Origin of the sequence: Geothrix paludis (assembly GCF_022808815.1) — a bacterium.
GTDB lineage: Bacteria > Acidobacteriota > Holophagae > Holophagales > Holophagaceae > Geothrix > Geothrix paludis.
Map to the genome: position 1 here is coordinate 392,911 of NZ_JAKZLC010000004.1, position 54,886 is coordinate 447,796.

General features: G+C 68.2%; 56 protein-coding genes. 24 read left to right on the forward strand and 32 right to left on the reverse strand.

All coding sequences use genetic code 11. The annotated features are described in order from the left end of the window. The first annotated feature begins 77 nt into the window (after positions 1-77). Genes rhlP through MLE64_RS12280 form a run of 4 tightly spaced genes read left to right on the forward strand, consistent with a single transcriptional unit; the run spans position 78 to position 2,928 of the window. Entirely contained in the window at positions 78-938 is an 861-nt protein-coding gene (gene rhlP / locus MLE64_RS12265) for a rhombotarget lipoprotein (protein WP_243317998.1), read from the forward strand. Continuing rightward, positions 938-1,420 carry a hypothetical protein gene (locus MLE64_RS12270; protein ID WP_243317999.1) on the forward strand — a complete coding sequence of 161 codons (483 nt, stop codon included), beginning with the start codon at positions 938-940 and terminating at the stop codon, positions 1,418-1,420. The genes rhlP and MLE64_RS12270 overlap by 1 nt, the downstream gene beginning before the upstream one ends. A gap of 23 nt (positions 1,421-1,443) precedes the next feature. Beyond that, a complete protein-coding gene (locus MLE64_RS12275; protein WP_243318000.1) occupies positions 1,444-2,124 on the forward strand; it encodes a hypothetical protein in 681 nt (226 codons plus the stop codon). Positions 2,125-2,151: 27 nt separating this feature from the next. Further along, on the forward strand, positions 2,152-2,928 hold the full coding sequence (locus MLE64_RS12280; RefSeq protein ID WP_243318001.1) for a thiazole synthase: 777 nt from the start codon (positions 2,152-2,154) through the stop codon (positions 2,926-2,928). On the opposite strand, the gene MLE64_RS12285 is transcribed toward MLE64_RS12280, so the two are convergent. Further along, on the reverse strand, positions 2,925-3,833 hold the full coding sequence (locus MLE64_RS12285) for a LysR substrate-binding domain-containing protein (RefSeq protein WP_243318002.1): 909 nt from the start codon (positions 3,831-3,833) through the stop codon (positions 2,925-2,927). The two genes, MLE64_RS12280 and MLE64_RS12285, sit on opposite strands and share 4 nt — an antisense overlap. Before the next feature lie 144 nt (positions 3,834-3,977). Here MLE64_RS12285 and MLE64_RS12290 point away from each other — a divergent pair, with 144 nt between their 5' ends. From MLE64_RS12290 to MLE64_RS12305, 4 genes are all read left to right on the forward strand, one after another. Continuing rightward, a complete protein-coding gene (locus MLE64_RS12290) occupies positions 3,978-4,397 on the forward strand; it encodes a rubrerythrin family protein (RefSeq protein WP_243318003.1) in 420 nt (139 codons plus the stop codon). A gap of 112 nt (positions 4,398-4,509) precedes the next feature. Further along, positions 4,510-5,904 (forward strand): heterodisulfide reductase-related iron-sulfur binding cluster, encoded by a 1,395-nt coding sequence (locus tag MLE64_RS12295; RefSeq protein ID WP_243318004.1) that lies wholly within the window; start codon positions 4,510-4,512, stop codon positions 5,902-5,904. Continuing rightward, positions 5,901-6,473 (forward strand): DUF3501 family protein, encoded by a 573-nt coding sequence (locus MLE64_RS12300; protein ID WP_243318005.1) that lies wholly within the window; start codon positions 5,901-5,903, stop codon positions 6,471-6,473. Before MLE64_RS12295 ends, MLE64_RS12300 begins: the two co-directional genes overlap by 4 nt. 7 nt (positions 6,474-6,480) lie before the next feature. Beyond that, positions 6,481-7,113, forward strand: coding sequence for a YceH family protein (locus MLE64_RS12305; protein ID WP_243318006.1), 633 nt, complete (start codon positions 6,481-6,483; stop codon positions 7,111-7,113). Here the strand turns inward: MLE64_RS12305 and MLE64_RS12310 are convergent. From MLE64_RS12310 to MLE64_RS12320, 3 genes are all read right to left on the reverse strand, one after another. Continuing rightward, positions 7,110-7,565 (reverse strand): barstar family protein, encoded by a 456-nt coding sequence (locus tag MLE64_RS12310; protein ID WP_243318007.1) that lies wholly within the window; start codon positions 7,563-7,565, stop codon positions 7,110-7,112. The genes MLE64_RS12305 and MLE64_RS12310 overlap by 4 nt on opposite strands. Beyond that, positions 7,565-7,990, reverse strand: a complete 426-nt coding sequence (locus tag MLE64_RS12315; RefSeq protein WP_243318008.1) for a guanyl-specific ribonuclease — start codon at positions 7,988-7,990, stop codon at positions 7,565-7,567. Before MLE64_RS12315 ends, MLE64_RS12310 begins: the two co-directional genes overlap by 1 nt. Positions 7,991-8,056: 66 nt before the next feature. Next, positions 8,057-9,376 carry an MFS transporter gene (locus MLE64_RS12320; RefSeq protein WP_243318009.1) on the reverse strand — a complete coding sequence of 440 codons (1,320 nt, stop codon included), beginning with the start codon at positions 9,374-9,376 and terminating at the stop codon, positions 8,057-8,059. Between the two features lie 237 nt (positions 9,377-9,613). Here MLE64_RS12320 and MLE64_RS12325 point away from each other — a divergent pair, with 237 nt between their 5' ends. Together MLE64_RS12325 and MLE64_RS12330 are read left to right on the forward strand one after the other, a co-directional pair. After that, on the forward strand, positions 9,614-11,281 hold the full coding sequence (locus MLE64_RS12325; protein WP_243318010.1) for a M4 family metallopeptidase: 1,668 nt from the start codon (positions 9,614-9,616) through the stop codon (positions 11,279-11,281). A 97-nt stretch (positions 11,282-11,378) separates the two neighbouring features. Then, a complete protein-coding gene (locus MLE64_RS12330) occupies positions 11,379-12,098 on the forward strand; it encodes an FYDLN acid domain-containing protein (protein ID WP_243318011.1) in 720 nt (239 codons plus the stop codon). 33 nt (positions 12,099-12,131) lie between these two features. Here the strand turns inward: MLE64_RS12330 and MLE64_RS12335 are convergent, their stop codons facing one another. Genes MLE64_RS12335 through MLE64_RS12345 form a run of 3 tightly spaced genes read right to left on the reverse strand, consistent with a single transcriptional unit; the run spans position 12,132 to position 16,401 of the window. Further along, positions 12,132-14,063 carry an APC family permease gene (locus MLE64_RS12335; RefSeq protein ID WP_243318012.1) on the reverse strand — a complete coding sequence of 644 codons (1,932 nt, stop codon included), beginning with the start codon at positions 14,061-14,063 and terminating at the stop codon, positions 12,132-12,134. Positions 14,064-14,084: 21 nt separating this feature from the next. Beyond that, positions 14,085-15,974: an APC family permease gene (locus MLE64_RS12340; RefSeq protein ID WP_243318013.1), complete on the reverse strand. Its 1,890-nt coding sequence runs from the start codon at positions 15,972-15,974 to the stop codon at positions 14,085-14,087. A gap of 16 nt (positions 15,975-15,990) precedes the next feature. Then, positions 15,991-16,401 (reverse strand): EamA family transporter, encoded by a 411-nt coding sequence (locus tag MLE64_RS12345; RefSeq protein WP_279343072.1) that lies wholly within the window; start codon positions 16,399-16,401, stop codon positions 15,991-15,993. A 156-nt stretch (positions 16,402-16,557) separates the two neighbouring features. On the opposite strand from MLE64_RS12345, the gene lipA reads away from it, so the two are divergent. Next, positions 16,558-17,484: a lipoyl synthase gene (lipA, locus tag MLE64_RS12350; RefSeq protein ID WP_243318015.1), complete on the forward strand. Its 927-nt coding sequence runs from the start codon at positions 16,558-16,560 to the stop codon at positions 17,482-17,484. Positions 17,485-17,544: 60 nt separating this feature from the next. Here the strand turns inward: lipA and MLE64_RS12355 are convergent, their stop codons facing one another. Genes MLE64_RS12355 through purB form a run of 3 tightly spaced genes read right to left on the reverse strand, consistent with a single transcriptional unit; the run spans position 17,545 to position 20,504 of the window. Continuing rightward, the gene (locus MLE64_RS12355) at positions 17,545-18,192 is read right to left on the reverse strand and encodes a 4Fe-4S dicluster domain-containing protein (RefSeq protein ID WP_243318016.1); all 648 of its coding nucleotides are present in this window, start codon (positions 18,190-18,192) and stop codon (positions 17,545-17,547) included. A 7-nt stretch (positions 18,193-18,199) separates the two neighbouring features. Next, complete coding sequence (locus MLE64_RS12360; RefSeq protein ID WP_243318017.1) at positions 18,200-19,030, reverse strand: hypothetical protein; 831 nt, start codon at positions 19,028-19,030, stop codon at positions 18,200-18,202. A gap of 22 nt (positions 19,031-19,052) precedes the next feature. Continuing rightward, entirely contained in the window at positions 19,053-20,504 is a 1,452-nt protein-coding gene (gene purB, locus MLE64_RS12365) for an adenylosuccinate lyase (protein ID WP_243318018.1), read from the reverse strand. A 117-nt stretch (positions 20,505-20,621) separates the two neighbouring features. Here purB and MLE64_RS12370 point away from each other — a divergent pair, with 117 nt between their 5' ends. Next, positions 20,622-21,860, forward strand: a complete 1,239-nt coding sequence (locus MLE64_RS12370; RefSeq protein ID WP_243318019.1) for a serine hydroxymethyltransferase — start codon at positions 20,622-20,624, stop codon at positions 21,858-21,860. 84 nt (positions 21,861-21,944) lie between these two features. Beyond that, on the forward strand, positions 21,945-22,370 hold the full coding sequence (locus MLE64_RS12375; protein ID WP_243318020.1) for a gamma-glutamylcyclotransferase family protein: 426 nt from the start codon (positions 21,945-21,947) through the stop codon (positions 22,368-22,370). A 51-nt stretch (positions 22,371-22,421) separates the two neighbouring features. On the opposite strand, the gene gyrA is transcribed toward MLE64_RS12375, so the two are convergent. From gyrA to dnaA, 4 genes are all read right to left on the reverse strand, one after another. Next, entirely contained in the window at positions 22,422-25,028 is a 2,607-nt protein-coding gene (gene gyrA, locus MLE64_RS12380) for a DNA gyrase subunit A (RefSeq protein WP_243318021.1), read from the reverse strand. Between the two features lie 54 nt (positions 25,029-25,082). After that, a complete protein-coding gene (gene gyrB, locus MLE64_RS12385; RefSeq protein ID WP_243318022.1) occupies positions 25,083-27,647 on the reverse strand; it encodes a DNA topoisomerase (ATP-hydrolyzing) subunit B in 2,565 nt (854 codons plus the stop codon). A 49-nt stretch (positions 27,648-27,696) separates the two neighbouring features. Continuing rightward, entirely contained in the window at positions 27,697-28,830 is a 1,134-nt protein-coding gene (gene dnaN, locus MLE64_RS12390) for a DNA polymerase III subunit beta (RefSeq protein WP_243295257.1), read from the reverse strand. A 214-nt stretch (positions 28,831-29,044) separates the two neighbouring features. Further along, entirely contained in the window at positions 29,045-30,499 is a 1,455-nt protein-coding gene (gene dnaA, locus MLE64_RS12395; RefSeq protein ID WP_243318023.1) for a chromosomal replication initiator protein DnaA, read from the reverse strand. A gap of 179 nt (positions 30,500-30,678) precedes the next feature. Between dnaA and rpmH the strand changes: the two genes are divergently transcribed. The 9 genes from rpmH to thiS all read left to right on the forward strand — a co-directional run bounded on the left by rpmH (position 30,679) and on the right by thiS (position 37,822). After that, positions 30,679-30,813: a 50S ribosomal protein L34 gene (gene rpmH, locus MLE64_RS12400; protein ID WP_026852422.1), complete on the forward strand. Its 135-nt coding sequence runs from the start codon at positions 30,679-30,681 to the stop codon at positions 30,811-30,813. Between the two features lie 10 nt (positions 30,814-30,823). Further along, a complete protein-coding gene (locus tag MLE64_RS12405; protein WP_243318024.1) occupies positions 30,824-31,192 on the forward strand; it encodes a ribonuclease P protein component in 369 nt (122 codons plus the stop codon). Beyond that, positions 31,189-32,769, forward strand: a complete 1,581-nt coding sequence (locus MLE64_RS12410; protein ID WP_243318025.1) for a YidC/Oxa1 family insertase periplasmic-domain containing protein — start codon at positions 31,189-31,191, stop codon at positions 32,767-32,769. The genes MLE64_RS12405 and MLE64_RS12410 overlap by 4 nt, the downstream gene beginning before the upstream one ends. A 9-nt stretch (positions 32,770-32,778) precedes the next feature. Beyond that, complete coding sequence (locus MLE64_RS12415; RefSeq protein ID WP_243318026.1) at positions 32,779-33,243, forward strand: R3H domain-containing nucleic acid-binding protein; 465 nt, start codon at positions 32,779-32,781, stop codon at positions 33,241-33,243. A 9-nt stretch (positions 33,244-33,252) separates the two neighbouring features. Then, entirely contained in the window at positions 33,253-34,554 is a 1,302-nt protein-coding gene (locus tag MLE64_RS12425) for a tRNA modification GTPase (protein ID WP_341482284.1), read from the forward strand. A 33-nt stretch (positions 34,555-34,587) separates the two neighbouring features. Next, positions 34,588-36,072, forward strand: a complete 1,485-nt coding sequence (gatB, locus tag MLE64_RS12430) for an Asp-tRNA(Asn)/Glu-tRNA(Gln) amidotransferase subunit GatB (protein ID WP_243318027.1) — start codon at positions 34,588-34,590, stop codon at positions 36,070-36,072. Then, positions 36,069-36,359 (forward strand): hypothetical protein, encoded by a 291-nt coding sequence (locus tag MLE64_RS12435; protein WP_243295263.1) that lies wholly within the window; start codon positions 36,069-36,071, stop codon positions 36,357-36,359. Before gatB ends, MLE64_RS12435 begins: the two co-directional genes overlap by 4 nt. Before the next feature lie 72 nt (positions 36,360-36,431). Next, on the forward strand, positions 36,432-37,625 hold the full coding sequence (locus MLE64_RS12440) for a trans-sulfuration enzyme family protein (protein ID WP_243318028.1): 1,194 nt from the start codon (positions 36,432-36,434) through the stop codon (positions 37,623-37,625). After that, positions 37,622-37,822: a sulfur carrier protein ThiS gene (thiS, locus tag MLE64_RS12445; protein WP_243318029.1), complete on the forward strand. Its 201-nt coding sequence runs from the start codon at positions 37,622-37,624 to the stop codon at positions 37,820-37,822. The genes MLE64_RS12440 and thiS overlap by 4 nt, the downstream gene beginning before the upstream one ends. Position 37,823: 1 nt before the next feature. Here thiS and MLE64_RS12450 read toward each other — a convergent pair whose 3' ends face one another. From MLE64_RS12450 to MLE64_RS12485, 8 genes are all read right to left on the reverse strand, one after another. Next, positions 37,824-39,500 carry a hypothetical protein gene (locus MLE64_RS12450; protein ID WP_243318030.1) on the reverse strand — a complete coding sequence of 559 codons (1,677 nt, stop codon included), beginning with the start codon at positions 39,498-39,500 and terminating at the stop codon, positions 37,824-37,826. A 69-nt stretch (positions 39,501-39,569) separates the two neighbouring features. Continuing rightward, a complete protein-coding gene (gene ribD, locus MLE64_RS12455; protein ID WP_243318031.1) occupies positions 39,570-40,697 on the reverse strand; it encodes a bifunctional diaminohydroxyphosphoribosylaminopyrimidine deaminase/5-amino-6-(5-phosphoribosylamino)uracil reductase RibD in 1,128 nt (375 codons plus the stop codon). After that, complete coding sequence (ftsY, locus tag MLE64_RS12460) at positions 40,690-41,607, reverse strand: signal recognition particle-docking protein FtsY (RefSeq protein ID WP_243318032.1); 918 nt, start codon at positions 41,605-41,607, stop codon at positions 40,690-40,692. Before ftsY ends, ribD begins: the two co-directional genes overlap by 8 nt. A 73-nt stretch (positions 41,608-41,680) precedes the next feature. Continuing rightward, positions 41,681-42,058, reverse strand: a complete 378-nt coding sequence (locus MLE64_RS12465) for a hypothetical protein (RefSeq protein ID WP_243318033.1) — start codon at positions 42,056-42,058, stop codon at positions 41,681-41,683. 49 nt (positions 42,059-42,107) lie between these two features. Further along, complete coding sequence (locus tag MLE64_RS12470) at positions 42,108-42,959, reverse strand: tetratricopeptide repeat protein (RefSeq protein WP_243318034.1); 852 nt, start codon at positions 42,957-42,959, stop codon at positions 42,108-42,110. Positions 42,960-42,966: 7 nt separating this feature from the next. Then, positions 42,967-45,390 (reverse strand): endopeptidase La, encoded by a 2,424-nt coding sequence (gene lon, locus MLE64_RS12475; protein WP_243318036.1) that lies wholly within the window; start codon positions 45,388-45,390, stop codon positions 42,967-42,969. Positions 45,391-45,417: 27 nt separating this feature from the next. Then, the gene (nrdR, locus tag MLE64_RS12480; protein ID WP_243318037.1) at positions 45,418-46,029 is read right to left on the reverse strand and encodes a transcriptional regulator NrdR; all 612 of its coding nucleotides are present in this window, start codon (positions 46,027-46,029) and stop codon (positions 45,418-45,420) included. A gap of 19 nt (positions 46,030-46,048) precedes the next feature. Then, positions 46,049-46,495: an OsmC family protein gene (locus MLE64_RS12485; protein ID WP_243318040.1), complete on the reverse strand. Its 447-nt coding sequence runs from the start codon at positions 46,493-46,495 to the stop codon at positions 46,049-46,051. A gap of 77 nt (positions 46,496-46,572) precedes the next feature. Here MLE64_RS12485 and MLE64_RS12490 point away from each other — a divergent pair, with 77 nt between their 5' ends. Together MLE64_RS12490 and MLE64_RS12495 are read left to right on the forward strand one after the other, a co-directional pair. Next, positions 46,573-47,772, forward strand: coding sequence for a CsgG/HfaB family protein (locus MLE64_RS12490; protein ID WP_243318042.1), 1,200 nt, complete (start codon positions 46,573-46,575; stop codon positions 47,770-47,772). Positions 47,773-47,807: 35 nt separating this feature from the next. Continuing rightward, on the forward strand, positions 47,808-49,094 hold the full coding sequence (locus MLE64_RS12495; RefSeq protein ID WP_243318044.1) for a transcription antitermination factor NusB: 1,287 nt from the start codon (positions 47,808-47,810) through the stop codon (positions 49,092-49,094). 28 nt (positions 49,095-49,122) lie between these two features. Here the strand turns inward: MLE64_RS12495 and MLE64_RS12500 are convergent, their stop codons facing one another. The 10 genes from MLE64_RS12500 to MLE64_RS12545 form a co-directional block, all read right to left on the reverse strand. Next, positions 49,123-49,338 carry a hypothetical protein gene (locus tag MLE64_RS12500; RefSeq protein WP_243318046.1) on the reverse strand — a complete coding sequence of 72 codons (216 nt, stop codon included), beginning with the start codon at positions 49,336-49,338 and terminating at the stop codon, positions 49,123-49,125. 256 nt (positions 49,339-49,594) lie between these two features. Further along, positions 49,595-49,873 (reverse strand): hypothetical protein, encoded by a 279-nt coding sequence (locus MLE64_RS12505; RefSeq protein ID WP_243318048.1) that lies wholly within the window; start codon positions 49,871-49,873, stop codon positions 49,595-49,597. Positions 49,874-50,075: 202 nt separating this feature from the next. Next, positions 50,076-50,420 (reverse strand): cupin domain-containing protein, encoded by a 345-nt coding sequence (locus MLE64_RS12510; RefSeq protein WP_243318051.1) that lies wholly within the window; start codon positions 50,418-50,420, stop codon positions 50,076-50,078. A gap of 131 nt (positions 50,421-50,551) precedes the next feature. Further along, entirely contained in the window at positions 50,552-51,013 is a 462-nt protein-coding gene (locus tag MLE64_RS12515) for a GNAT family N-acetyltransferase (RefSeq protein ID WP_243318053.1), read from the reverse strand. Positions 51,014-51,183: 170 nt separating this feature from the next. Next, on the reverse strand, positions 51,184-51,525 hold the full coding sequence (locus MLE64_RS12520; RefSeq protein WP_243318055.1) for a YciI family protein: 342 nt from the start codon (positions 51,523-51,525) through the stop codon (positions 51,184-51,186). A 163-nt stretch (positions 51,526-51,688) separates the two neighbouring features. Then, a complete protein-coding gene (locus MLE64_RS12525; protein WP_243318058.1) occupies positions 51,689-51,868 on the reverse strand; it encodes a hypothetical protein in 180 nt (59 codons plus the stop codon). Between the two features lie 139 nt (positions 51,869-52,007). Next, complete coding sequence (locus tag MLE64_RS12530) at positions 52,008-52,505, reverse strand: TspO/MBR family protein (protein ID WP_243318060.1); 498 nt, start codon at positions 52,503-52,505, stop codon at positions 52,008-52,010. Positions 52,506-52,662: 157 nt separating this feature from the next. Continuing rightward, positions 52,663-52,860, reverse strand: a complete 198-nt coding sequence (locus MLE64_RS12535) for a hypothetical protein (RefSeq protein ID WP_243318062.1) — start codon at positions 52,858-52,860, stop codon at positions 52,663-52,665. Positions 52,861-53,001: 141 nt separating this feature from the next. Further along, positions 53,002-53,481, reverse strand: a complete 480-nt coding sequence (locus tag MLE64_RS12540; protein ID WP_243318064.1) for a hypothetical protein — start codon at positions 53,479-53,481, stop codon at positions 53,002-53,004. 185 nt (positions 53,482-53,666) lie between these two features. Next, entirely contained in the window at positions 53,667-54,146 is a 480-nt protein-coding gene (locus MLE64_RS12545) for a hypothetical protein (protein WP_243318066.1), read from the reverse strand. Positions 54,147-54,886 lie beyond the last annotated feature (740 nt).

The window sequence follows — 54,886 nt, forward strand, 5'->3', positions numbered from 1 at the left end:
GAACAGGGCAGCTTACCATACCATACCGTATGGCATCCATACGCATGCGTATTGAGTGCGGTTCCCAAGGAGTTCCGATGTCCCGCCGCCCCTTCCTCGCCGCCGCCTTGGCCCTCCTGGCCTTCCTCGGCTGCAACATGCCGGAGACACACGTCCGCCGCAGCAGCCTCATGGACTATCTCTATCCGAAGGAGAAGGCCGCCCCCATGCCGAACCCCGCCGGGGCCCGCCTCAAGCTGCCCCTGAAGCTGGGGGTGGCCTTCGTCCCGGGCGGCACGGCCTCCTGGCGGGTCCAGAACCTCATGGCCCCGGGCCAGGAGAAGCAGCTTCTGGACGTGGTGAAGCGGAGCTTCCAGGACCGGCCCTGGATCTCCGAGATCAAGCTCGTCCCCGGCGCCTACCTCCGTCCGGGCGGCGGCTTCGAGAACATGGACCAGGTGGCCCGGATGTACGGCGTGGACGTCATGGCCCTGGTGAGCGTGGACCAGGTGCAGAACACCGACCCCCGCTGGTACAGCTTCACCTACCTCTCCATCGTGGGCGCCTACGTGCTGCCGGGCGACGCCAACGACACGAACACGCTCATCGACGCCGCGGTCTACGACGTGGCCAGCCACACCTTCCTGCTGCGCGCCCCTGGGCAGAGCCAGGTCAAGGGCAGCTCCACCTGGGCCTATCGCGAGAAGCAGCTGCGCGAGCACTCGGCCAAGGGCCTGGAGCTGGCCATGACGGACCTGGCCAAGAACCTCGACGCCGAGATGGGCGCCTTCAATGCTGAGGTGGCCCGGGGCGAGCGCAAGGACGTGGACGTGGTGGACCGCCAGGGCGTGTCCCTGCGCCAGAGCGGCGGCCGGAACTTCGGCGGCAGTTTCGGATGGATCGAGGCCCTGGGCGCCCTGGCCCTGCTCGGCCTCGCTCTCCGGTTCCGGCGGGGCTGATGGACACTCTCGCCCTCACCGCGGAGGCCCTGCGGGAGCCCTGGCGCCTCTGGACCGGGCACCTGGTCCACTTCGGCTGGGAGCACGCCCTGGCCAACGCCGTGGCCCTGGCCGTGCCCTGGATCCTGGCCGCCCCCCGCAACCGGCGGCGGCTGGCCCTGGCGATGCTCGTCCTCCCGCCCCTGGTGAGCCTGCTCCTCCTGCCCTCCCTGGGTGGCGGCGAATACCGCGGCGCCTCGGGCCTGGCCTGCGCCCTTTGGGCCCTGGCGGGCCTGCGCCTAGCCGGACAGCAGGGATCCACACCCGTCGGTCTGTTGATGCTCGGGGGACTCGGGCTGAAACTGGGCGCCGAGGCGGCCTTCGGGGGCAGCTTCCTGCTCCACCCTGACGGCTGGCAGACCCTCACCGCCGCCCACCGGTGGGGCGTTCTCCTGGGCCTCGCCTCCGCGCTGCCGCCTTGGCCTCGCCCCCATCCCGCCTGATCCCAGCCTCTCCGGGAGGCTCCATGAGAACGCTGCTCTGCGCCCTGCTTGCGGTCGTCGGGGGCCTGGGCTGCGCTCGGATCTACCGGCCCGTGGCCCTCGCCACGCCTCCCGCGAGTGTCCAGGGTGAAGGCCTGGCTGGGCAGCTGGCGCCGCAGCCCTGGGGCGACAACTCAAGGTACGAGCAGAAGGCACTTCAGGCGAACCTGTGCGTCCTCACGCTGACCCTCGAGAACACCTCTTCGGCCGACCTCGAGATCCTGCGCCTGGACCCCTCGGTCGGAGCCACGGCCCTTCCGCCCGAGGCCGCGACGAGCCTTGTGAAGCAGCAGAGCGTCGCCTACCTCCTCTACCCACTTCTCCCGGGTCTGGCCGGCCTGGGGGCCGCGGGGAAGTCCAGCAGCGGTCCCGTGGTTATTTCCGATCAAGCAGTCTTCCAGGGGCTGACCATCGCCGGCGCCTGCATCGGCGTGCCCAACGCCATCGTCGCCGCCCGCAGCAATCGGCGTCTGGAAGCCTTCTTCCGCGAGCAGGCCTGGGCCCCGGGCCGGCTGGCGGCTGGCGGGACCCGACGGGGGCTGATCTTCCTCCGCGCTCCGGACTCCCGCACGCCTCTGGCGGTGCAGGTGATCTTCCGGGGTTCCATGGGCGAGCGGAACCTGACGTTGACCGTCCAGAGCGCCCGGAGCAGCCAGGGGCCCTGAGGGTACACTGGAACCTCGGAGCGCCCCATGTCCCTCGTCATCGCCGGCAAGACCTTCAGCAACCGCCTCGTCCTCGGCACGGGCAAGTACAAGGACTTCGCCACCATGCAGGCCTGCTACCGGGCCGCGCGGGTGGAGATGGTCACCCTGGCCGTGCGCCGCTTCGATTTGAATGCCAAGGGCGAGGACAACATCCTCCACTGGATCCCCAAGGACATCACCCTGCTGCCCAACACCGCCGGCTGCTACACCCGCGAGGAGGCCCTCCGCGTGGCCCGCCTGGCCCGGGAGGCCCTGGACACCCCCTGGGTGAAGCTGGAGGTCATCGGCGACCAGAAGTCGCTCTACCCCGACAACGAGGAGACCCTGGAGGCCGCGAAGATCCTCGTGAAGGAGGGCTTCACGGTGCTGCCCTACGTGAACGCCGACCCCATCCTGGCCAAGAAGCTCTGCGACGCGGGCTGCGCGGCCATCATGCCCCTGGGCAGCGCCATCGGCTCGGGCCTGGGCGTGCAGAACCCCATGACCCTCCTGCTCATCAAGGAGGTCGTGGAGGCCTACCAGCTGCCCATGATCGTCGACGCCGGCGTGGGCACGGCCTCCGACGCCACACTCGCCATGGAGCTGGGCGCCGACGGCGTGCTGCTCAACACCGCCGTGGCCGAGGCTGGCGAGCCCACCAAGATGGCCCAGGCCATGGACCACGCCGTGCAGGCGGGGCGCCTGGCCTTCGAGAGCGGGCGCATGCCCAAGCGCCTCTACGCCAGCGCCAGCAGCCCGGTCGCGGGCGTGGTGGGACGCTAGCCGGATTCCGGCCAGGCCCTCCGCAGATCCTCTGCGAAGATCCCCATGGCTTCGGCCAGGGGTGACTCCCGCCGCCAGGCCAGCACCAGGGTGCGCCCCGGCGCCGGGCGGCTGAAGGGACGCAGGGCCAGCGGCGCGCGGCTCGCTTCCACCGGGATGCAGAGGCCGGGCAGCAGGGTGAGGCCCAGGCCCGCAGCCACCATCTGCACCAGGGTGGGCAGGCTGGAGGCCCGGAAGTCCACCTCCCGGGCCCCGGCCTCGCCGCAGAAGGCCAGGGCCTGGCCCCGCAGGCAATGGCCATCCTCCAGCAGGAGGAGGGGCTGGCCCGCTAGGTCCCGCAGGCTCACCTGGGCCTTCCGGGCCGCGGGATGGTGGAGGGGCGCCGCCAGCAGGAAGGGGTCCTCCCGCAGGGGCGTGCGCACCAGGTCGCCCAGGTCCGCCCCCTCCGCCAGGATGGCTGCCTCCAGGCCCCCGGCGGCCAGCTCCGCCAGCAGGACGGGGGTGCGCTCCTCCCGCAGCTTCAGGCGCAGGTCCGGGTGGGCGGCGGTCACGGCGGGCAGCACCTCCGGCAGCAGGTAGGGCGCCACCGTGGGGATGACCCCCAGACGCCAGGTGCCCTGGAAGGGATCCCGCCAGGCCTGGGCCGAGGCCAGCAGATCCTGGGTCTCCCGCAGGATGCGGCGGGCCCGGGCCACCACCGCCTCGCCCGCGGGCGTGAGGAGCACGCGGCGGTGGTCCCGCTCGAAGAGACGCAGGCCCAGGGTGGCCTCGATCTGCTGGATCTGGGCGCTGAGGGAGGGCTGGGAGACGTGGACCCGCTCGGCGGCCCGGTGGAAGCCCAGGGTGTCCGCCAGGGCCACCAGGTACTCCAGCTGCCGGAGGGAAAGGTCCGAAGGCCGCGCCATGGGCGCCGAGCATGGCAGCGCCGATCGAAAAAGCCAAGACTTCACCCCGGGCCCGATAGCCATTCCCTATCAGTCCGATTCGCAAGAAGTATCGGCCCACGGGCGTCCCAGAACCTATGTTGGTGACCCGATCCCGGAGGAGCCATGACCAAGCTGAAAGGCACCCGCACGCACCAGAACCTGAAGGACGCCTTCGCGGGCGAATCCCAGGCCAACCGCCGCTACCTCTACTTCGCCAAGGTGGCCGACATCGAGGGCTACCCGGAGGTGGCCGGCAACTTCAAGGAAACCGCCGATGGCGAGACCGGCCACGCCCATGGGCACCTGGACTACCTGAAGGCCGTCGGCGACCCCGCCACGGACCTGCCCATCGGCGACACCACCCTGAACCTCAAGGCCGCCATCGCCGGCGAGACCCACGAGTACACGGACATGTACCCGGGCATGGCCAAGACCGCCCGCGAGGAGGGCTTCGCCGAGATCGCCGACTGGTTCGAGACCCTGGCCAAGGCCGAGAAGAGCCACGCCGGCCGCTTCCAGAAGATGCTCGAGTCCATCAGCTGAAGGAGGAACGCGAAGGGCGCGAATAGGGCGAAGAACCGCGAATAGAAAGCCTTGCTTGGCGTCCTTCGCCACCTTCGCTCTTCGCGTTCCAAAGGTCTTTTGAGGCAGAGCCATGGCCGAACGCTACGAGATGGGCGACCAGGCGCGCCCGCACACCACGCCGGGAGAGCGCATCAGCTACGTGGCCGGGAAGGGCACCACCTACGACGCCGCGGATCCCCGCTACTGGGACGAGGCCTTGCTGAAGGAGGAGGTGGAGCGGGCCTTCGAGATCTGCCATGGCTGCCGCATGTGCTTCAAGTACTGCGACACCTTCCCAGGCCTCTTCGCCCTGCTGGACGAGAGGCACCACGGCGATGTGCGTGCCCTCACGAAGGCCGAGCGCGACGGCGTCATGGACGACTGCTTCCAGTGCAAGCTCTGCGAGGTGCAGTGCCCCTACACGCCCCGGGAGGGCCACGCCTTCGCCCTGGACTTCCCCAAGCTTGTCCACCGCTACCAGGCCCAGCGCCGGAAGCGCGAGGGCGGCACCCTCCGCAATCGGCTCCTGGGCGACCCGGACCTCTCCGCGAAGCTGGCGCGGGCTTCCTTTGGCCTGGCCAACACCATGAACCGGGTGGCGATCCACCGCTGGTTCATGGAGAAGGCGCTGGGCATCCACCGGGAGGCCCACCTGCCGGACTTCGCCTCGGCCACCTTCGAGGCCTGGGCCGAGAAGAGCGGGCGCATCCAGGCGCAGCCCGGCGCCGAGGCCGTGCTCTTCCAGACCTGCATCGTGCAGAACAACGAGCCCCAGCTCGGCAAGGACACCCTGGAGGTGCTGGAGAAGAACGGCTGCCGGGCGGGCTGCGTGAAAGGGCTCCAGTGCTGCGGCATGCCGGCCTGGGAGCACGGCGACCTGGACAGCCTCCGGAAGCAGGCCCACGCCAACCTGGATGCCCTCATGCCCCACGTGGAGGCGGGTTCGCTGGTGCTGGCCATCAACCCCACCTGCGCCATGATGCTGCGCCAGGAGTACCCGGAGCTGTTGGAGGGCGAGGACCGCGAGCGCGCGAAGAAGCTCGCCGCCGCCGTGCGCGACCCGGCGGAGTTCCTCTGGTCCATCCGGAACGAGCCCCGGGCCAACTGGAGCTTCGAATCCAGCCCGGGCCCCATCGCCTACCACGCCCCCTGCCACCTCCGCGCCCAGCGGGTGGGCTTCAAGGGCCGCGACCTGCTGAAGAAGATCCCTGGCGTCTCCATCGCCTCTGTGATGGAGTGCTGCGGCCACGACGGCACCTACGCCATGCGCGCCGAGACCTACGAGGCCAGCCGGCGCGTGGGCCAGAAGGCCTTCGCGGGCATGCAGGCCGCGGAAGAGGCGGCGGTCTGGGCCACGGAGTGCCCCCTGGCGGGCATGCAGTTCGAGCAGCACGCCGGGCGGCGGGCCCTGCATCCCATGACTATCCTCGCCCGGGCCTACCGCAAGGACGGCTTCCCGAACCCCATCGCCCCGGAGACACCATGACGGCGAGGGTCGAGCGCGCCGAGATCCTGGACTTCCTCACCTACACCGATCGGCGGGACGCCATCCGGGCCTCGGCCATGGCCGCCAAGGACCTGCGGCGGGTCCACCTGGGCGAGCACCTCACCCTGCTCTTCGAGAACCGGGAGACCATCCGCTACCAGATCCAGGAGATGGTGCGGGCCGAGCAGATGGTGCGCGAATCGGACATCCAGCATGAGCTGGACACCTACAACGCCCTCCTCGGCGGCGAGGGGGAACTGGGTTGCACCCTGCTCATCGAGATCCCCGACGCGGCCCTGCGTCCCGCGCTCCTCCGCCGCTGGCGGGGCCTTCCGGGCCACCTGCACCTGACCTTCACGGACGGCAGCCGCGAGGCGGCCCGCTTCGATGCGACCCAGATGGACGAGGCCCGCCTCTCCTCCGTGCAGTTCCTCATCTTCCCCGTGGGCGACCGCGTCCCCTCGGGCCTGGAGGTAGACCTGCCGGAGCTCGCGGCCGGCACCTCGCTCGGCCCCGCCACCCAGCGGGCCCTGCTGGAGGACCTGGGGCGGCTTCCTCTGGAGGCATAATGCGTCCATGCCCGATCTCGACCTCGCCCCCCTGGAGTGCCGCATCCTCGGCTGCCTGCTGGAGAAGCAGCTCAGCACGCCGGACGTCTACCCGCTCTCGCTGAACGCCCTGGTGAACGCCTGCAACCAGTCCAGCAACCGGGAACCCGTGCTGGCGGTGCCGGAGGCCGAAGTCCAGGCGGCGGCGGATGCGCTCATGGCGCGGGGCCTGGTGGAGACCTGGCCGGGCCGGGTGACGAAGTTCGCCCACACGGCCAAACCCACCTGGAACCTCTCCGTGCAGGAAGCGGCCCTGCTGGCGGAGCTGCTGCTGCGGGGCCCCCAGACGCCCGGCGAGCTGCGCACGAACACGAAGCGCATGTACGCCTTCCCCGATCTGGCGGAGCTGGAGGGCTGCCTGGCGGCCCTGATGGAAGCCGAGCCCCCCCTGGCCCTGCGCCTGACCCGCGCTCCGGGCGCCCGGGAGGCGCGGGTGGCGCACCTGCTCGCGGGCCCGGTGGCGGCCGAGGCCGCTCCCGCCAGGCCCACCGTTCCGGCCGCACCCGGCCGGGTGGAGCAGCTGGAAGCCGAGATCGCTTCGCTGCGCGAGGAGCTGGCGGACCTCCGCCAGGCCTTCGAGGCCTTCAAGGCCCAGTTTTAGAGATCTCCGTAGGCCACATTCAGGGCCCGGAGGCCGGCCACCAGGTCCCCCCGGCGAGCGGGGTCCACCTGGAACACCAGGTGAAAGGGCTGGGGGGCGAGATCCTCGGCAGCATCAGCCAGGACAGCCATCAGCGTGACCCCATCCTCCGGCGGCGCGTCCTGAAGGAGCTGGTCCGCCTCCAGCACCAGGAAGGCGCCGCCCTCGGGCAGGTCCGAGAGGCAGTCCCGCAGGCTGTCCCAGGTGCCGCCGAAGTGGGGCGGAAACTGCGCCGCGGCCGCCCATTCGTCCAGGAGGCCCTGGCGGGTCCGCATGCGGTCGCCCCGCAGCCAGCGGAGCATCCGGCCCGTCTCCACGGGCGCGGCATCCACCAGAGCGGAGGCAGACCCGGACCACACATGCACGCGGGGCCGCTGGGTCGAGGCCAGGAAGGACCAGTCCACGCCGGCCATCACTTCACCTCGGTGAAGGTGCGGTAGTGGTCCGCCGTGTACCAGGCCCGGCCGTCGCTGCCCGTCACCAGGCGTTCGGCGCCGCGGTTGCGCCCCTCGGCCTTGGGGTGCACGTCCCACTCCCGGTACTCGAGGCGCTTGCGGCGGGCGTCGTAGCGGGGCAGCACCCCTTCGTAGTTCCCGAAGACGCGCCCTCCGATGTACCCCGGCGGGGCGTAGCCGTGCTGACGGACATAGGCCAGGGTCTCCCGGGCCGGCGCGGGAATCGGGTCGTTCGGCGGGGCCTGCCGCACCTGGGCCGGCGGCTGGGCCGATGGCTGGGTTGGAGACGCCGCCTCGGGGCCGCAGGCCAGCGGGGCCACCAGGGCGGCCAGGAGCGCCAAGCCACCGGCCAGGTGCGCGAGGGTCCTCCGCCAGCAGGTCATGGGCGCTCCGGAATGGGCCTCCAGTCTATCCGGGCTCTCCCGGGGGTGGCAGGCCTTGCGGGGTGATCAGGCCTTGGAGGACCCGGCTTCCAGGACGCCGCCATGCCGCTTGTCCGCCCGCAGCAGGAGGAAGGCGAAGACGAGTCCCGCCAGGCCCAGCCCCGCGAACATGATCTGGGTGGAGGTGTAGGTGCCCGTCACGTCCCGCAGCTTGCCGTTGAGGTAGGGGAACAGCGCCAGGCCCAGGTTCTGGATGGCGGTCATCAGGCCGAAGGCCGTGCCCACCCGGTTCTCCTCCACCACTAGGGGCACCGAAGGCCACATGGCGGCGGGCACCAGTACGAAGGCCGCGCCCAGCATTACCATCATCGGGATGGGATTCCAGTGGGTGATGCCCATCAGGAGGTGGGCCGGGATCATCAGCAGGGAGCCCACCACCATCAGGGAGGCGCGCCGGCCCAGGCGATCCACCAGATCCCCCGCGAAGGGCGCGAAGAACATCGAGGCGGCGATGGCGATGCTCGTGATTCCCGGCGCGGTGCTGAACATGTGGGTGAAGTTGTAGAACACCCGGGCCAGGAAGCCCCCGTTCGTGGCGTTCACGAGGGGGAGGCCCCACTTGTCGTGGAACATGTCCGTGGAGAGGGCGGTGAACGGGAAGATGGCGCTGTAGAAGGTCACGCAGAGCAGCACCACGAACCAGTAGGACGAGGTGAACTTCTTGACGTCGGCGAAGACGATCTTGTCGCCGGCGCCGGCTTTCGGCAGGGACAGTTCGCGCTCGCCGTGCCGGTCCATGGCGATGAAGACCAGGTTGCAGACCACGGAGAAGAGGCAGAGGAGCGCCGCCGCCCAAAGGGCCGTGCGGAAGCTGTGGAAGTGGTCTGCGATGAGCTCCTCGGTGTTGAAGGAGAACAGCGTGCCCACGCGGCTGAGGGTCAGCGCGATCCCGAAGGCCATGGCCATCTCCTTGCCCTTGAACCAGCGGCTGATGATGGCGCTCTGGACCACGATGAGGGATTCGGAGCCGGCGCCGAAGATCAGCCGTCCGAAGATGAGCATCCACTTGCCCTTCGCCACCGCCACGATGACCGCGCCCAGGAAGACGAGGGTGCTGAACAGCAGGCTGGCTTTGCGGGGCCCCAGCTTGTCATAGAGCATGCCGCCGAAGAACACGATGGCGATGGCGGCCACGGAATAGGCCGTATAGAGGTTGCCGATGGTGCTCCGGTCGAGGTTCAGTTCCCGCATCAGCGTGGTTTCGAGGGCCCCGATGCTGTCGTAGGCGAAGTAACTCCCCAGCACCAGCAGGCTGATGAAGATCAGGATCGTGAACCGGTAGAGCCGGGAACTCGGATGGAAGGCGCCGGGAATCGCGGGGGTCATCGTGGGGTCCTCAGGTGGGCCAGGGCGACAGCGGAAACAAGGGGGAAAGCCGGGACGGTTCGGTTCCCCGATGGTGACAGGGGCCTCCCCAAACCTCGCAAATAGAATTGATTCTCATAAAAATTCATAACTCTTAACAGGGGTGATTTGCCTTCTGCCGCCTAGGATTCATCCACGCACCCCAGTCCTTGTCATCCCCATCCACCCATCCGGAGCTCAGACTCCCTGGAGGTCACCATGCCATCCCGTCTCACCCTTCGCCTCGCCGCCGCCGCGCTCCTGGTGGTCCCGGCCTTCGCCGCCCGTCCCGTGGACAGCCCTCTCGCCAACGAGGCGGCCCGCCACCTGGACGCCCGCGTCTTCCAGCTGGGCCTGGACCGGAACGCCGGCTTCGCCACCAAGAACATCCTGGAAGAGGCCACCGGCGACGCCCACGTCCGCATGAACCAGTTCTACAAGGGCGTGCGTGTGTTCGAGGGCGAGACCATCGTCCACATGCGGGGTGGCATTGTCACCGGCCGCACGGACGCCCTGGTCCGCGGCCTCAACCTGAATGTGACCCCCACCCTCGGCGCCTCCGAGGCCCTGGCCGTGGCCCACCAGTCCCTGGCCCCCAAGGGCGCCTACGCCCACACGCCCACCTCCGAGCTCGTGGTGGTGACCGTCGGCCAGCCCACCCTGGCCTACCACGTCCACACGGAGCTGGAGAACGGCGCCGAGGAGACCCGCCACACCGACTTCCTCGTGGACGCCCACAGCGGCGCCATCCTGGAGCAGTGGAGCACCCTGCACACCACCGCCGCCAACGGCACCGGCAACAGCCAGTACTCCGGCGTGGTGACGCTGAACACCAACAGCCTGGCCAGCGGCTACGAGCTGCGGGACACGGTCCGCGGCATGAACTTCGACACCCGCGACCTGAACCACGCCACCAGCGGCAACGGCACCACCTACACCGATGCCGACAACACTTGGGGCGACGGGCTCAACTACAACGGCGGGGCCACCACCTCCGCCAACGGCCAGACCGCGGCCGTGGACGCCCACTACGGCGTGGGCCTCACCTACGACTACTACAAGAACATCTTCGGCCGCAACGGCATCGACGGGAACGGCACGGCCACCTACAGCCGCGTGCACTACAGCAGCGCCTACGACAACGCCTTCTGGTCCGACAGCTGCTTCTGCATGACCTACGGCGACGGCTCCTCCTTCAAGTCCCTCGAGTCCATCGACGTGGCCGGCCACGAGATGAGCCATGGCGTCTGCGCCCGCACCGCCAACCTCACCTACCGCGGCGAGTCCGGCGGCCTGAACGAAGCCAACTCCGACATCATGGGCACCATGGTCGAGTTCATGGCCCACGGCGGCGGCACCACCACCGTGCCCAACTACACCAACATCACCTCGACCATCAACGTCTACTGGACGGGCGCCACCACCCCCACGCCCTCCACCAGCAAGGCCGTCCCCGCCGCGAACTACCTGATCGGCGAGCAGCTGGCCACCAGCAAGTACACCAGGCCCCTGCGCTTCATGTACAAGCCCAGCCTGGACGGCTCCAGCCCCGACGCCTGGTCCAAGACCCTCGGCCGCCTGGATGTCCACTACAGCTCCGGCGTGGCCAACCACTTCTACTTCCTGCTCTCCCACGGCAGCCAGATCGACAGCTTCTCCGACGGCGTCCAGTCCCCCATGGCCAACGGCGTCACCAGCGTCGCCGGCGTGGGCAACGACAAGGCCGCCCGCATCTGGTTCCGCGCCCTCACGGTCTACATGACCAGCAGCACGAACTACGCCGGCGCCCGCACCGCCACCCTCAGCGCCGCCACGGACCTCTACGGGGCCGGGTCCGCCGAATACAGCTCCGTCAACACCGCCTGGCTCGCGGTGAACGTGAAGTAGCTCCTCCGCTCCGCCTGCAGCGCCCCGGCCCCGGCCGGGGCGCTCTCGTATGGGCCGCCCTTCCCCCGAAACCGCCCCTGGCCGATAGTGGTGCATGATGACCGCCTCCACCCGGCGCACCTGCCCCAGCTGCCAGACCCGCCTCTCCCCCCTCGCGGCGGAGTGTCCGGAGTGCGGCCTGGCCCTGGCGCCGCCGCGGCAGGGGCGTCCCATGCTCTTCCAGGCCTCGGCCCTGGCCCAGGTGCCCCTCGAGGCCTCCCCCCGGGCCCTGACCGCCCCCGCCCTGGGCCGGGTGCCGGAGGTGGCGGTGGAGGTGGCCCCCGAGGAGCTGCAGCGCTCCGACGCCGGCGATCCCCTCCCCGCCCCCGGGTTCCACCCCCAGGCCACCCTCGGGATCCAGGACCCCAGCTCCAGCTTCTGGCCCCTGGTGAAGGTGGAGGCCACCGAGGCGCTCCTGCTCATCCTCGTCCAGGGCCTGGCCCTGGTCCTCCCGGCCTGGGCCCTGGGCATCTCCCCCCTGCGGCTTCTCGCCGGGGCCTGGCCCTTCGTGGTGCCCTACCTGTTCGCGACGTCCTGGATCCTCTTCATGGCGCCGCTGGTGCTCACGGGCCAGTCTCCCCTCATGGCGCCCTTCGGGGTGACCCTACCGGAGAACGCGCCCGAGCGGCGCATCACCTTCTCGCTCGTGCACCTCATCTCCGTGGCCTGCTTCCCCCTCAGCTTCCTCTGCATGGTGCTGAGCCCCAGGCACCAGACCCTGGGGGAGCTGCTCAGCGGCCAGGAGCTGCTGACGCGCCCCACGGGCCGGATGCGCTGAGGGACGCGTCTCCCTGCTCGGATCTACTGAGGCTTACTGGGGCAGGTGCATGGGCACGGACGTGACGATCACGCCGGGCTTCACGAGCAGGGCCGCCTTGATGCGCAGGGCGCTCTGGTTGTGCAGGAACTGCTGCCACCACTTGGGGGCGATGAACTCCGGCAGGATGACCGTGAGGACCAGCTCGGGCTCCGCAAGCCGGATGCGGTCCACCTCCGCCAGGATCGGCTCCACGACCTTGCGGTAGGGGCTTGGGATGCAGCGCAGGGGCACGCCCATGCCGTAGATGGTCCAATCCGCCCGCAGCTTCTCCATGGCCCTGCTCTCCCGGACGCCGTCGGAGCCCAGGTCCACCGTGAGGGCCTCCACGCGATCCCCGGCGACGTGGCGGCCGTAGAGCAGGGACTGCACCACGCCCCGGTGGATGCTGTTCACCAGCACCAGGGCGTGGTGCTTGGTGGGCAGGGTGGCGTCCGTCCGGCTGGCGGCCAGCTTGCCCTTCACGCCGACATAGTGGCGGCGGATGTTGAAGTGCACCACCACCAGGGCCGGCACCAGCAGGATCACGATCCAGGCCCCGTGGATGAACTTGGTGACGGCGATGTCCAGCAGCACCACGAAGGCGGTGATGGCCCCCAGGCCATTGATGGCCGCCTTCAGGTGCCAGTGGCGGCCCCGGACCTTCCGCCAGTGGGCCACCATGCCCGTCTGGCTGATGGTGAAGCCCATGAACACGCCCGCGGCGTAGAGGGGCAGCAGGATGTCCGTGTTGGCATGGAAGAGCCAGACCAGCACCCCCGAGAAGAAGAAGAGGATGAGGATGCCGTTGGAGAACACCAGGCGGTCGCCCTGGCTCGCGAACTGGCGGGGCAGGAACCCGTCCCGGGCCTGGAGTGCCGCCAGCCGGGGGAAATCCGCGAAGGCCGTGTTGGCCGCCACCACCAGGATGGCGAAGGTGAAGCCCTGGACCACGTAGTAGACCAGCTTGGGGAACCCGTGGCTGATATCCCCCAGGATGGCCTTGTTCAGCTTGGACAGCAGCGTCTCGGCCACCACCGCGGGATCCGCGCTGTGCTGGTAGGTCACGCCGAACCGGTGGGCCAGGAGCGTGATCCCCAGGAACATGACCGCCAGCAGCCCCACCATCCACAGCATGGTCTTGGCGGCATTGGGGCCGGCGGGGTCCCGGAAGGCCGTGGTGCCATTGCTGATGGCCTCCACGCCGGTCAGGGCGGTACATCCGGCGCTGTAGGCCCGCATGAAAACCCAGGCCATGGTGAGGCCCGCCAGGTGCGTGCCCTGCTCCACAGCCGCCTGAGCCTGGACCGGCGAAGGCCCGCCCGCGATCACCAGCCTCAGCGTCCCGTAGCCGAGCACCACGAGGATGCTGATGACGAAGCCGTAGGTGGGGATGGCGAACAGGCCGCCGCTCTCCTTGACCCCACGGAGGTTCATGAGGGCGATGAAGCCGATGGCCGCCAGGGTCAGGGCGACGTTGTGGCCCTCCAGGGCCGGCAGGGCCGCCGTGATGGCCGCCACGCCCGAGGAGACGGACACGGCCACCGTCAGGATGTAGTCCAGGAGCAGCGATGCGCCGGCGGTCAGGGCGGCGAGGTCGCCCAGGTTCTCCATGGCGACGATGTAGGCGCCGCCGCCGCCGGGATAGGCGAGGATCGTCTGCCGGTAGCTGACGGCCAGGATGGCCAGCAGCGCCACGATGCCCAGGGCCACCGGGATGGACCAGCCGAACATGGCGTAGCCAGCGGCTCCGGCCAGGGCCCCGGCCCCGAGGGCGTGGCCCATCGTGCTGGACAGGGACGCCATGATCTCCTGGGTGGCATAGGCCACGGAGGACAGGGCGTCGGAGCTGAATACCGCCAGGGCGACGGGATTGCTGATCTTGGTGTGCTGCGTCTCTTCGCTGGAGAGCCGACGTCCCAGCAGGATCCGCCTCAAGCTCTGCATCCGTGTCTCCCGGACAGAACGCTACTCCAGTATGGGCTCCAGGTGGTAGGGGATCGAGATCACCACGGTCTTGGGCTTCATGAGCAGGGTGCCCTTGATGCGCCAGGCGGTCTGGTTGTGCAGGAGGTTGGCCCACCAGTGGCCCGTGACGAATTCCGGCAGGATCACCGTGATGGTGTACTCCGGCTCCACGCGGCGCATGCGGTCCAGCTCCTCCACGATGGGCTCCACGATCTTGCGGTAGGGGCTGCGGATGGACCGCAGGGGGATGCCCTCGCAGTACCGCGGCCAGTCGGACCGCAGCTTCTCCAGGGCCGCGCTGTCGCGGCCGTGCTCGTCCGGGAAATCCACGGTGAGGGCCTCCACCTCGCCGTGATCCGCGATGACCTTGGCGTAGTTCAGGGACTGCACCACGCCGGAGTGGATGCCGGAGACCAGCACCACCACGCGGTTCTTGCGGGGCGTGATGAAATCCGCCCGGCTGCCGGCCAGGATGGACTTCACGCGGATGTAGTGCCGGTGGATGTTGAAGAAGGTCATCACCATGAGGGGCAGAACCAGCACCACCACCCAGGCCCCGTGGGTGAACTTCGTCAGGATGATCACCGTCATGACGACCAGGGTGGTGAGGCCCCCGGCGCCGTTGATGAGCGATTTGAAGACCCACCGGCGGCCGCGGAGCTTCAGCCAGTGCCGGACCATGCCCATCTGGGACAGCGTGAAGCCCAGGAAGACGCCCACGGCGTAGAGCGGCAGCAGGTGATGCTCACGGGCGTTGAAGATCCACAGGAGGACGCCCGAGAGGAAGGACAGGATGAAGATGCCGTTGGAGAACACCAGGCGATCGCCCTGGCTGGAGAACTGGCGGGGCAGGAAGCCGTCGCGGGCCATCATGGCCGCCAGGCGCGGGAAGTCCGCGTAGGCCGTGTTGGCCGCCAGGCAGAGGATCAGCATGGTGAAGGCCTGCATGAGCAGGTAGGTGATGTGGGGAAGCCCCGGGCCGTTCCCGAGGATCCGGTGCTCCAGCATGGACAGCAGAGATTCGCCCTCGCCGGTGTACATGATGCCGAAGTGGTTGGACAGCCAGGTGATGCCCAGGAACATGGCGCCGAGCATCAGCACCATGGCGATCATGGTCTTGCCCGCGTTCCGCGCCGTGGGCTCTCGGAAAGCCGAGACGCCGTTGGAGATGGCCTCCACGCCCGTGAGGGCCGTGCAGCCGGCCGCATAGGCCTTCATGAACACCCAGATGGCGATCCAGCCCGGCAGGGGCGGCGCCACCACCGCGTGATGTTCTCCCGCCGCCACGCCTCCCGCGAAGTAGCGCCAGAACCCGAGCGCGATGATCGCGAACATGGAGATCACGAACCCGTAGGTCGGAACGGAGAACACCGCCCCGCTCTCCTTCACTCCCCGCAGGTTGATCAGCCCAATGAAGGCCACCACCGCCAGGGCGAGGGCCACCCGGTGGGCGTCCGCCCCGGGAAAGGCGCTGGTGATGGCGGTGACGCCGGCGGAGACGCTCACAGCCACCGTCAGCACGTAGTCCACCAGCAGGGAGGCGCCCGCCACCTGGGCCGGCACCTCGCCCAGGTTCTCCTTGGCCACGATGTAGGCGCCGCCCCCGCTGGGATACGCGAAGATGGTCTGCCGGTAGCTGATGGTGAGGATGGTCAGCAGCAGCACGATGCCCACGGCCACGGGCCAGGACCAGGACAGCACCGCCGGCCCGAAGGCGGCCATGGCCATGTAGGGCCCCAGGGCGGCCATGATTTCGCCGGTGGCGTAGGCCACGGAGGAGAGGGCGTCGGAGCTGAACACCGCCAGGGCGACGGGGTTGCTGATGCGGGCCTCGTGGCTTTCCTCGCTGGCGAGGCGGCGGCCCAGCAGGAGGCGTCGGACATTGGCCATGTTCAAGGCTCCTGGTTCAGCGGGCCATCAGCCAGAGGCCGGAGAGGGTGGCCACGAGTCCCACCAGCTTGGAGGGCTGGAGCTGCTCGCGGAAGAGGAGGAAGGCCATCAGGGCCACGAGGATGAAGTTCGCATTCATGATGCCCACGCCCACGGCGGCCTTGGCGCCCCGAAAGAAGCTTTCGTTCACGGCGATCAGGGCCGCCGCGGTGGCGATCCCGGCCACCAGGGCCCAGACCGTGGCTCCGGCGGGCGCGCCGGGGCGCCCGCGCCACAGCCAGTAGGCCAGCGCCAGGGGCACCTCGCCGGCCACCACCCAGAAGAGGACCGCCGCGGGCGGCAACCCGTGGTGACCCGCGGCCTTCATGCCCAGGTTGCCCAGGCCCATGAGGACCATCGCCGCCATTGCCCAACCCAACCACGCCATACCCGGCACACCCCAAAGGAACCCATTATGGGGGCAGGCGCAGGCTGTGGCGACAAGGGTTGACGGACGCCACAGGCGCTGGGGCCCATCCGCCGGGGAGGACGGGTTGGAGATTCCGGTCGGCTACGGGAAACTGGAGGTTCGCAAGGAGGGCGGATGCCCCGATTCTCGAAGCGCGTGGGCCGCGAAGTGCTCGAAGGACATCCCCGCCTCCCCGAGTGGATCACCAAGGAGCGGGTGAAGCTCGGAGACCTCCACGGCATGAAGGCGGGCCTCCGGGATTCGCACCTGCACACGGTCTGCGAGGAGGCCCGCTGCCCCAACCGCACCCACTGCTTCACCCATGGCACGGCCACCTTCCTCCTCATGGGCGAGGTCTGCACCCGGGCCTGCGGCTTCTGCAGCATCCAGAGCGGCAAGCCGAGGGCCCTGGATCCCCACGAGCCCACGGAGACGGCTGAGCGCGTGGCTGCGCTGGGCCTGCGCTTCGCCGTGCTGACCTCCGTGAACCGCGATGACCTGCCGGACGGCGGCGCCGCCCACTTCGCCGAGACCATCCTCGCCATCCGCCGCCGCAACCCCGGCGTGGGCGTGGAGGTGCTGGTGCCCGACTTCCTGGGTGACCTAGACGCCGTGGCCCGGGTGGTGGCCGCGGGCCCCGCCGTGTTCAACCACAACACCGAGACCGTGCCCAGCCTCTACCCCGAGGTACGGCCTGCGGGCAGGTTTGAGCGCAGCCTTCGCGTGCTGGCGCACGCGAAGGAAATGGGGAAAGCGCTCTATGGCGACGCCTTCCGCACCAAGAGCGGCCTCATGCTCGGGCTCGGTGAAACCGAAGCCGAGCTGATGACCACCTTCGAGGCCCTGGCGATCCATGGCGTCAACATCCTCACCCTGGGCCAGTACCTGCGCCCCACCCGCCATCAGCTGCCCGTGAAGCGCTATGTGCATCCGGACGAGTTCGCGGTCCTGGGCACCAAGGCCAAGGCCTTCGGCTTCCAGACCGTCTACGCTGGGCCCCTCGTGCGCTCCAGCTTCAACGCCCACGAGGTGGCAGGCATGGAAGGCATCAGCATCGCCTAGAAGCACTCGGGAACCGCGAGCTTTTCGCGCGCCCGCAGGGCTTTCGCGCCTTTCGCGGTTTCAGTCCCGCCGCGGGTCCACCACGATGGCCACGGGCTCCGCCGGGCAGGCGAAGACGCAGAGGCCGCAGCCCGTGCAGACATCCGCCTCCACCACCGGATGGCCCACGGTCTCCCCCTCGCGGGGTTCCGCGATGCGGATGGCCTCCTCCGGGTAGGGGCAGCGGTCCACGCAGACGCGGCAGGCGCGGGGCTCCCGGTCCAGGTCGCCCCAGGTGGCGCAGAGGCCCGGCTTCACGCGGGCCGTGCCCATGCGCACGGCCTTCGGCCCCTCGAGCACGGTGCCATCCTTCCGGATGAGCCGGGGCCAGACCAGGGCCTCGTCGTCGCATTCGGCCACGCAGGGCAGCGTGGTGCAGAGGAAGCAGGGGATGCTGCGCGGGTCGAGGTAGGGCGTCTTCAGGCCCAGGCCTGCGTTGGGGCCCGCCTTGAGGATGGCGTTCTCGGGACAGGCCCGCATGCACTTGTCACAGCGGGTGCACTTGGTGAGGAACTCCAGCTCGTCCAGCGCACCGGGGGGCCGCAGCAGCTTGGGCCCCAGGTTCGTCACCGCCTCCTCGACCCTATTGGCCACGAAGCCGGCGAACAAGGTACCGAGGGACTTGAAGAAGTCGCCTCGTTCCTGGGGTTCGTCGAGCTTCTTGGTCATGGTGCCTTCAGTCCATCAGGCCCAGCACCCGCATGGTGGGCCGCAGGGTCCCCCAGAGCACGGGGTCGAAGCCCAGGGTGAGGACGGCGGCCTTCCCGTCTCCCGTGAGGTCCAAGTGGGCCAGGAGATCCGCGCTCACCGCCACGTCCCGGGAGCTGGGCGCCGCCTCCACCCAGGCCACGCCGGCCGGAGCCGCCTTCTTCGCCAGGGAGCGCCCCTCCGCGGCGCGGATCTGGAGGATCAGCAGGTCCCCGTGGAACGAGGGCACGCGGATCTCCATGAGCCTGCCCTTGCCCGCCGCAGGCGGGACCGGCACCACCTCGAAGGCCTGGCGGTAGCCCAGCTTGGCGAGATCGGGATCCTCGCCGTTGAGGACGGCCAGGGTCTGCTCCACGAGGCCATCCAGGCCCCGGTCGCCCATCCAGGCCACGGACCGCAGGTGGGTGCCACCCACGTCGCCGATGCCCTCCAGCAGGGAGGGCAGGAGCGCCAGCACCTGCTCCAGGGCCGGGCGCCCCCTCAGGGACTTCGCGCCCTTGGGCCACCCGCCCGCCAGGGGCATGGGGTCCACCCGGGCCTCGGGCTCGGCCCGCAGGTCCAGGATGCGCCCCGGGAATCCCTCCAGGAAGGAGGGCTCGGGCGAGTCGGCGAGGATCACCGCGTCCAGGCCCTCCAGCAGCGCCGGATCCGGGGCGAAGACCACCAGATCGCCCTCCTCCTCAGCCACGGTGAGCGGGCCGATGGACAGGGGCACCACCGAGGCATCCTGCGCCTCCAGCGCGTTCACGAGTTCGCGACCCAGCAGCGTCTGGGCGCCGATGACGGCGAGCTTTAGCATGTCGAACCTTTCGATGTCAGTGTCAGACGCGGACGGCGGCCTCGTCGGCCGGAGCGTGATCCTTCAGGGCGGCGGCCACGGGGCCCGCCAGGAAGGTCCGCACCTGGTCGCCGGCCCGGCCCGTGAAGCGGCCGGCGTCCAGCAGGGCGGCCAGCTCGGCCTCGGTCATGGCCCAGGCGGGATCCGCCGCCAGGAGCTTCAGCAGCTCGTTGGGACGGCCCTCGGCCTTGATGCGGCGTCCGGCCTCCAGGGCGGCCACGCGGAACCGCTCGTGCAGGTCCTGGCGGTCGCCGCCCCGCTTCACGGCCTCCATGAGCAGCACCTCGGCGGCCATGAAGGGCAGCTCCTGGGCCAGGCGCGCCTCGATCATCTTCGGGTAGACCACGAGGCCCGAGGCCACGTTGCGGAAGAGCACCAGGATGGCGTCCGCCGCCAGCAGGCCCTGGCTGATGGTGAGGCGCCGGTGGGCGCTGTCGTCCAGGGTGCGCTCCATCCACTGGCTGGCGCTGGTCTGGTAGCTGGACGGCATGAGGCCCAGCACGAAGCGGGCGAGGCTGTTGATGCGTTCGGACCGCATGGGGTTGCGCTTGTACGGCATGGCGGAAGATCCGATCTGCTTCGTCTCGAAGGGCTCCTCCACCTCCTTGAGGTGCTGGAGCAGGCGCAGGTCGCAGGCGAACTTCGAGGCCGAGGCCGCGATCCCGCAGAGCACCTGCCCGATGCGGTCCTCCAGCTTGCGCGTGGCAGTCTGCCCGCTGACGGGAATGGCCGGGAAGCCCACCTTCTCGCAGAAGCGCCGCTCCAGGGCTTCGACCTTGTCGCCGTCGCCCTCGAAGAGCTCGAGGAAGCTGGCCTGGGTCCCCGTCGTGCCCTTCACACCGCGCACGGGCGTGGTGCGGATGAGGTGGTCCAGGTCCTCCAGGTCCAGCAGCAGGTCCTGGATCCAGAGGCTGGCGCGCTTGCCCACGGTGGTGGGCTGGGCGGGCTGGAAGTGGGTGAAGCCCAGCGTCGGCTGGTCCTTCCACTGGTTGGCGAAAGCGGCCAGGGCGGCGATCACGTCCTGGAGACGGCGACGCAGCAGGACCAGGGCCTCCTGCACGATCAGCAGGTCCCCGTTGTCGGTGACGAAGCAGCTGGTGGCGCCCAGGTGGATGATGGGCCGGGCACCAGGCGCCTGCTCGCCCCAGGCGTGGATGGCGGCCATGACGTCGTGGCGCAGGGCGGACTCGTGCTTCGCGATGGCGTCCAGGTCCACGGCATCCTGGGTGGCCTTCAGCTCGGCGAGCTGCGCCTTCGTCACCGGCAGACCCAGCTCAGACTCGGCCTCCGCCAGGGCGATCCAGAGGCGGCGCCAGACCCGCTGGCGATAGAGGGGTGAGAGCAGGCGCACCATCGCCTTACTCGCGTAGCGGCTGGCCAGGGGATGCTCGAAACGCTCCAGGTCGGATCCGTCGTGGGGCGGGAGGAAAGGCATGGGAACTCCGGCCTTCCAGTGTCTCACAGGCTCCGACCTGTGATTCCGCTCACGAAGAGGCTTCCATGCCGTCCGCGAAGCGCGGCTAGGATAGGGCATCACCCTGGAGCCTCCGCCATGTACGAAGTGATCCGAACCTCCGATCCCGCTGTGTTCCAGGCCCTGGAGCTGGAGGTGCAGCGCCAGCGGCATCACCTGGAGCTCATCGCCTCGGAGAACTACGCGTCCCGCGCGGTCATGCAGACCATGGGATCGCACTTCACCAACAAGTACGCGGAGGGCTACCCGGGCAAGCGCTACTACGGCGGCTGCAGCCAGGTGGACATCGTGGAGAACCTGGCCCGCGACCGCGCCAAGCAGATCTTCGGCGCCGAGCACGCCAACGTGCAGCCCCACAGCGGCGCCCAGGCCAACATGGCGGTCTACCTGGCCGCCCTCAAGCCCGGCGATACGGTGATGGGCCTGGACCTGGCCCACGGCGGCCACCTTACCCACGGGCATCCGCTGAACAGCTCCGGCATCCTCTACAAGTTCGTGCCCTACCACGTGCGCCAGGAGGACGAGCGCGTGGACATGGACGAGGTGCGCGCCCTGGCCAAGCAGCACAACCCCAAGATGATCGTGGTGGGGGCCTCGGCCTACAGCCGCACCTGGAACTTCCCCCTCTTCCGGGAGATCTGCGACGAGGTGGGCGCCATGCTCATGGTGGACATGGCCCATATCGCCGGACTGGTGGCCACGGGGCATCACCCCAATCCCGTGCCCCACGCGGACTTCGTCACCACCACCACCCACAAGACCCTGCGGGGCCCCCGCGGCGGCATGATTCTCTGCAAATCCCAATATGCCAAGGATTTGGATCGTGCCGTCTTCCCGGGTGTCCAGGGCGGTCCCCTCATGCACGTCATCGCCGCCAAGGCCGTGGCCTTGCACGAGATCATGCAGCCTGAGTTCAAGGCCTACAGCGGCCAGGTGATTCGCAACGCCCACGCCCTGGCCAAGGGCCTGCAGGAGCGCGGCTGGCGCATCGTCAGCGGCGGCACGGACAACCACCTCTTCCTGGTGGACCTGCGGGACCACGACCTCCTGGGCCACGAAGCCGAATCCTGCCTCCACCGGGCGGGCATGACCACGAACAAGAACGGCATCCCCTTCGACCCCAACCCGCCCCTCAAGCCCTCCGGCGTGCGCCTGGGCAGCCCCGCCCTCACCACCCGCGGCATGAAGGAGGAGGAAATGGACCAGATCGCCCGCTTCTTCGATGTCACCCTGCGCCATCGGGCGGATGAATGCACCTTCGCCCGCGTCCGCCAGGAGGTCTTCCACCTCACGGACCAGTTCCCGATCCCTGAGTAGTCCACGCCTTTTACGTAAGAGAATCATGCCCCAGACGCCAAAGCGCCTGGGGCATGATTCTCTTCGGGAGAAAAGATCAGAATGGTGGCCGATGGACTGTTCGTATACGGATCCCTGCGGGAAGGCGGGTCGAACCACGCCTGGCTGATGCGGACCCATCCCGAGGGGCACACCCGGGCCTGGGTGGCAGGGCGCCTCTTCCACCTGCCGGCGGGCTACCCCGCCCTGGTTCCGGGACCCGATCCCGGAGAGCCGCCACCGGGCCCCGGCTGGGTGCGGGGCGATTTTGTCGGCTACGAAGACGAGGGAGATCTCGATTCCGCCCTGGCCGACCTGGACCCGCTGGAGGGTGTGGAGGAGGACCTCTTTACCCGCGAGATCCGCCCCGTGATCCTCGAAGGAGGCCACCACTACCGCGCCTGGATCTATGTGTTCCATGTGGAACGCCTGCCCCGGCTGGAGCGGGAGGCCATGGAGCTTCCTAGCGGGGACTGGGCGTCTTACCTCTGACGAAAAACGGCGCGAACCGCGCCGTTTTTCGCATGTCTAAAGCCAGGGCAACTACAACCCCAGCTTCGGCTGTTCGCCGCCCTCGTCGGGGCCGGGATGGGCGGCCTCGCTTTCGATCAGCTCCTCCTCCTCGTCCAGGGCCATGGCGCTGGCATCGATCTTGGCCAGGCCCACCACGCGGTCCTCAGCACTGGCCAGCTTGAGGAGGCTGACGCCCTGGGCGTTGCGGCCGGTCTTGCGGACCTCGTCGATGAGGAAGCGGATGACCATGCCCTCCTGGCTGATAAGGAGGCACCCTTCCCCGGGCTTGACCAGCTTGAAGCCCACCACCTGGCCGTTGCGGACGCCGGCGCGGATGTTGATGACGCCGGTGCCGCCCCGGCCCTGGAGCCGGTAGTCCTGGAGGAGGCTGCGCTTACCGTAGCCCTTCTCGCAGACCGTGAGCAGCATGCCGTGGTCCTCGGTGCTCTCGTCGGGCTCCACACCCTCCGGCAGGTCCGGCAGGGGGTCGGCCACCTCCATGTCCACGATGTGGTCGCCCTTGGCCAGCTTCATGCCGCGTACGCCCGTGGTGGCGCGACCCGTGGCCCGGACATCCTCCTCCGGGAAGCGGATGGCCTTGCCCTGGGCCGTGGCCAGGACGATCTGCTGCTGGCCCGTGGACCGCCGCACGGCCACCAGCGTGTTGCCATCGTCGATGTTGAGGGCGATGAGGCCGTTGGACCGGATGTTGGCGTAGGCCGCCAGGCTCGACTTCTTGACGGTGCCGTCGCTGGTGACGAAGACCAGGTTCTCGCCCTCGGGGAAGTCCCGCAGGGCCATGAGGGTCACCACGTTCTCCCCGTCCTTGAGGGAGATGAGGTTCCGGATGTGCTTGCCTCGGGTGGAGGCGGCGGCCTCGGGCAGGTCGTAGACCTTCAAGGCGTACACAATGCCCTTGTCCGTGAAGGCCATGAGCGTGTCGTGGGCCTTGGTCATGAAGAGCTGCTCGACGAAGTCCTCGTCCTTGGTCTTCATGCCCACCTTGCCCTTTCCGCCCCGGCGCTGGCGGCGGTAGGCGGTGAGGTCCGTGCGCTTGATGTAGCCGGCCTTGGACATGGTGACGACCATGGGGTCGTCGGGCACCACGTCCTCCATGCGGATCTCGCCGGAGTAGCCCGTGATCTCGGTGCGCCGGTCGTTGCCGAACTGCTCGGCCACCTGCTGGAACTCCTCCTTGATGACCTTCAGGAGCAGCTTCTCGTCCGCCAGGATGGCCTTGAGCTTGGCGATGAGCTTCTCCAGCTCGGCCAGCTCGTCGAGGATCTTCTCCCGCTCCAGACCCGTGAGGCGCTGGAGGCGCATGTCCAGGATGGCCTGGGCCTGCACGGCGGACAGGCAGAGGCTCGGATCCTTCTTGAGGGCCGCGGCGCTGGCGAAGGCGCCCGCCATGAGGCCGGCCTTGGCCTCCTCGGGGGTCTTGGCGGCCCGGATGAGCTTGATGACCGCATCCAGGTGGTCCAGGGCGATCTTGAGGCCCAGCAGGACGTGGTGCCGCTCCTCCGCCTTCCGCAGCTGGAAGAGGGTGCGGCGGGTGACCACCTCACGGCGGAAGCCGATGAACTCCTGTAGCACCTCCCGGAGGGTGCAGATGCGGGGCTGGCCGTTGACGATGGCCAGCATGGTGATGGGGAAGCTGTTCTGGAGCTGGGTCAGCTGGTAGAGCTGGTTCAGCACGATGTCGCTGGGCTCGTTCTTCTTCAGCTCCACCACCAGGCGGATGCCCTCGCGGTCGCTCTCGTCCCGCAGGTCGCTGATGCCGTCGATCTTCTTCTCGCGGACCAGATCGGCGATCTTCTCGATGAGCGTGGCCTTGTTCACCTGGTAGGGCAGCTCAGTGAAGACGATCTGCTCCCGGTCCCCGGCCCGGCGGATCTGCTCCACGTGGGACTTGGCCCGCACCACGCACCGGCCGCGGCCCGTGCGGTAGGCGTCCACCACGCCCTCGGTGCCCAGCATGAGGCCGCCCCCGGGGAAGTCCGGCCCCTTGATGTGGGCCATGAGGCCATCCAGGCCCGTCGCGGGGTGGTCGATGAGGGTCACCAGGGCCGAGCAGCACTCCCGCAGGTTGTGGGGGGGGATGCTGGTGGCCATGCCCACGGCGATGCCCTGGGATCCGTTCACCAGCAGGTTGGGGAAGCGGGTGGGCAGGACGAGGGGCTCCTGCATGCTGCCGTCGTAGTTGGGGCCGAAATCCACCGTGTCCTGGTCGATGTCGCCCATCATCTCGTTGGCCAGCCGGGACAGGCGGGCCTCGGTGTAGCGCATGGCCGCGGCCGAGTCGCCGTCGATGGACCCGAAGTTGCCCTGGCCGTCCACCAGCACGTGGCGCATGGAGAAGGGCTGGGCCATGCGGACGAGGGTGTCGTAGATGGCCGAATCGCCATGGGGATGGTACTTACCCATCACGTCGCCCACGGTGCGGGCGGACTTCTTGTAGGCCCGGTTCCAGTCGTTCCCCGCCTCCCCCATGGCGAACAGCACGCGGCGGTGCACGGGCTTGAGGCCGTCCCGCACATCGGGCAGGGCCCGGCCCACGATGACGCTCATGGCGTAGTCCAGGTAGGACTTCCGCATTTCCTTTTCGATTTCCAGGGGCTCGATGCGATTCAGGTTCATGTGTTTCCCGGTGTTCTACGTGGAACGCAGCTCGACATCCTGCAAAAACAGGACTTAGATGTCGATGTTCTCCGCGAGGAGGGCGTTGGTCTCGATGAAGCGGCGCCGGGGTTCCACGGCATCGCCCATGAGGACGGTGAAGATCTCGTCGGCCTCCACCGCGTCGTCGACGCGGACCTGCAGCAGGGTGCGGCGCTCGGGGTCCATGGTGGTCTCCCAGAGCTGCTCCGGGTTCATCTCGCCCAGCCCCTTGTAGCGCTGGATGCCAAGGCCCCGCTTCCCCTCCTCCAGGACCATGGCCAGCATGGCCTCGGGATCCGAGAAGACCTGCTCCTTGCCGAGCTTGGGAGTGCTTTCCTCGGTCTCCTCGTCGGCATCCTTGTCCTTCGGGGCTTCCTTGACGTCCTTGAGGCGGCGGAGGCGCAGCTCGCCGCCCCGGAAGCCCGCCAGCTCCACCTGGAGGGTGGCCAGGCGGCGGAACTCGCCCCAGTGGGCCACCTGGCTGTCGATCCAGAGCGTGATGGGGCGGCTCATGTGCATGCGCACCAGGCGAAGGCGGTGGGAGGCGGGCACGGAAATTGGGGCTCCGCCCTCCTCGTCCGAGGGCACTTCCATGGCCTCGATGGTCTCGATCTCGCAGGTGCCCAGCTTCTGGCGGGTGATGGCGGCGGCCAGCTCCTCCAGGGCCTCCCGAGTCTGGAACCGCTCGGGGTCCAGCAGGCCCTCGGCCAGGAGGGCGCGCACCAGGGGCTGGGCGTAGCCGCGGCGGTCCAGCTTGCCGAAGAGCTGCTGCACCTCGCCCCACTTCTTCATCTCGCGCACCAGGGTGGCGCCCTTGTGCTCGGTGCCGTCCGGCAGACTGAGGGTCCAGCCGTCCAGGGCCTTCTGGAAGAGGAACTCCTCCAGGGCCCGCTCGTCCTTGAGGTACTTCTCCGTCTTGCCCTTCTTCACCTTGTAGAGGGGCGGCTGAGCGATGAAGAGGTGGCCCCGCTCCACCAGCTCGGGCATCTGCCGGTAGAAGAAGGTCAGCAGGAGGGTGCGGATGTGGGAGCCGTCCACGTCGGCGTCGGTCATGAGCACGATCTTGTGGTACCGGAGGCTCTCGACCTTGAACTCCTCCTTGCCGATGCCCGTGCCCAGCGCCTGGATGAGCACGCGCAGCTCGTTGTGGCCGAGGATCTTGTCGAAGCGGGCCTTCTCCACGTTCAGGACCTTGCCCTTGAGGGGCAGGATGGCCTGGGTGGCCCGGTGGCGGCCCTGCTTGGCGCTGCCGCCGGCGGAATCGCCCTCCACCAGGAAGATCTCGGACAGGGCAGGATCCTTCTCCTGGCAGTCCGCCAGCTTGCCCGGCAGGCCGCCCCCGTCCAGGGCGCCCTTGCGGCGGGTCAGCTCGCGGGCCTTGCGGGCGGCCTCGCGGGCCCGGGCGGCCTCGATGGCCTTCTCCAGGATGGCCTTGGCCTCCCGGGGGTTCTCCTCGAAGAAGCTGGAGAGCTTGTCGTAGACGATGGTCTGGACGATGCCCTTGACCTCCGAGGACACCAGGCGGTCCTTGGTCTGGCTGGAAAACTTGGGATCAGGAACTTTGGCGCTGATGACCGCCGTGAGCCCCTCGCGGATGTCCTCGCCGGAAAGGCTCACCTTGGCGCTCTTCAGCAGGTTGTTCTTCTCGGCATAGGCGTTGATGACGCGCGTCATGGCGGCCCGGAAGCCCTCCAGGTGCGCGCCGCCGTCGCGGTTGCGGATGTTGTTCGTGAAGCAGTAGAGGGTCTCCTGGTAGGAGTCGTTCCACTGGAGGGCCACCTCCACGGTGGTGTCCTGCTTCTCGTCTTTGATGAGGATCGGGGGCTTGTGGAGGACCGGCTTGTTGCGGTTCAGGTGCTCCACGAAGGCGCTGATGCCGCCGGCGTTCATGAAGTCGTGGGTGCTGCCCGAGCGCTCGTCCGTGATGCGGATGTGGACGCCCTGGTTCAGGTAGCTCAGCTCCCGCAGGCGCTGGCTGAGGGTCTCGAAGCTGAAGTCGAGGACGTTGTTGAAGACCTCGGGATCGGGCTGGAAGCGCACACGGGTGCCGCGCCGGGCCGTGGGCCCCACCACCTTCAGGGGGGCGTCCGCCTTGCCCTGGGAGAAGGTCATGGCGTGCTCCTGGCCCTCCTTCCAGACGGTGAGCCAGAGTTTCGACGAGAGGGCGTTCACGCAGGACACGCCCACGCCGTGGAGGCCGCCGGAGACCTTGTAGGCGTTCTTCCCCTCGGTGCTGGTGTTGTCGAACTTCCCGCCGGCGTGGAGCACCGTCATGATCACTTCCGCGGCGCTGCGGCCCTCCTCCTTGTGGATGTCCACGGGGATGCCGCGGCCGTTGTCCTCCACGCTGCAGCTGCCGTCGCCATGGAGGATCACGTCCACGCGGGTGCAGAAGCCCGCCAGGGCCTCGTCGATGGCGTTGTCCACCACCTCGTAGACCATGTGGTGCAGGCCACTGCCGTCATCGGTGTCGCCGATGTACATGCCGGGCCGCTTCCGGACGGCCTCGAGGTCTCTCAGGACCGTGATGTTGTCGGCGGTGTAGCTGTCGGATTCCTGGGGGGTGTGGACACGGGCGCGGGAGACTTCTTCAGACATCAAGACTCACTTGGTTGGGTACGGTGGAATGCGGTGGTGCGGGCGCCGTTCAGGCGGTGGCGCTGGTGGCGAAGCGGACGGGCATGAGGACGTAGCGGAAGCTGAAGTCCTCCAGGCTGGGCGACATGAAGACGCCCTGGCCCACCTCGTCCTTGAACTGGTAGACCACCTCTTCGCCGGGGAGCCGCTCCAGCAGCTCCGTGAGGTAGTCGATGTTGAAGGCCAGCTCGAAGGGCTGTTCCTCGCCCGTGAAAGGCAGCGTGGCCTGGTTCACGCCCTCGTCGGGGTGCTGGAAGACCGTGCGCAGGTTGGGGAACTCGTAGAACAGACGCACGTTCTTGTTGTAGTCGTCCTTCTTCAGGCCCACGAAGCGCAACGTGCGGAGGAAGACCTCGCGGTCCATGATCACGCGCTTGGGCAGCTCGGCGGGCAGGACCTTCTCGTAGGCGGGGTAGTTGCCCGTGACGAGGCGGGTGCTGAACTTTAGGCCGGGCTGGTCCAGGAAGAGTGTGGTGCCGTCCCAGCAGAGCTCCACCTCGCCCTCGTCGCCCAGCAGCGTGGGGATGAGGTCCAGGGCTCGCTTGGGCACGATGAGGCGGACCTCATCCTTGAGCTTCGTGTCGCAGGGCACCTCCGCCACGGCCAGCCGGAAGCCATCCGTGGAGACCACGCGCACGTGGTGCTTGGAGAGGTGCACCAGCACCGCCGAGAGGGTGGGCTTGGTGGCGTCCTTGCTTACGGCGATGGAGCCCAGCTGAATGGCCCGCTTGAAGCGCAGCACGGGGATCTTCACCACGGGCAGCTGGTTGCCGGGCCCGGGAAGCTCCGGGAAGCCCTCGCCGGGCTGGATGTTGTGCTCGGAGTTCATGCCCTTGGCCCGCAGCCACAGGCGGCCGCCGGCATCGGGGCATTCCAGGCTCAGGAGCCCCTCCGGAAACACCCGCACGGTCTCGATGAACTTCTTGCCGGGCACGGCCATGGTCCACTCGCCCTGCCCCTCGCCGGGCACGGTGGCCTCGAAGGCCAGCTCCATGTCCGTGGCCTTCAGCACGACCTCCTTGGGCCGCACGTCCACCAGGATGTGCTGGAGGATGGGCAACGTGACCCGACGGTCCAAGGCGTGCTTCAGAATCCCCAGGGTGCGATCCAGACGATCCTTGGAAACCTGTAACTGAAGACTCATGTATCACCCTTGATGATGCTGAAGCCCAGGACAACCTGTGGAATGACGTCTCAAAGCCCTATCCTACCGGAGTTTCCCCGCTCGGGACAGGCTGTGGAGAGCCTCCGGGGAGGTGCGGAATCCAGGGGTCGGGACCCCTCCGCGCAGCCTGGTCGGCCGGTTTGCGGATTCCCCGGGCTGACTTCCTGTTGAAAACAAAACAACCACAATCAAATCAATGAATGCTATTCAGGAGGGCCTGGACCATCCTGTGGAATTCCGGATCGCGCTTCATGCGCTCCCGCACCGAGTCGATGGCGTTCATGACGGTGGAGTGGTGCATGCTGAAGGAGCGCCCGATGTCGGTGAAGGGCGCGGACGCGATCTCCCGGGCCAGGTACATGGCCACCTGCCGCGGCACGAGGATCACCTGCTGGCGGGAGCGCTTCTTCATGAGGTCCACGAAGGAGACGTTGAAGGTCTCGGCGGTCATGCGGTAGATCCGCTCGGGCGGCACGCCGGCGGTGGGCTCCTCCCCGCTCTGGCCCTGGAAGGCCGCGTGGGCCACTTCCAGGGTGGGGGGGACGCCGATGAGGCTGGCCTGGAAGATGACGCGGGTGAGGAAGCCCTCCAGGTCGCGGACGCTGCCCTTGGCTTTGTGGGCGATGAAGGTGAGCACGTCCTCGGGGATGGGGGGCACGTTCTTGAAGTCCGCGTCCTCCAGCTTCTTCTTCAGGATGGCGATGCGGGTCTCGAAATCCGGGGGCTGGATGTCGGCCGTGAGGCCCCACTTGAAGCGGGTGATGAGCCGCTCGTGGCAGCCCTCCAGCCGCTGGGGCGGCTTGTCCGAGGTGAGGACGATCTGCTTTCCGTGCTGGAGCAGGTATTCCAGGATGTAGAAGATCTCCTCCTGCGTCCGCTCCATCTTCCCCAGCGTCTGCACGTCATCCAGCAGCAGCACGTCGTTCTGCTGGTACTTCTTCCGCATGGGCTCCGTGTTCTTGGCCTTGATGGCGACCGTGAGCTCGTTGAAGAAGTTGTCCACCTTGAGGTAGGCCACGCGGAGCTTCGGATTGCGCGCCAGCAGGCCCTTCCCGATGCCCACCATGAGGTGGGTCTTGCCGAGCCCCGCGCCGCCGTAAATGAACAGGGGATTCATGCTGAGGGGCGTGGCGGCCTTGCCGTAGCTGTCCACCACGGCCTTGGCCGCGGCGAAGGCCAGCTGGCTGCCCGGACCCACCACGAAGCGGTCCAGGGTGTAGCGGTTGAAGAGGTAGGGGAAGGAGGTGGGAGCTTCGGCGGCGGAATGGGAGCCAGAATGCGAGCCGGAATGGGAGCTGGACTCGCTCTTTCTGGGCGCGGTCGCGGGTTCCATGGTCGGGGCGCCCGTCACCTGGAACACCAGGTGGAGGTCCGCCAGGCCGCCCTGGGCCAGCGCGTCGTTGAACTCCTCGGGCAGCTGCTGCTCGATCCAGAGCTTGGCGGCGGCGCTGGGGACCTGGATCCATAGGGTCCCATCCTCGACCTTCAGGGGGGCACAAGGCGCGATCCACTCCTTGAAACTGGCTTCGGGGAGCTGTTTGGACAGGCCCAGTCGAATGGTGTCCCAGAGGGCGGTGGGATCGGTGGAGCGCATGAGTTCACCGGGGCGGTGGGTGGGGCGGCTGGCGTGGCGGAAGCGCGTGGGCACGCAACCTCGGGGGCGGGCTTCGCACGCCACCCGGCCACGGAAGACTCGCGGGGAGGATCCCAAATCTAGCACCCCGGAGGGCTCCTGGGAGGATGGAAATGGCCTTGAGTGGCGCGCCCACCGCTGATACCCTCGAAGGTTCGTCCTCCTCCCCGGGAGGGGACCCCCGAGGTGGAACCATGAAGCGCACCTTCCAGCCCAACAACCGCCGCCGCGCGAAGACCCACGGCTTCCTGAGCCGCATGAAGACCAAGAATGGCCGCCTGGTGCTCAAGCGCCGCCGCGCGAAGGGCCGCCACGTCCTGGCGGTCTGACGCCGCTCCCGTGATCTTCAAGGGCCGCTTCCGCACGGTCCGCCAGCGGGACCACGCTGTGCCCACGCCCCTGCCCCGGCCGCTGCTGGGGCATGAGGCGTATCTGGACATCCGCGCCTGGCGGCGGCCCAGCGGCTCCCTGCCGCTCCTGCTCGTGACCTCCCCCCGGAAGACCGGCCCCGCCGTCCGGCGGAACCGCTTCCGCCGGCAGGTCCGCATGGCCTTTCTGTCGCTCTCCGGGCGTCTCGCCGGCCAGCCCTGGGTCGTCTGGGTGCGCCCCGCCCGGAGCGCGCCCCCCCTTGATCGGCTCACCTTCCGGGATATCGAGGTTCAGCTCGGGCTGGCCCTGCGCCGTCTCCTCCCCATGGACACGCCATGAAAAACCGCAATGTCCTCTACTTCGTCATCGGCAGCATGATCCTGCTGGGGGCCCAGTTCTGGCTCAGTTCCCGGTACGCCAAGCCGGTCCCGCCAGCCCAGGTCCAGGCGCCCGCTCCGGAAGGCGCCAAGTCCCAGCCGACCGCCGCCGCACCCGCCCAGGCCCCCGCGGCCTCCCCTGCGGCCTCCGTGGCCCAGGTTGCCGCGGCGACGGCGCCCACGGGCGTGAAGGCCGCGGATCCCGCCGCCACCCACACCCTGGTCACGGCGGACTACCGCCTGACCTGGCAGGTGGCCACCGGCGCCCTGAAGCAGGCCATCTGGCTCCAGGACGGCACCTCCTTCTTCCCCGACGCCTTCCCGGGCCTGGGCGCCCTGCAGGGGCCGGGCTTCGAGACGGTGCGCGAGGAGAAGGCCGCGACGGGCATCACCACCGTCACCTTCGAGAACGCCGCGGGCGATCGCCTGAGCTACCTGGTGCCCCAGAAGGGCCTCGAGATCCGCCTCGAAGGCCTCTCGCCCCGAAACGCCGCCCTCCAGCTGGTCGCCAACCCCACCGGCGACGACCCCGTGAAGCACCTGGGCCGCGTGTTCACCCTGTCTGAGAAATCCATCCAGGCCGTGACCTGGACCGAGATGCTGCACGACCCCTTCTTCAGCTTCCTGGGCGCCAAGCGCAAGGAGCTGCCGCCCTCCTCGAGCCGCCTGGGCCTGGACGCGGGCGTGGAGAAGGACGCCAAGAGCCAGCGCAACCACTACTTCGCCGCCCTGTGGAAGCTGCCCCGCCCCGCGGGCCGGGATGCCTCGGGTTACCAGCTGCTACCGGAAAACGGCCGCCTGGAGGCCTCCCTCTACCTGGGCCCCAAGCAGGCCGAGCCGCTCCTGGCCTTCGAGAAGCCCTTCACCCGGGTCATCGACTACGGCTTCTTCGGCGCCGTGGCCCAGCTGCTCTTCTGGATGCTGCGCATGGTCTACCGCGTGGTGGGCAACTGGGGCTGGGCCATCGTGCTCTTCACGGTGATCATCCGCCTGGCCACCTGGCACCTGAACACCAAGCAGACGATTTCCATGCTGCGCATGAAGGACTTCGAGCCGCACCAGAAGGCCATCCAGGCCAAGTACGAGAAGTTCGGCGGCGACATGACCAAGAAGGCTGAGATGCAGAAGGAGCTCATGGAGCTCTACAAGAAGAACGGCCACAACCCCATGGGCGGCTGCCTGCCCATGCTGCTCCAGATGCCCATCTTCCTGGCCCTCTGGTCCATGCTGAACGCCGTCTTCGAGCTGCGCCACGCCCCCTTCTTCGGCTGGATCGTCGACCTCTCCGCCAAGGATCCCTACTTCATCTACCCCGTGCTGATGGGCGCCTCCATGTTCGCCCAGCAGTACATGACCCCCGCCGTGGGCGATCCCGCCCAGCGCAAGATGATGCTGGTGCTCATGCCGGCGATGATGACCTTCTTCTTCGCCCAGAGCCCGGCCGGGCTCGTGATCTACTACTTCGTCTTCAATCTCATCGGCATCGCCCAGACCTGGTGGATCATGAAGTCCTACCAGCCCCAGCCCATCAAGGTCTAGGAGACAGCCATGCGTAAGAGCGGCGCCAGCCTGGAGTCCGTCCCTGAGCTCATCACCCGGTGGATGAGCCACCTGGGCCTGTCCGTGGAGGCGAAGTCCGCCCCCTCGGGAGACGAGGAGGCCTTCCCCAATCGCCTGTCCGTGTCCGGACCCGACGCGGGCTGGCTGGCGGCCAATCGGGGCGCGGGCCTGGACGCCCTCCAGTTCCTGGTCCACGAGGCCCAGGGCGAGCGCGAGGACGCCAAGCTGGCCTATCTGGACGCGAAGGGCGCCCGGCTCTTCCGCATGCAGGAGGTCATGGCCATGGGCCGCTTCGCGGCCGAGCGGGCCCGGGAGCTGGGCAGCCACACCCTCGGGGCCCTGAGCCCCCGCGAGCGCCGCTGGGTGCACCTGGTGGTGAGCCGCGAGGAGGGCCTGGGCACCGAGAGCGAAGGCACGGGCACCTTCAAGCCCGTGAAGGTGTTCCGGAAGTAGACTGGCCCGGTGACCCCGGATCCGATCTGCGCCCCCGCCACGCCGCTGCTGCCCTCGGCGGTGGCGGTGGTGCGCGTCTCGGGGACGGGCCTGCCGACCGTCCTCGCGCCCCTGCTGGCGCTGCCGGAACCTCGGGTGGCGTCGCTGCGCACGTTGCGCTGGGGCGGCTTTGCCGAGCGGGCCCTCGTGCTCTTCTTTCCAGCTCCGTCCAGCTACACGGGGGAGGACCTGGTGGAGCTCCAGGTCCACGGCAACCCGCTGCTGGTGCGCCGGCTCCTGGAGCACCTGGGCACCCTGGGTGTCCGCCTGGCGGAGCCGGGCGAGTTCACCCGCCGGGCCCTTCTGAATGGCAAGCAGGGTCTGCTGGAGGCCGAGGCCCTGCGGGACCTGGTGGCCGCGGAGACCGATACGCAGATCCGGCTGGCCCAGGCGCGGGCAGGGGCGCTTCCCCCCTGGATTCTGGCCGCCCGGGAGGCCCTGGCGCCCTGGGTGGCGCGGGCCGAGGCGGCCGTGGACTACGGGGACGAAGAAGATATCTTGTTGGATTTGTTGATCTTGAACCGAGCGTTGGAGCCCCTTCGACAACGGTTCCACGTGGAACAGGCGCGTTGTCGGGCCGCCCGGCACCTCCAGGATGGCCTCCGCCTGGCCCTGGCGGGCCGTCCCAATGCCGGGAAGAGCACCCTGTTCAACGCCCTTGCCGGCGAGGACCGGGCCATCGTCACCGACATCCCCGGCACCACCCGCGATGTGCTGGAGGTCCGCTGCGAGTGGCGGGGGCTGCCCCTCCGCCTCTACGACACCGCGGGTCTGCGGGACACGGAGGATCCGGTGGAGCGGCTCGGCGTGGCCCGCGTCGCCCCCGTCCTGGAGGGGGCCGACCTGGTCCTGCACCTCTGGCCGGCCCCGGACGCGGCGCCCGATCCGGCCCTTCAGGCGGCCCTGGCCCCCTTCGCCGGCAAGGTCCTGGAGGTCCGCACCTTCGGGGACCAGGCCGAGGTGCCCGGCGTGGCCATCGCCGCCCACCGCGGCGAGCTGGATGCCCTGGAGGGCGCCCTCAAGGACCGCGTCCTGGGAGGGCTGGCTCCGGACGCCTGCCTGGGGGCCCTGGCCACCCAGCGGCAGGCCGACCTCCTGGACGACCTCGCCCGCCAGCTGGACCTGCTGGCCAGCCTGGAACCCGGCTGCCCGCCCGAGCTGCCGGCCTCGCTCCTCCAAGGGGCCTGGGGCCTGCTGGCCCAGCTCACGGGGGAGGACCGCGCGGAGCGCACCCTGGACGAACTCTTCAGCGGCTTCTGCCTCGGGAAATAGGCCCGGCGAAGTAGACTGGCCCCAGGAGGGCGCGTGAAGCCTGGATTTGAAGCCATCATCGGTCTCGAGGTCCACGTCCAGCTGCGGACCCGGTCCAAGCTCTTCTGCGCCTGCCGCAACGCCTATGGCGCCCCCCCCAACACCCAGACCTGCCCCGTCTGCCTTGGCCTGCCCGGGGCCCTCCCCGTGCTCAACGGCGAGGCCGTGCGCCTGGGGCTCCGCCTGGGTCTGGCCCTGGGCGCCCGCATCCACGAGCGCAGCACCTTCTACCGGAAGCAGTACTTCTACCCGGATCTCCCCAAGGGCTACCAGATCACCCAGGGGCCCGTGGCGCTGGTGGAGGGCGGGTCCCTGGAGATCCCCGGCGACCCTGCCGTGCGCGGGGAGGATGGCCCCGTGCGCATCCGCCTCGAGCGGGCCCACCTGGAGGAGGATGCCGGCAAGAGCCTCCACGACCAGCGGCCCGACGCCACCCTGGTGGACCTCAACCGGGCCGGGGTGCCATTACTTGAAGTGGTGGGAATGCATGACTTGAGAAGTCCGCAAGAGGCCTCGGACTACCTCAAGGCCCTGCACCGCCTGGTGGTCTTCCTGGGCATCGGCGACGGGAATCTGGAGGAGGGCGGCTTCCGCTGCGACGCCAACGTGAGCCTCCGGCCAAGGGGAACCCAGATCTTCGGGACCCGGGTGGAGGTGAAGAACCTCAACTCCTTCCGGTTCGTCAAGCAGGCCCTGGCCCACGAGGTGGCGCGGCAGGCGGCCCTGCTGGAGGCGGGCGGCGCTGTGGTCCAGGAGACCCGCGGCTGGGACGCGGAGGCCGGCGAGACCCGGGCCCAGCGGACCAAGGAGGCCGCCATGGACTACCGCTACTTCCCCGAGCCGGACCTGCCGGCCCTGGAGGTATCCGGGGCCGAGATCGCCGCGATGCGGGCCTCCCTGCCCGAGCTTCCGGAGGCCCGGGCGCAGCGCTGGCGGACCGCCTTCGGCCTCGGTGAGGAGGAGGCCCTCACCCTGCTCCAGGAGCCGGCCTTCGCGGACTACTTCGAGGCGCTGGCCGCCGCGTCGGGCCAGGGCAAGGCCGCGGCCACCTGGATGCTGGGCGAGGTGAGCCGCACCCTCAATGAGCGCGGGGGCGGCATCGCGGCCTTCCCCGTCTCGCCGGAGGGCCTGGCGGAGCTGGTGGGCCTCGTCGGGGAGCGCCGGATCAGCTTCGGCACGGCCAAGGAGCAGGTGTACCCGGCCCTGCTGGCGGGCGAAGGCCGGGCCGGCGACATCGTGGCGCGCAAGGGGCTGGCCCAGGTCAGCGACCGGGGCGCCATCGAGGCGCTGGTGGCCCGGGTGCTGGCGGACCACCCGGGGCCGGTGGCCCAGTTCCACGCGGGGAAGACGAACCTCCGGGGCTTCCTGGTGGGCCAGGTGCTGAAGGCCGGAGGCGGCCGGCTGGATCCCGGCGTGGTGAACGAAGTGTTGGCCGAAGGGCTGGCCAAGGGCGGATCCGCACCGCATGCTGGGCCATGAGCAACGAGATCCCCCCTTCCCTCTCGGCCTACCTTCCTGGCGTGGGCCATGTGTGCCAGGGCTGCGGGCGGGTGATCGTGGACGCGGTGGAGACGCCGGGCGAGCCCTTCCTCTGTCTGGATTGCCAGGCCCCCGCGCCGCCCTCGGACATGGACGAGCTGACCCGAGCGGCCCTGACGGACCAGGAGCCCAGCGGGCGCCCGACGGGCCGGGCTTCGGTCTGGCGCCTGGTGGCGGTGATCGGCCTGGCGGTGGTGGCTCTCGCCCTCATCTTCTGGAAGTGGTAGGCCGGAGCGGGCTTCCGCGCCTATGCTGGGAACCAGGAGCCAAGGCGCTCCCGCGCACCTGACGAGGCCGACATGCCCACGCCCTGGGGTCCCACCACCACCGCCATCCACGCCGGGAAGCACCACAACCCGACCCGGGCCGTGACCACGCCGATCTTCCAGACCTCCGTGTTCGAGCTGCTGGAGAATCGCGAGGGCGCGGAGTTCGCGGCGGCCGTCGAACCCCCGGCCTTCTACACCCGCTGGGGCAATCCCAACGCCAGCGAGGTCGAGTCGGTGCTGGCGGCCCTGGAGGGCGCCGAACGCGCCCTGGTGGCCGCCTCGGGCATGGCGGCCTTCGCCCTGGTCTTCGAGGCCTTCCTGAAAACGGGGGACCACCTGGTGGCGCCCGCCGCCATCTACCTGGGGACCGAGCAGCTCATCCGCCGCTGGGAGGCGGAGCGGGGGCTCAAGGTCACCTGGATCCAGAACACGCTGGACGGCGCGGAGTGGGAGGCGGCCATCCGCCCGGAGACCCGGATGCTCTGGGTGGAGACGCCCTCCAACCCCACCCTGGCCGTGACGGATCTGGCCGTCGTGGCCGCCCTGGGGAAGAAGCACGGTATCCGCACCGTGGCCGACAACACCTTCCCCAGCCCCTTCCACACCAAGCCCCTGCGGTTCGGCATCGACCTCAGCGTGGCCTCGGCCACCAAGTACCTGGCAGGCCATTCCGATGTGGTGGCGGGCGTCATCGCCGGCTCGGACGCGGATGTGGTGGCCTGCTGGCACCTCACCAAGGTCATGGGGCCGACGCTGGATCCCATGGCCGCCTGGCTGCTGCACCGCGGCCTCAAGACCCTGCCCCTGCGCGTGCACCGCGCGTCGGACAACGCCCAGGCCCTGGCCCAGTGGCTGCTGTGGCAACCGTCCGTGGCCCGGGTGGACTACCCGGGCCTGCCCACCCACGCGGGCCACGAAGTCGCGGCCCGGCAGATGGACAAGGGCTTCGGCGCCATGATCAGCTTCGAGCTGCGGGCGGGCCTGCTGGCGGGCCAGCGCTTCTGCGAGGCCCTGGAGGTCATCACTCGGGGCGTGAGCCTGGGCGGCGTGGAGAGCCTCATCCAGCACCCCGCCAGCATGAGCCACCTGAGGACGCCGCCGGACGTGAAGGCTCGCCTCGGCATCACCGACGGCCTCCTGCGTTTCTCTGTGGGCATCGAGGATCAGCCGGATCTCATCGCCGATCTGGAAAAGGGCTTCCAGGCGGCAGCGGTGGCCCGATGAGGCTGCGCATCAACGGGGAGACCCGCGACACCCCGGCCCTGGCCACGGTGGCGGACCTGGCCGCCTGGCTGGACCTGCCGGCCTTCGGCAGCGCCGTGGAGCTGAACGGCGAGGTCATCCGCCGGGCCGACCACCCGGCCACCCCCCTGAAGGAGGGCGACCGGCTGGAGGTGGTGCGGCTGGTGGGCGGCGGCTGACTCAGTTCACGCTGATCGAGTAGGTGTTCGTCCCCGTGGCTGTGGTGGCGCCGGCCCGTACGCGGGCGACATAGGTGCCCGCGGCCAGGTTGGTGAACGTCAGGGTTCGGGTGGTGCCGGGATTGCTGTAGCTCCCCGCCACCCAGCCGCCGGGGCCGATCAGCTCGAGGTAGAAGTCCTGGCCGCTGGTGGGCGTCATGGTGATGGTGCGGGCGCCTCCGATGTGGACGAACCGCCAGGCTTGGCTCTGGTTGCGGTCGTAGTAGTAGCCGAGGCTGGGGACGTAGGTCTGGAGGCTCCCGGAATCCGCGAAGGGGAGGCTCCGGGTCAGCCAGAGGGCCGTGCCGGCGAAGTAGGTGGCGTCCGGGCTCGGCACCGACTCCAGGGCCAGTTCGTTGAGGGCCGATTGCCAGGTGGTGGCGGTGGTGCGGCTGGCGATGCCCTGGAGGTAGGTGGGGTAGCAGCCCAGGGTGGCCTGCTCGTACTCACCCGTGCCGTTCGGGTAGGCGGCGGTGGAGCGCACGGCAGCCCAGAGGGTGTTCAGGCCCGTGGAGCCGCCCCCCAGCACGTTCTTCCAGAGGCCCCAGAGGCTCACGGCCACGGAGCCCCGGGCGAACTCGCCCTTGGCGGCCGCGGGCACGTAGGCGTGGTCCGTGAGGTCGAAGACGTCCACCCGGGCCACGCCCGCGCCGTCCACATAGCTGTCGAGGATCTGGCTGTTGTTTCGCACGGCCCCGGCGAGGAAATCGGAATAGCCCGCCACGAAGGCCGCGGTGGATTCGCTCTGCACCCCCCGGTCCACCCAGACATTGTCGTTGTCCCGGCGGAGAAGGGAGAGGCTGCTGCTGCCATCGGGCTTGAAGCTGTAGTCCGCGAAGAGGAGGCGGGCGAAGGTCTCCTGGAGCACGCCATCGTCCCATTCATCCGTTTCCGTGTTGGGGGCGCCGCTCCCCTGGCCATAGATCTGGTGGCCGAAGAGGGCCCGGCTCTGGCCGGAGACCAGGATGGTGGACCCGGAGCCCGTCAGGACGGCCGGATAGGTGCGCTGCTGATCGGCGGCATTGGTGCTGGTGGTCCAGAAGGTGTGGAGGTCCGGCAGCCGCAGGGTGGTGGAGCCGTCCATGTCCCGCACGGCGGCCCCGAAGGTCACGGCCTGATCGGCGATGTTGAAGGCCCCGGCGATGCGGTTGGAGGCCAGGGCCGTCACGGACAGGGTGCCGTCCCGGTCCGCCAGGAAGGTATTGCTGGTGACGCTCCATTCCGGGAAGGCGTCGAAGGTGGATTTGGATAGCGGCAGGGCCGGCAGGGGCGCGTTCCTCACGCTGCCCCGCATGAAGAAGCTGGTGGGATCGGCGCAGGGCACCTGGTAGTCCGCGAAGACCTGCACGTAGACCTGGAGGCCCTTGGGCACCGTGGTGCGACCGGTGCCGTCACTTCCCAGGTAGCCGGAGGCCAGGAGGCTGCCGGAGGAGGCGTCCCGCACCTCGGCCCAGCAGTAGCGCGCGGGGCGCAGGGTCGTGGCGCCGAGGCCCGCGGGGGTGAGGGTCGGCTTCTCATACTGGGCCTGGAGGGTGATCACCGCGTCGGGGCTGACGTAGGAATCCGATCCTCCGCCGCACGCGGCGAAGGGCAGGAGAAGCAGGAGGCCGAGGAGGAATCGCCAGGATCGGGGAGGCATGGGAACTCCTGAGGTGGTGGGGTCGAGCGGGCTTCTCAAAGGTCGTGCCAGGAAACGGCAGAGGCCAGTCTAGCGCCAGACCTCCCAGCGCCCCCCCGGCCAGCGGCCGGCGGCGCGGAGGGCCCAGGTCGGCGGAAGGGCCAGCGGGAGCGGGGTTCCGCCGGCCGGCCGATCGCTTTGGAAGCGGTGGAATTCATCCACGAGGTCCTGCTCGAGGAAGGCCTGGGCCAGCGTGCCGCCGCCCTCCACCAGCACCCGGCCCACGTTCCGGGCGGCGAGCTCGTGCAACAGGTGGCGCAAACTGCATCCCCGGGGGCCCGGGGGAAGATGGAGGTCCTCCACGCCCCGCAGGGGCTCGGGATCCCCGGTGACGGCCCGCAGGGCGGGCTGACCGGCTACCGGCAGCCAGACGCGGGCCCCGGCGGGCACCTGGCCGGCGTTGTCCATGACCACCCGGTGGAAGATCCGGTGGGGCGCCGTGGGGGCGTGCCAGCGGTCCGTGAGCTGGGGATCGTCCACCTCGGCCGTGTGGCGGCCCACGATGATGGCCTCTGCCGCTCGCCGCAGGGCATGGCCCAGGCGCTGGACCTCTGGGGGCGTGATGGGGGTGGTCCGCCCGGCGGGGCCCAGGGCGCCATCGGAGCCCAGGGCCAGCTTGAGGCTCACCCAGGGCAGACCCGTGCGGATGAACTTGAAGAAGGGGGCGTGGAAGCGAGCGCAGGCTTCGCCCAGCACGCCCTCCTCCACCGCCACGCCCTGGGCCCGCAGGATGGCCAGGCCGCCGCCGTCCACCCGGGGGTTGGGATCGCGCACGCCCACCACCACCCGGGCCACGCCGGCCTGGAGGAGGGCCAGGGTGCAGGGGCCCGTGCGTCCCTGGTGGCAGCAGGGCTCCAGGGTCACGTAGGCCGTGGCGCCTCGCACATCCTCGTCCCGGGCCTCGGCGTCCCGCAGGGCCATGATCTCGCCGTGGGGATCGCCGGCCCGGGTGTGGACGCCGGCGCCAATCACCCGATCTCCCTTCACCAGCACGCAGCCCACGGGCGGGTTGGGGCTCGATAGGCCCACACCCTTCAGGCCCTCCGCAAGGGCCAGGGCCATGAAGCGGGCATCTCCCGACAGGGATTCCGGGTCCGGCCAGGGGCCTCCCGTGGCCAGGGCCCAGGCCAGCCCTGGGGTCAGGTCCGGCTCAGGCATCCAGCAGCCCGTCGACAAAGGCCTCGGCGTCGAAGGGGATGAGGTCGTCCACGCCCTCGCCCACGCCCACGAAGGCGATGGGGAGCTTCAGGCGGTCCAGGATGGGCACCACCACGCCGCCCTTGGCGCTGCCGTCCAGCTTGGTGAGCACCAGGTCCGTGACGCCGGCGGTGCGTGCGAAGACCTCCGCCTGCTGCAGGCCGTTCTGGCCCGTGGTGGCATCCAGCACCAGGAGCACGCGATGGGGCGCCTCGGGGATGACCTTCTGGAGGCTTCGGCGGATCTTGTCCAGCTCCTTCATGAGGTGGTCCTTGGTGTGGAGCCGCCCCGCCGTGTCGATGAGCACCCAGGGCGTGCCCTTGGCGCGCGCGCTGGTGGCCCCGTCGAAGGCGATGGCCGCCGGATCGCCGCCCATCTGATTGCGGATCACCGGCACCCCGGCCCGCTCGCCCCAGCGCTCCAGCTGGTCGATGGCCGCGGCGCGGAAAGTGTCGCCGGCCACCACCAGGACCTCCTCGCCCCGGGTCTTGAGGTGGGCGGCCAGCTTGCCCAGGGTGGTGGTCTTGCCCACGCCGTTGACGCCCACGAGCAGCACGACCTGGGTGGCTTCAGCCGTGAAGGGCCGGGCGGGGCGCTGCCGAAGCAGCTTCAGCAGCTCGTCCTTCAGCACGGCCTTGGGGTCGATCTCGGAGCCGCCCCTCAGCTCGAAGCGGAGCCGGGCCATGAGCTGGTCCACGGCCCGCACGCCCAGGTCCGCCTGGAGCAGCAGGTCCTCCAGCTCCTCCAACTGGTCCTCGTCCAGGCGCCGGAGGCCCAGGAGGCGGCCCATGGGCGCCAGCACCAGATCCTGGGTGCGCTTCAGCCCTTGCTTGAACTTGTCGAACAGACCGCCCAGAAGCCCCACGCCCACCTCGCGGATCCAGTCTACCGAAGGGCCCCGGTTTCCGGCCCTCTTTAACGGCGTTCCACGTGGAACAACTGGACTAGAACCCAGGCTTTGCCCACGAACCCGGCGGGACGTAAGGCGTCATCGGCGGGGCGGCGAAGAGGGGGTTCCGATCCGGCCAGGGCCGGAAGTCCACGGTGCCGCCCGTGCTCGAGGCCCAGCCCGCCAGGGCGAAGAGCAACAGGATGTCCGCCAGGGGGTTCACGAGGTGGGCGGGCTCCCGGAGGCGCAGGTCGCGGGGGTCCACGGAGAGCCGCACGGACCGGAGGGGCCGGGGCGAAGGCGGGGACCAGGGCCGGCCCAGGTCCCCGACTGGACAGGTCAGTTCCCACGGCGGCCGGAAGGCCGCGGGGGCCGGTGGACTGAAGGCCAGGGGGGGAAGCTGGAGGACGAGGGCGAAGGCTTCGGCAAGCATAGGTCACCCCGCGACAGCATGGGCTTCGGAGCCGGCGTCGGCAAGAAGCTCAGGGTTGCGGGTAGGCGGCGGCCATCTTCTCCGCCTGCCGCAGGTTCTCCTGCAGCACCGGGTCGCCCGGCCGCAGGGCCAGGGCGGCCTTGAAGTCGTCCCGGCTGGCGGCGTACTGCTTCAGGTTGAACCGGGCGATCCCGCGGTTGAACAGGGCCTCCATTTGCCCCGGCTCCAGCTTCAGGGCCCGGTCGAAGGCGGCCTGGGCGTCGGCCCAGGCTTTGTGCTGCAGGGCGGCGCGCCCCAGATTGTTCCAGGCGGAGGCGGCCTTGGGGTTGGCCTGGACCGCCTGCTTGAGTACCGCGGTCGCCTCGTCGAAGCGCCCCAGGTGGGAGAGAGCCTCGCCCTTCGAGCCCAGGGCCTCGGGATCGGTGGGCTTCCGGGCCAGGATGGCCCCGGAGTAGGCCAGGAGGGCCTTCCAATCCCCGGCCAGCCGGGCTTCCACACAGGCGTTGGCGTAGCCCTCGGGCTGGCCCAGCCGGCCGTTCTCCGCGTGGGCCGCCATGGCCTCCTTGTGGCGCCCGAGCTGGCTGAGGGCCTGGGCCCGGTAGAGCCGGTACGTGCCCAGGCGGGGCTTCCCGCGGCCCTCGATCTGGGGCGTGAGGGCCTTGCAGGCGTCCGCCAGGCGGGCCCAGCGCTGGCTCCGGTTCAGGGCCTGGAGCCAGTACTCGTAGTACTGCCGCCGGACCTTGGGCGAGGCCTTCTCGAACCAGTCCGCGACTCCCGGCCAGTCGTCGGCCTGGATCAACGCCTCCAGGGCGGGTGGAAGTCCCTGGGTGCCCACCTCGAGGACCTGGGCCTGGACAGCCGGGGGCTTGGGCGGGGGGACCGCGGCGACGGGCATCAGCATGGGGACCTCAGCGGGAGGGGCGGGCCTTGGCGGCGGGCTTGGATTTTGATACCACAGCCTCCGGTCTTTTCCAACCCACCAGGGCCTGCTCGAAGACCTCTTCCACGTGCATCACGGGGTGGAAGTGCAGCTGGCCCCGCAGCTCGGGATCGATCTCCTCCAGATCCTTCTGGTTCGCGTGGGGGATGAGGATGTCCTTGATGCCCAGCCGGAGGGCCGCCAGGGCCTTCTCCTTGAGGCCGCCGATGGCCAGGGCCTCGCCGCGCAGGTCGATCTCGCCGGTCATGGCCAGGGTGTTCTTCACGGGGATGTCCTTGAGCACGGACAGCAGCACGGTGGCGATGGCCAGGCCCGCGCTGGGGCCGTCCTTGGGGATGGCGCCCTCGGGGAAGTGGATGTGGAGATCCTGCTTCTGGAAGACCTCGGGGTCGATCTGGAACGCCTCGCCCCGGCTGCGGATGTAGCTCAGGGCTGCCTGGGCGCTCTCCTTCATCACGTCGCCCAGCTGGCCCGTGAGCGTGAGCAGGCCCTTGCCCGGCATCTTCAGGGCCTCGACGAACAGCACGTCGCCGCCCACGGAGGTCCAGGCCAGGCCGGTCACGACGCCCACCCGGGGCGCCTTCAGCCGCTCGTCCTGGAGGAGCTTCACGGGGCCCAGCAGCTCGTGGATGGCGTCGTCCGTGAGCACGAGCTTCTTCTTCAGCGCGTTCTCGGCCACCCGGCGCGCTACTTTGCGGCAGACGGCGCCGATCTCGCGCTCCAGCTGGCGCAGCCCCGCCTCACGGGTGTAGCCCGTGATGATGGCCTTCAGGGCCTTCTTCGAGATGGAGAGCTGCTGGCGCGTGATCCCGTGCTTCTCCAGCTGCTTGGGGATCAGGTGCCGCTCGGCGATGCCCAGCTTCTCCTCCAGCGTGTAGCTGTTGAGGTAGATGATCTCCATGCGGTCCTTGAAGGCCGGGTGGATGGGCTCCAGCTCGTTGGCGTTGGCCAGGAAGAGCACCTGGCTCAGGTCGAGCGGCACGTTCAGGTAGTGGTCGCGGAAGGTGTGGTTCTGCTCGGGGTCCAGCACCTCCAGCAGGGCCGCGCTGGGGTCGCCGCGCATGTCGCGGCCGATCTTGTCCACCTCGTCGAGCATGATCACGGGGTTCATGCTCTTCACCTGGTGCAGGGCCTGCACGATGCGCCCGGGCATGGCGCCCACGTAGGTGCGGCGGTGGCCCCGGATCTCGCTCTCGTCGTGCACGCCGCCCAGGGAGATGCGCGAGTACTTGCGCCCCAGGGCCCGGGCGATGGACTTGCCAAGCGAGGTCTTGCCCACGCCCGGGGGGCCCACGAAGCAGAGGATGGTGCCGCGGAGGTCGGGCTTGAGCTTGCGGACGGCCAGGAATTCCAGGATGCGGTCCTTGATCTTGGCCAGGCCGAAGTGGTCCTCGTCCAGCACCGTCTGGGCCTGCGCGAGGTCCAGGTTGTCCTCCGTGAAGGAGCCCCAGGGCAGCTCGGTCATCCACTCCAGGTAGGTCCGCGTCACGGCGGTCTCGCTGGAGTCGGGATGCATGCGCTCCAGCTTCTTGAGGTTGCGCTCGATCTCCGTGAGCGGGTCCTCGGGCACGGTCATCTTGGCCAGCTTGTCGCGGAAGGCCTGGATCTCCTCGGCCAGCTCGGAGCCTTCGCCCAGCTCCTGCTGGATGGCCTTGAGCTGCTGGCGGAGGTAGTACTCCCGCTGGCTCTTGTCCATCTCGCCACGGGCCTCCATCGTGATCTTCTGCTGGACCTCCAGCAGCTGGATCTCCCGCTGGAGCAGCTCGTTCACGCGCTTGAGGCGCAGGCCCGGGTGGGCGATCTCGAGGACCTCCTGGGTCTGCTGCAGCTTGAGGTCCAGGTTGGAGGCCACCAGGTCCGCCAGACGGCCCGGGTTGTCCAGGTTGCCCGCGATGACCAGCACCTCCTGGGGCAGGGTCTTGCCCAGGGCGACGGCCTTCTCCAGCGTCTGCTTCACGCTGCGCAGGAGGGCGTCCTGCTCCAGGTCCGGCACCTTCAGCTCGGGCTCGGCCAGGGGCTCCACCCGGGCCTTGAAGAGGGCCTCGGTCTCGGTGAAATACTCCACGCGGACCCGCTGGAGGCCCTGCACCAGGGCCCGGATGCGGCCGTCCGGCAGCTTGAGCACCCGCATGATGAGGGCCGCCGTGCCCACCTGGTACAGGTCCTCGGGCTTGGGGTTGTCCATCTCCACCTGCTTCTGGGAGAGCAGGAGGATCATGCGGTTCTCCACCAGGGCCGTGTCCACGGCGCGGATGGACTTCTCGCGGCTGACGCTGAGGGGCAGGATCACGTAGGGATAGACCACCACGTCCCGAAGGGGCAGCACCGGCAGCTCTTCCGGCAGCTTGGGCTGTTCGTCGGGAGGGGGGGGCAGGAGAACGTCGTCGGCCACGGAAAAACCTCGACCCTCAGGATACCCCTACTTTTTCCGGACCTTCGGGGGCGGAGGCGCAGCTTCGCCGGGGAAGAGGGCCTGGGGCATGGGCTTGGGTTCTGCCGTGGGAGGCTGGGGGGCGCTGGATGAGGAGGTCGGCTTGACCGGTGTGACCGGGCCGCCCCCGTTCCGTCCGGTGGCCGCCTCCTTGTGCATGAGTCCCTCCAGGGCCTTCACGAAGTCCGGCAGGTCCTTGAAGTCGCGGTACACGCTGGCGAAGCGCACGTAGGCCACCTGGTCCAGGCCCTTCAGCTCGTCCATGACCAGCTCGCCCAGCTCCCGGCTGCGGATCTCGCGGTCCGGCCGCTCCATGAGCCGGGCGTGGATGTCGGCCACCAGCTCCTCGATGCGGGCCAGGGACACGGGCCGCTTCTGGCAAGCCAGCAGCAGGCCCTTCATGAGCTTCTGCCGGTCGAAGGGCTCCCGCCGGCCGTCCTTCTTGAGGATCACCAGGGGCACCTCCTCCACCCGCTCGTAGCTGGTGAAGCGGCGGGCGCAGGACAGGCATTCCCGGCGCCGGCGGATGGAATCGCCCTCGCGGGACTCGCGGGAGTCCACCACCTTGTCCTCGAGGTGCCCGCAGAAGGGACAGCGCACGGATGCTCCGGATCAGCGTCTAGACTTCGACCACCCGCGGTTCCATCACCACCTCGCAGGTCACGGAATTGGCCACGAAGCAGTACTTGTGCGCCTTCTCGAAGAGCTCCACCACCTTGGCCATGCTGGTGCCCCGGGGCACGCGGAGGGTCGGGCGCAGGTGCACCTGGGTGATGCGCGTGACCTTGTCGATGGTGTCGAGCACGGCTTCGGCGTGGTCCTCGTAGCCCACCACCTCCACCTTGGCCTTCGAACAGAGCGCCAGGAAGGTGAGCATGTGGCAGGTGGCGAGGGCCGAGCCCAGCAGATCCTCGGGGTTCCAGCGGCCGGCGTCGCCCGCGTACTCCGGGGCGCTGCTCACGGCCAGGGGATGCTTGCCGGCGGTGGTGACCGTGGCGTTGCGGGAGTAGGTGGCGTCGTGGGTGCTGCCGGTCCAGGAGAGGGTGAGGGGATAGCGGTGGGCCATGGGGTTCTCCTCGGAAAGCCTGCGCCCAGGATGCCACACACCCTCCTGCTAACCTGGAACGACGTTCCGGAGCCCCCATGCGCCTGCTGATCCCCGCGACCCTGGTCGCGCTGTCGCTGCCCGCCCAGGCCCAGTTCTGGAGCGAGATCGCCAACCCCAAGGTGGAGGTCACCCTGGTCCATCCGCCGGGCCTGGGCCTCAAGGTGGAGCGCCTGGCCTTCGCCCCGGCCCGGGACCTCAACTCCCGGGAGCTGGCGGACGCCCTCACGGCCGACCTGGTGCAGAGCCGCCAGGTGGAGGTGGTGGACCGGGCCCACCTGGATGCGGTGCTGAAGGAGCAGGAGCTGGGCGCCAGCGGCTACGTGGAGCCCGCCACCATCGCCAAGCTCGGCAAGCTCCTCGGCCCCAGCGTGCTGGTCATCGTGAACGTGAACCGCTCGGACCTCAGCCGCACCCAGTCCGCCAAGGAGGAGCGCAGCACCGACTACAAGACGAAGAAGGAGCTCGTCCGCCTCAAGCGCACCGCCACCGCCAGCCTGGATTTCAGCGCCACCGTGCAGGTCGTCGATCTGAGCACCGGCCGCGTCTTCGGCGCCCAGCGCCTGGAGGATGCGCCCAGCCTCAGCAACACCTCGTACGAAGGCCTCCCCGCCTACCCCCGGGACTCCGACGTGCGCCGCATGGCCTTCGAGGCCGCCAAGGTGAAGGTGCAGCGTCTGCTCCTGGCCTGGAGCGAGGTGCGCAAGCTCACCTTCTTCGATGACGATGTCTTCGGCATGGGCCGGGCCCACGAGCGCCTCAAGGCCCAGGACGTCCGGGGCGCCCTGGACCTGGCCCTCGGCGGGCTGGACCAGTCCCGCGAGGACAAGGGCCAGAAGCCCAAGTACTACCCCCGCGCCGAGTACAACGTGGGCATCATCCGCTTCATCCTGGGCCAGTACGACGACGCCCTGTCCCACCTGCGCGCGGCCCTGGACATGCAGCCGGACGCCAGCATCTTCCAGACGGCACTGAAGGAATGCCAGGAGGCCATCGCGCTCCAGGAGGCCCTGCGCCGGTCCGAGCGCCGGTCCGAAACCCGGAGCGAAGAGGCCGCGCGCCCCGACCGCCCGGCCCCGCGAAACGAGCCGCAGCCTGGGTCGCAGCCGGGACCCGAGGGTCCTGCCAAAGCGAGCCCCGAGGCCCGCCTCCAGAAGCTCCAGGAGCTCTACCGCAAGGGCCTGCTGGACAAGAAGGACTACGAGGCCAAGAAGGCCGAGATCCTGAAGGAGCTGTAACGGGGGATAATCGGGGTTCTGTCCTTCGGAGCCCCATGCCCACGCCCGCCCGTCTCCACGTCGCCCACGCCCTCCACGAAGTCTTCGGGGAGAAGGGCCGGGTGCCGGACATCTGGGACCGGGACCTGGGCGAGGACGCGCACCTGGCCCAGGCCCTGCTCGGCCTCTGCCTGCGCCGCTGGGGCCGCCTCCAGGCCTGGGTGAAGCCCCAGCTGAAGGAGCCCGCCCGGGGCGTGCCCCTGGGCACCCAGGTGGCCCTGGCCATGGGCCTCGCGCAGCTGGCCTGGCTGCCCGGCGTCAGCGATCACGCGGCGGTGAACGAATCCGTGGCGTTGGCGGGGGACCGTGACCTGGGCTTCCATCCCCACAAGGGCCTGGTGAACGCCCTGCTGCGCCGGGCGGCGAAGGACCGTGCCGCCCTGGCCGCGGCGCTGGACGCCCTGCCCTCCTCCCTGGACCGGCCTCCCGCCGCGGAGCGCGCCCTGAGGGCCGCCCTGGCGCCCCACGGGGCCCTGGACCAAGTCGAGGCCCTGTGGTCCCGTCTCCAGCAGCCCCCCCGCCCCGCCTTCCGCCTCGTGCGGGGCGAGGTTCCCGAAGGCCTGGCGCCAGACCCGGAATGGCCGGGCTGCCTGCGGCTGGAAGAGGGGGCCCCCTTCCCGCGGCCCTGGCTGGAATCCGGGGCGGGCATGGTGCAGGACCGCAGCTCCCAGGCCCTGCTGGCCTACGGCTGGGATCGCCCCGTGACGCGGATCCTGGACGCCTGCGCCGCCCCGGGCGGCAAGACCACCACCCTGGCCCTGCGCCACCCCGGGGCCGCGCTCACGGCCCTGGAAGTGCACCCCCGGCGCGCGGCCCGGCTGCGGCAGACCCTCCAGCAGCGGGGCGTGACGGCCCAGGTGATCCAGGCGGACGCGGCGGAGTGGCTGGAGGCCAGCGACGCCACCTTCGACCTCATCCTGCTCGATGCCCCCTGCTCGGGCAGTGGCACCCTCCAGAAGCACCCCGAGTGGCCCTGGCTGGCCCATGACGACCTGCCCCGCCTCACCGGGATCCAGCGCCGCCTCCTGGCCGCCGCCGCCGGGCGTCTGGCCCCGGGCGGGCTGCTGATCCATGCGGTCTGCTCCTGGCTGCCCGAGGAGGGCGTCGCCCACCGGGACTGGCTGGCGGAGGCCCGCTCCGACCTTCGCCCGGCAGAGGTCTGGCCGGCGGCCCTGGGCGTGGCCGATGGATCGGGGCGCGAGGTCACGGACCTGTTCCGCCCCCACCCCCTCCGCTGGGAGGGCGAGGGTTTCCAGGCCTTCGCCGTCCAGCGCTCGAGCTAGGCAGGCGGCTTCCGCGACCGGAGACCGTCTACTGGCGGGCTTTCGAGACCAGCGACCGCAGCACCCAGCCGAGGTACGAGAACACATTCCCCCGGCGACGGTCCCGCCGTCTGGGATCGGGCGGGAGGACCGGGAGGTCCTCCAGGCGTCGCTCGGAGCGCCGCCGCTCCTCTTTCTGGACCAAGTGGATCGCGAGGGCGAAGAAGAGAACCACGGCGACGGCGGTGTAGGCGAAGACCTTCATGGGTTCCCCCGGGGGAGGTCGGGTGGCGAGGGCAGGCCAGGCCGAATGGGGTCAGGACAGGGCCCGACGGGGAGGCGGCGCCCCCGGCGCAGGGTCCAGAATCGGAGCGCGGGGACGGCGGCCTTCGGGCCGAATCCCACGCCCAAGGCCAGGGGAACCGCCGGATGGGAGAGGAGGGTCGGCATCCGAAGGATCTAGCGACACGGGCCGCCGGACCCCGGAGCGGGCCAGGGGGAACAGGGGGCTGGGCCGGACCTCACCTGATGGCATACCAGGGGGAGGTCCCGGCGCCATCCGGGTTGCCCTGGTCGGGGTACAGCTTGCCCTTCTCGATCCTGAACCAGGGTGCGGTTCCGGCCCCATCGGGGTGGCCAACATCGGGGTACACCTTGTCGCCGCGAACGGAGAACCAGGGCCTCGTTCCCACGCCCTCGGGATGGCCGACATCGGGGTAGAGCTTCCCGTCCCGCAGGGAGAAATAGGGCGAGGGGTTCATCCCGTAGGGATGCCCCTGGTCAGGGAACAACCTTTCCATGTCGAGCCTCCAGATGCTGTGGCCCTACGATGGGAGGTAATCGGACCGTCCGCAACCACTTGGTGGGTGGAACGGAGCCTCAAGCCGCATCAGGCGACCTGAACATCGGTTTGATGGGGCCACGGAGGGTGGCAAGCCGGGAGGACGGAACGGCGCCGGAGGGCGCGGGCCGGCGCGGCCGGAGCCCAGGTTGAGCGGAGGGTCAGGTCTGCCGGACGATATCGACCGAGATCTCCACCGCCTGGATCGTTCCCCTGTTCTCCAGCCAGTGGGTCGTGTTCCGATCCTCCGGCCAGCCCACGCCCGGCCCATAGTCCGTGGCGACGCCGTTCCGATGGTCGGTGATCGTTCCCTGCAGGATGTAGACGGTGCCGGGTCGGTCCTTGTGATCGTGGATCGGCCCGAAGACCCCTCCGGGCTCGAGGGTCACCATGCGCATTCGAAGCTGGCGCCCCGCCATGCCCTCGATCTCGGGGCCGAGGTCGACCGAGGCGAGGTGTTTCACCGTGACGCCCTTCGTTTCGGGAGCCGTCTGTTCGTGATCCATCGTGTCCCCCTTTCTGTCATGACAGGATCTGACGGATGAAGGTAACCGGACACGCTTGCATGGGGGCGACGAGCGGAAGCTTCGGCCGGCTGGATGGATGTTCCGTGCTTTTCCACCTAGGCAGCGCGTGGCTATAGCAGCTTTCGATAGACGATAAAACCGGACCTCTCGGCCAGGCTGTCATAGAGCTTCATCGCCGCGGTGTTGGTTTCCTGGGTCTGCCAATACACGCGCTTGATTCCCGCACCCCGGGCAAATTCGTACACAGCCTGGATGAGCGCACGGCCCACGCCTTTGCCTCGTGAGGCTTCGACGGTAAACAGGTCTTGAAGGTAGCAGTTTGGAACAATCTGAATGGTGCTTCGATGAAGGAGGAAATGAACCAGGCCAAGCAATTCGCCAGAGTGTTCTGCGACCAATGCATGCATGGGTTCATAGGGGTCGAAGAACCGCGACCAGGTCATCCGGGTAATGTCTGGCGGTAACGCCGTGTGCCCTGCTCGGCCATAGAAGGCGTTGTATCCATCCCAGAGTGCCAACCAGGCATCGAAATCACCCTTCTCAACAGCTCTCACCCGAATGGGATCGGTCAACGGCGCTCCCGTGATTCAGGAATGCGGCACGCATTCCTACCCATCATGCAGCGGCCCTACAAAAGAAGCCAACTAGAGCAGAGAGAGCAAGAAGTTGAGAGAGAGCGGAGGGCTATGCAGGCGGGGTCCGAGTTGAGCTAGGGGTTAGGCCGATATGGGCCCGTGCGCCTTTAGGACTGCGGGTCGAACCCGAAGACGCGTAGCTCTTGGTCACAGCGGCAAGCCTTGGCGATCCGTGTAGCCCACGCGATGGCCTCTTCGCGCGAGGGTAGCTCGAGCACGGTGAATCCGCCATCGAGCGTGGGCGCCCACGGGTAACCGCCCATAGAGATCGTGCCATCGGACGAAACGAGCACTGGCGGCACATCTTCGTCGATGCCACCGCCGAAGATGTAAACGCCAGCGGCCTTCGCCTCTTCAATCACGGCGTGCGCAGCGCGGCCCACTGCCTCTAGCTCGCCGCTGGGAACGACCATCGCAGCACTGGGGAAGGAGATCAGGTATTTGGCCATGGTGCTCCGTGCCTGGATCGATGATGGCTTTGAAGATTGTGAGAGGTCTAACGAATGAAGCTAACCGGCCACGCCTGCACCGAGGCGCTGAGCGGAGCCGAGGAAGCGGGATGACGAGAAAGAGCGGAGGGCAATGCAGGCGCGGTGCGAGTTGAGCGGTGGGTTAGGCCTTGGCCACGACCTGTCTTTCTTTAGCCCGGTAATACAGCCAGAAAACGGGTAATGAGAGGAGCACGATGAAAGCCACCCGACTCCATTTGGCCTGGTGAAGCCCATGAACAACAAGCTCGTAGAGGAGTGTGCCAATGCCAACGCTGAGTGCTGATTGGATGAATTTCGGCATGTGACGCTCCTTGAGGTGGAGGCCTAACGAATGTGGCTAACCGGCACCGCCTGCACCGAGGCGCTGAGCGGAGCCGAGGAAGCGAGACGTTGAGAGAGAGCGGAAGACAATGCAGGCGGGGTCCGAGTTGAGCTAAGGGTTAGGCGAGGATGTGGGGATTGCTTTTCCATACTGCCCAGGTGAGAACGGAAGCGAATGACACCCAGGCTAAATAGGGGATAAGCAAAGCACCCGCAAAACGATTTCGGTGCCAGAACATAAATGCGGTGGCGATGATCAACAGCCACAAAAATAGGATCTCGGCGAAGGCCAGGGCGCCGAGATGGCAAACAAAGAACAACCAAGTCCACAGGGCATTTACGGCTAGTTGGAAAACGAATAGAGCGAGCTCGGGACCGGCCTTTCGAAGGCCGTATTCTCGCCATACAAGCCAGGCTGAAATGGCCATCAAGATGTAGAGAACAGTCCAAACCGGACCGAAGAGCCATCCGGGTGGTGCCCATAGTGGGCGAATGAGCACCTTGTAGAAAGATCCAGCTTGTGCGGAGGCGAGGGCGCCAAGTGCTGCGGCTGCGAAGCAAATAGAGAGCCATCCAAAGAAGCCTAGAATTTGCTTCGGCATTGGATATTTGGTCATTAAAGCCCCGAGAGAACGCCTAACGAATGAAGCTAACCGGACCCGCCTGCACCGAGGCGCTGAACGAAGCCGAGGAAGCGAAACGATGAGAGAGAACGGAAGACAATGCAGGCGGGGTCCGAGTTGAGCTAAAGGTTAGGCACATCGGGAATCCTGATTAGTTTTTGCCTTCGGATTCACAGTTCATCAATACGGCCTTGCCATCCACCTTGCCAATCAGACTGATGCATTTGTGAGTTTCGCCGCCATCGAGGGAAATCCGAACCTCTAGATCCTGGTTCTCAAAGCTGGCCAGCTCCTTGATGAGGGCACGAACGGTCTTGCCGCGAATAATCCATTCCGGGGTTGGGTTCATGGATGCGCCTAACGAAGGAAGCTAACCGGGCCCCGCCTGCACCGAGGCACTGAGCGGAGCCGAGGAAGCGAGAAGCTGAGAGAGAGCGGAAGGCAATGCAGGCGGGGTCCGAGTTGAGCGGAGGGTTAGGCGCGAGAATAATTATAGGATTTCATAAGGGGTCATCCACGGGAGGAGTGTGTTTGTTTTTCTTGTGAATAATTGAAACATGTCCACTTTGCGCTCACTTGTGCTGTTCGATCGTGGGAAAGTTTCGATCGGAATCTTTTCTCTTGGAACAAGGAATAACCTTACGTCCTCAGGATAGACAGCGATAAAACATATATGTGTATATGGATCACTCGGACGAATTGCCATCCAGGCAAAAATTTTTTTATCATTCGTAATTGATAGAGTTGCCATTTTCACTTCAATTTTTTTATCTTCAAACTCCAGATCGTAACCAAACCTTGAGTTGGGCAGCAGTTTGCCACCGATGACTTTTTGAGCGAGTTGTTCGCCCACTTTCCCAGCGCCAGCCCTTGGTAATTTTCGCAGCCATTCGTTGGGCTTTCCTGCCCAAAGATCGTCCGAATTCTTAATAAATAAAGCTGAAAGCAAGTTCTGAGCTCGAGTAGACATTTGTTTTCTCAAAATGAAAGAAGGTGGCTTTTACTCTTGGCTGAGGTAGCGCCTAACGAATGAAGCTAACCGGACCCGCCTGCACCGAGGCGCTGAGCGGAGTCGAGGAAGCGAGATGTTGAGAGAGAGCGGCGGGCAATGCAGGCGGGGTCCGAGTTGAGCGGAGGGTTAGGTTGCCCTCGATTTTAGAGCGCCTTTTCATACGCCTTGATGGCGAAATCGAGAATTTGTCTCTTGTCTGGGTCAGAAAAATGTCTTTTCCGTCCGTTCTGACCAGATTGATCTAAATAGCCCATCTTGATGAGCATATTGCAAAGCTCTTCGTTATGCCTGCCAGCGCTCCACTTCTTGAGGAAAGGGTAATCCTGTGATGTGATCCCGGGCCCGCTCAAGAACAAACGCATTGTGTTCTCCCAATTTGGATAGGATCGCATTTGCTCCCAGACAAAAGGGCCTTTCTCGGTCATTGATAGGGTTAATTCAAGGACGATTCTGAATTTATCTTGGTCAGACAATTCAGAGTCTTTTGCGGCCTGCCACGCCAACTTGATTCTTTCTGCATCCGAACTTAACTGATCGCGCCTAGCATATACGCCGTTGACCACTCCACTTCGAGGCTGCGTGGTTGTTGATCCCCAAAATGTGGTGAGTGGAAAAGTGAACATCAGGCAGAACCTTGCAAACCTTCGGGGAGCCCGGGTTTGCTTGAATCTTGGTGGGATGGATGATGGCACGAGCAACCTAACGGATGGAGCTAACCGGCCCCGCCTGCACCGAGGCGCTGAGCGAAGCCGAGAAAGCGAGATGAAGAGAAGGAGCGGAAGACAATGCAGGCGGGGTCCGAGTTGAGCTGAAGGTTAGGCCGACCGAGATTAATTACTAAGTGAGGGACAAAATTATACAGAAGATTGTAATAAAGACCGGAAGTTGAAGAAGAAATGAGATTCTAAGCTTCTTTTGAAGCGCAATTCCTTCTGGGATTCGATGAAGCCAAGTTGGCGTGGTGAAAACGAGCTTAAGTCCGAATACCGTATACGCGATGTTACCCCCGAGGGATTTGCCTTCAGGTGGCTCCCAGAGAAATGCAACGTGGGGCTTGCCTTCATTGGACCAGAGATCCTTGTCGATAGCATAAAGCGCTGGAATTAGTTTCCCGAGAGCGCGATATGTTGGCATCCCTACGACCACCCATATAGGAATGAGCAGCAAGAGTGCGATGATTTGCACAATTTTCATCGGCGGCCTAACGAATGAAGCTAACCGGACCCGCCTGCACCGAGGCGCTGAACGGAGCCGAGGAAGCGAGACGAAGAGAAAGAGAGGAAGGCAATGCAGGCGGGGTCCGAGTTGAGCGCAAGGTTAGGCCGCAGCATGGGTATAATTTGTTGATATAGGAAACGGATTG

What these genes read in the sequence shown, in the direction of transcription:
- rhlP (WP_243317998.1), top strand. Translation starts at nt 78, where the DNA reads ATGTCCCGCCGCCCCTTCCTCGCCGCCGCCTTGGCCCTCCTGGCCTTC.
- MLE64_RS12270 (WP_243317999.1), top strand. Translation starts at nt 938, where the DNA reads ATGGACACTCTCGCCCTCACCGCGGAGGCCCTGCGGGAGCCCTGGCGC.
- MLE64_RS12275 (WP_243318000.1), top strand. Translation starts at nt 1,444, where the DNA reads ATGAGAACGCTGCTCTGCGCCCTGCTTGCGGTCGTCGGGGGCCTGGGC.
- MLE64_RS12280 (WP_243318001.1), top strand. Translation starts at nt 2,152, where the DNA reads ATGTCCCTCGTCATCGCCGGCAAGACCTTCAGCAACCGCCTCGTCCTC.
- MLE64_RS12285 (WP_243318002.1), bottom strand. Translation starts at nt 3,833, where the DNA reads ATGGCGCGGCCTTCGGACCTTTCCCTCCGGCAGCTGGAGTACCTGGTG.
- MLE64_RS12290 (WP_243318003.1), top strand. Translation starts at nt 3,978, where the DNA reads ATGACCAAGCTGAAAGGCACCCGCACGCACCAGAACCTGAAGGACGCC.
- MLE64_RS12295 (WP_243318004.1), top strand. Translation starts at nt 4,510, where the DNA reads ATGGCCGAACGCTACGAGATGGGCGACCAGGCGCGCCCGCACACCACG.
- MLE64_RS12300 (WP_243318005.1), top strand. Translation starts at nt 5,901, where the DNA reads ATGACGGCGAGGGTCGAGCGCGCCGAGATCCTGGACTTCCTCACCTAC.
- MLE64_RS12305 (WP_243318006.1), top strand. Translation starts at nt 6,481, where the DNA reads ATGCCCGATCTCGACCTCGCCCCCCTGGAGTGCCGCATCCTCGGCTGC.
- MLE64_RS12310 (WP_243318007.1), bottom strand. Translation starts at nt 7,565, where the DNA reads ATGGCCGGCGTGGACTGGTCCTTCCTGGCCTCGACCCAGCGGCCCCGC.
- MLE64_RS12315 (WP_243318008.1), bottom strand. Translation starts at nt 7,990, where the DNA reads ATGACCTGCTGGCGGAGGACCCTCGCGCACCTGGCCGGTGGCTTGGCG.
- MLE64_RS12320 (WP_243318009.1), bottom strand. Translation starts at nt 9,376, where the DNA reads ATGACCCCCGCGATTCCCGGCGCCTTCCATCCGAGTTCCCGGCTCTAC.
- MLE64_RS12325 (WP_243318010.1), top strand. Translation starts at nt 9,614, where the DNA reads ATGCCATCCCGTCTCACCCTTCGCCTCGCCGCCGCCGCGCTCCTGGTG.
- MLE64_RS12330 (WP_243318011.1), top strand. Translation starts at nt 11,379, where the DNA reads ATGACCGCCTCCACCCGGCGCACCTGCCCCAGCTGCCAGACCCGCCTC.
- MLE64_RS12335 (WP_243318012.1), bottom strand. Translation starts at nt 14,063, where the DNA reads ATGCAGAGCTTGAGGCGGATCCTGCTGGGACGTCGGCTCTCCAGCGAA.
- MLE64_RS12340 (WP_243318013.1), bottom strand. Translation starts at nt 15,974, where the DNA reads ATGGCCAATGTCCGACGCCTCCTGCTGGGCCGCCGCCTCGCCAGCGAG.
- MLE64_RS12345 (WP_279343072.1), bottom strand. Translation starts at nt 16,401, where the DNA reads ATGGCGTGGTTGGGTTGGGCAATGGCGGCGATGGTCCTCATGGGCCTG.
- lipA (WP_243318015.1), top strand. Translation starts at nt 16,558, where the DNA reads ATGCCCCGATTCTCGAAGCGCGTGGGCCGCGAAGTGCTCGAAGGACAT.
- MLE64_RS12355 (WP_243318016.1), bottom strand. Translation starts at nt 18,192, where the DNA reads ATGACCAAGAAGCTCGACGAACCCCAGGAACGAGGCGACTTCTTCAAG.
- MLE64_RS12360 (WP_243318017.1), bottom strand. Translation starts at nt 19,030, where the DNA reads ATGCTAAAGCTCGCCGTCATCGGCGCCCAGACGCTGCTGGGTCGCGAA.
- purB (WP_243318018.1), bottom strand. Translation starts at nt 20,504, where the DNA reads ATGCCTTTCCTCCCGCCCCACGACGGATCCGACCTGGAGCGTTTCGAG.
- MLE64_RS12370 (WP_243318019.1), top strand. Translation starts at nt 20,622, where the DNA reads ATGTACGAAGTGATCCGAACCTCCGATCCCGCTGTGTTCCAGGCCCTG.
- gyrA (WP_243318021.1), bottom strand. Translation starts at nt 25,028, where the DNA reads ATGAACCTGAATCGCATCGAGCCCCTGGAAATCGAAAAGGAAATGCGG.
- gyrB (WP_243318022.1), bottom strand. Translation starts at nt 27,647, where the DNA reads ATGTCTGAAGAAGTCTCCCGCGCCCGTGTCCACACCCCCCAGGAATCC.
- dnaN (WP_243295257.1), bottom strand. Translation starts at nt 28,830, where the DNA reads ATGAGTCTTCAGTTACAGGTTTCCAAGGATCGTCTGGATCGCACCCTG.
- rpmH (WP_026852422.1), top strand. Translation starts at nt 30,679, where the DNA reads ATGAAGCGCACCTTCCAGCCCAACAACCGCCGCCGCGCGAAGACCCAC.
- MLE64_RS12410 (WP_243318025.1), top strand. Translation starts at nt 31,189, where the DNA reads ATGAAAAACCGCAATGTCCTCTACTTCGTCATCGGCAGCATGATCCTG.
- MLE64_RS12415 (WP_243318026.1), top strand. Translation starts at nt 32,779, where the DNA reads ATGCGTAAGAGCGGCGCCAGCCTGGAGTCCGTCCCTGAGCTCATCACC.
- MLE64_RS12435 (WP_243295263.1), top strand. Translation starts at nt 36,069, where the DNA reads ATGAGCAACGAGATCCCCCCTTCCCTCTCGGCCTACCTTCCTGGCGTG.
- MLE64_RS12440 (WP_243318028.1), top strand. Translation starts at nt 36,432, where the DNA reads ATGCCCACGCCCTGGGGTCCCACCACCACCGCCATCCACGCCGGGAAG.
- thiS (WP_243318029.1), top strand. Translation starts at nt 37,622, where the DNA reads ATGAGGCTGCGCATCAACGGGGAGACCCGCGACACCCCGGCCCTGGCC.
- MLE64_RS12450 (WP_243318030.1), bottom strand. Translation starts at nt 39,500, where the DNA reads ATGCCTCCCCGATCCTGGCGATTCCTCCTCGGCCTCCTGCTTCTCCTG.
- ribD (WP_243318031.1), bottom strand. Translation starts at nt 40,697, where the DNA reads ATGCCTGAGCCGGACCTGACCCCAGGGCTGGCCTGGGCCCTGGCCACG.
- MLE64_RS12465 (WP_243318033.1), bottom strand. Translation starts at nt 42,058, where the DNA reads ATGCTTGCCGAAGCCTTCGCCCTCGTCCTCCAGCTTCCCCCCCTGGCC.
- MLE64_RS12470 (WP_243318034.1), bottom strand. Translation starts at nt 42,959, where the DNA reads ATGCTGATGCCCGTCGCCGCGGTCCCCCCGCCCAAGCCCCCGGCTGTC.
- MLE64_RS12485 (WP_243318040.1), bottom strand. Translation starts at nt 46,495, where the DNA reads ATGGCCCACCGCTATCCCCTCACCCTCTCCTGGACCGGCAGCACCCAC.
- MLE64_RS12490 (WP_243318042.1), top strand. Translation starts at nt 46,573, where the DNA reads ATGCGCCTGCTGATCCCCGCGACCCTGGTCGCGCTGTCGCTGCCCGCC.
- MLE64_RS12495 (WP_243318044.1), top strand. Translation starts at nt 47,808, where the DNA reads ATGCCCACGCCCGCCCGTCTCCACGTCGCCCACGCCCTCCACGAAGTC.
- MLE64_RS12500 (WP_243318046.1), bottom strand. Translation starts at nt 49,338, where the DNA reads ATGAAGGTCTTCGCCTACACCGCCGTCGCCGTGGTTCTCTTCTTCGCC.
- MLE64_RS12505 (WP_243318048.1), bottom strand. Translation starts at nt 49,873, where the DNA reads ATGGAAAGGTTGTTCCCTGACCAGGGGCATCCCTACGGGATGAACCCC.
- MLE64_RS12510 (WP_243318051.1), bottom strand. Translation starts at nt 50,420, where the DNA reads ATGGATCACGAACAGACGGCTCCCGAAACGAAGGGCGTCACGGTGAAA.
- MLE64_RS12520 (WP_243318055.1), bottom strand. Translation starts at nt 51,525, where the DNA reads ATGGCCAAATACCTGATCTCCTTCCCCAGTGCTGCGATGGTCGTTCCC.
- MLE64_RS12525 (WP_243318058.1), bottom strand. Translation starts at nt 51,868, where the DNA reads ATGCCGAAATTCATCCAATCAGCACTCAGCGTTGGCATTGGCACACTC.
- MLE64_RS12530 (WP_243318060.1), bottom strand. Translation starts at nt 52,505, where the DNA reads ATGACCAAATATCCAATGCCGAAGCAAATTCTAGGCTTCTTTGGATGG.
- MLE64_RS12535 (WP_243318062.1), bottom strand. Translation starts at nt 52,860, where the DNA reads ATGAACCCAACCCCGGAATGGATTATTCGCGGCAAGACCGTTCGTGCC.
- MLE64_RS12540 (WP_243318064.1), bottom strand. Translation starts at nt 53,481, where the DNA reads ATGTCTACTCGAGCTCAGAACTTGCTTTCAGCTTTATTTATTAAGAAT.
- MLE64_RS12545 (WP_243318066.1), bottom strand. Translation starts at nt 54,146, where the DNA reads ATGTTCACTTTTCCACTCACCACATTTTGGGGATCAACAACCACGCAG.